Annotated in this window: 49 protein-coding genes and 5 pseudogenes (1 of these 54 cut by a window edge); 18 read left to right on the forward strand and 36 right to left on the reverse strand. The window is 35.5% G+C overall.

Annotated features, from left to right (window positions below; translation table 11 throughout):
• Positions 1 to 994: the 5' portion of an exopolyphosphatase gene (gene ppx, locus P256_RS05065; RefSeq protein ID WP_023272610.1), read on the reverse strand. It extends 527 nt beyond the left edge of the window; the window shows 994 of its 1,521 coding nt (coding positions 1-994); the start codon lies at positions 992 to 994; its stop codon lies off the left edge, out of view.
• A gap of 252 nt (positions 995 to 1,246) precedes the next feature.
• Between ppx and trxA the strand changes: the two genes are divergently transcribed.
• The 4 genes from trxA (at position 1,247) to P256_RS05085 (ending at position 4,509) form a co-directional block, all read left to right on the forward strand.
• Positions 1,247 to 1,570: a thioredoxin gene (gene trxA / locus P256_RS05070; RefSeq protein ID WP_023272611.1), complete on the forward strand. Its 324-nt coding sequence runs from the start codon at positions 1,247 to 1,249 to the stop codon at positions 1,568 to 1,570.
• A 314-nt stretch (positions 1,571 to 1,884) separates the two neighbouring features.
• A complete protein-coding gene (gene rho / locus P256_RS05075; RefSeq protein ID WP_040331655.1) occupies positions 1,885 to 3,147 on the forward strand; it encodes a transcription termination factor Rho in 1,263 nt (420 codons plus the stop codon).
• A gap of 510 nt (positions 3,148 to 3,657) precedes the next feature.
• Complete coding sequence (locus tag P256_RS05080) at positions 3,658 to 3,855, forward strand: hypothetical protein (protein WP_023272613.1); 198 nt, start codon at positions 3,658 to 3,660, stop codon at positions 3,853 to 3,855.
• A gap of 63 nt (positions 3,856 to 3,918) precedes the next feature.
• Positions 3,919 to 4,509: an HAD family hydrolase gene (locus tag P256_RS05085; RefSeq protein ID WP_023272614.1), complete on the forward strand. Its 591-nt coding sequence runs from the start codon at positions 3,919 to 3,921 to the stop codon at positions 4,507 to 4,509.
• A 31-nt stretch (positions 4,510 to 4,540) separates the two neighbouring features.
• Here the strand turns inward: P256_RS05085 and P256_RS05090 are convergent, their stop codons facing one another.
• The 3 genes from P256_RS05090 to pheS all read right to left on the reverse strand — a co-directional run bounded on the left by P256_RS05090 (position 4,541) and on the right by pheS (position 8,259).
• Positions 4,541 to 4,834: an integration host factor subunit alpha gene (locus P256_RS05090; protein WP_023272615.1), complete on the reverse strand. Its 294-nt coding sequence runs from the start codon at positions 4,832 to 4,834 to the stop codon at positions 4,541 to 4,543.
• Positions 4,831 to 7,212, reverse strand: a complete 2,382-nt coding sequence (gene pheT, locus P256_RS05095; protein ID WP_023272616.1) for a phenylalanine--tRNA ligase subunit beta — start codon at positions 7,210 to 7,212, stop codon at positions 4,831 to 4,833. The genes P256_RS05090 and pheT overlap by 4 nt, the downstream gene beginning before the upstream one ends.
• A 66-nt stretch (positions 7,213 to 7,278) precedes the next feature.
• Complete coding sequence (gene pheS / locus P256_RS05100) at positions 7,279 to 8,259, reverse strand: phenylalanine--tRNA ligase subunit alpha (RefSeq protein WP_023272617.1); 981 nt, start codon at positions 8,257 to 8,259, stop codon at positions 7,279 to 7,281.
• 208 nt (positions 8,260 to 8,467) lie between these two features.
• Between pheS and P256_RS05105 the strand changes: the two genes are divergently transcribed.
• Positions 8,468 to 9,415, forward strand: coding sequence for a hypothetical protein (locus P256_RS05105; protein ID WP_023272618.1), 948 nt, complete (start codon positions 8,468 to 8,470; stop codon positions 9,413 to 9,415).
• 45 nt (positions 9,416 to 9,460) lie between these two features.
• Here the strand turns inward: P256_RS05105 and rplT are convergent, their stop codons facing one another.
• The 3 genes from rplT to P256_RS05120 all read right to left on the reverse strand — a co-directional run bounded on the left by rplT (position 9,461) and on the right by P256_RS05120 (position 10,975).
• Positions 9,461 to 9,820: a 50S ribosomal protein L20 gene (rplT, locus tag P256_RS05110; RefSeq protein WP_023272619.1), complete on the reverse strand. Its 360-nt coding sequence runs from the start codon at positions 9,818 to 9,820 to the stop codon at positions 9,461 to 9,463.
• A gap of 11 nt (positions 9,821 to 9,831) precedes the next feature.
• Positions 9,832 to 10,026 (reverse strand): 50S ribosomal protein L35, encoded by a 195-nt coding sequence (gene rpmI, locus P256_RS05115; RefSeq protein ID WP_001096359.1) that lies wholly within the window; start codon positions 10,024 to 10,026, stop codon positions 9,832 to 9,834.
• 145 nt (positions 10,027 to 10,171) lie between these two features.
• Positions 10,172 to 10,975 (reverse strand): transporter substrate-binding domain-containing protein, encoded by an 804-nt coding sequence (locus tag P256_RS05120; protein ID WP_040331656.1) that lies wholly within the window; start codon positions 10,973 to 10,975, stop codon positions 10,172 to 10,174.
• Between the two features lie 380 nt (positions 10,976 to 11,355).
• Here P256_RS05120 and P256_RS05125 point away from each other — a divergent pair, with 380 nt between their 5' ends.
• Complete coding sequence (locus P256_RS05125) at positions 11,356 to 11,937, forward strand: TetR/AcrR family transcriptional regulator (RefSeq protein ID WP_023272621.1); 582 nt, start codon at positions 11,356 to 11,358, stop codon at positions 11,935 to 11,937.
• Complete coding sequence (locus P256_RS05130; RefSeq protein ID WP_023272622.1) at positions 11,927 to 12,835, forward strand: DMT family transporter; 909 nt, start codon at positions 11,927 to 11,929, stop codon at positions 12,833 to 12,835. The genes P256_RS05125 and P256_RS05130 overlap by 11 nt, the downstream gene beginning before the upstream one ends.
• Positions 12,836 to 12,843: 8 nt before the next feature.
• Here the strand turns inward: P256_RS05130 and P256_RS05135 are convergent, their stop codons facing one another.
• The 8 genes and pseudogenes from P256_RS05135 to P256_RS05165 all read right to left on the reverse strand — a co-directional run bounded on the left by P256_RS05135 (position 12,844) and on the right by P256_RS05165 (position 22,018).
• Positions 12,844 to 13,548 (reverse strand): response regulator transcription factor, encoded by a 705-nt coding sequence (locus P256_RS05135; protein WP_040331657.1) that lies wholly within the window; start codon positions 13,546 to 13,548, stop codon positions 12,844 to 12,846.
• Between the two features lie 6 nt (positions 13,549 to 13,554).
• Positions 13,555 to 16,188, reverse strand: a complete 2,634-nt coding sequence (locus P256_RS05140; RefSeq protein WP_023272624.1) for a sensor histidine kinase — start codon at positions 16,186 to 16,188, stop codon at positions 13,555 to 13,557.
• 21 nt (positions 16,189 to 16,209) lie between these two features.
• The gene (gene kdpC, locus P256_RS05145) at positions 16,210 to 16,818 is read right to left on the reverse strand and encodes a potassium-transporting ATPase subunit KdpC (RefSeq protein WP_023272625.1); all 609 of its coding nucleotides are present in this window, start codon (positions 16,816 to 16,818) and stop codon (positions 16,210 to 16,212) included.
• Positions 16,819 to 16,833: 15 nt separating this feature from the next.
• Positions 16,834 to 18,843, reverse strand: coding sequence for a potassium-transporting ATPase subunit KdpB (gene kdpB, locus P256_RS05150; protein ID WP_023272626.1), 2,010 nt, complete (start codon positions 18,841 to 18,843; stop codon positions 16,834 to 16,836).
• Between the two features lie 11 nt (positions 18,844 to 18,854).
• Positions 18,855 to 20,534 carry a potassium-transporting ATPase subunit KdpA gene (gene kdpA, locus P256_RS05155; protein ID WP_212749975.1) on the reverse strand — a complete coding sequence of 560 codons (1,680 nt, stop codon included), beginning with the start codon at positions 20,532 to 20,534 and terminating at the stop codon, positions 18,855 to 18,857.
• Between the two features lie 533 nt (positions 20,535 to 21,067).
• Positions 21,068 to 21,256: pseudogene (locus tag P256_RS13545) on the reverse strand (IS982 family transposase); the annotation flags it as partial.
• A gap of 172 nt (positions 21,257 to 21,428) precedes the next feature.
• On the reverse strand, positions 21,429 to 21,638 hold the full coding sequence (locus P256_RS05160) for a cold-shock protein (protein ID WP_023272628.1): 210 nt from the start codon (positions 21,636 to 21,638) through the stop codon (positions 21,429 to 21,431).
• Between the two features lie 149 nt (positions 21,639 to 21,787).
• Positions 21,788 to 22,018, reverse strand: a complete 231-nt coding sequence (locus tag P256_RS05165) for a hypothetical protein (protein WP_040331829.1) — start codon at positions 22,016 to 22,018, stop codon at positions 21,788 to 21,790.
• Positions 22,019 to 22,343: 325 nt separating this feature from the next.
• On the opposite strand from P256_RS05165, the gene P256_RS05170 reads away from it, so the two are divergent.
• The gene (locus P256_RS05170; RefSeq protein WP_023272630.1) at positions 22,344 to 23,348 is read left to right on the forward strand and encodes an MFS transporter; all 1,005 of its coding nucleotides are present in this window, start codon (positions 22,344 to 22,346) and stop codon (positions 23,346 to 23,348) included.
• A 243-nt stretch (positions 23,349 to 23,591) separates the two neighbouring features.
• On the opposite strand, the pseudogene P256_RS13230 reads toward P256_RS05170, so the two are convergent.
• Together P256_RS13230 and P256_RS05175 are read right to left on the reverse strand one after the other, a co-directional pair.
• Positions 23,592 to 23,765 (reverse strand): annotated as a pseudogene (locus P256_RS13230) (integrase arm-type DNA-binding domain-containing protein); the annotation flags it as partial.
• 570 nt (positions 23,766 to 24,335) lie between these two features.
• Positions 24,336 to 25,256 (reverse strand): LysR family transcriptional regulator, encoded by a 921-nt coding sequence (locus P256_RS05175; RefSeq protein WP_040331831.1) that lies wholly within the window; start codon positions 25,254 to 25,256, stop codon positions 24,336 to 24,338.
• Positions 25,257 to 25,366: 110 nt separating this feature from the next.
• Here P256_RS05175 and P256_RS05180 point away from each other — a divergent pair, with 110 nt between their 5' ends.
• Both P256_RS05180 and P256_RS05185 read left to right on the forward strand, forming a co-directional pair.
• Positions 25,367 to 26,089, forward strand: coding sequence for an SDR family NAD(P)-dependent oxidoreductase (locus P256_RS05180; RefSeq protein ID WP_023272633.1), 723 nt, complete (start codon positions 25,367 to 25,369; stop codon positions 26,087 to 26,089).
• Positions 26,083 to 27,090 carry an amidohydrolase family protein gene (locus tag P256_RS05185; RefSeq protein WP_023272634.1) on the forward strand — a complete coding sequence of 336 codons (1,008 nt, stop codon included), beginning with the start codon at positions 26,083 to 26,085 and terminating at the stop codon, positions 27,088 to 27,090. Before P256_RS05180 ends, P256_RS05185 begins: the two co-directional genes overlap by 7 nt.
• Here the strand turns inward: P256_RS05185 and P256_RS13495 are convergent.
• The 4 genes and pseudogenes from P256_RS13495 to P256_RS05200 all read right to left on the reverse strand — a co-directional run bounded on the left by P256_RS13495 (position 26,994) and on the right by P256_RS05200 (position 30,613).
• Positions 26,994 to 27,239: a GNAT family N-acetyltransferase gene (locus P256_RS13495; protein ID WP_407637982.1), complete on the reverse strand. Its 246-nt coding sequence runs from the start codon at positions 27,237 to 27,239 to the stop codon at positions 26,994 to 26,996. The two genes, P256_RS05185 and P256_RS13495, sit on opposite strands and share 97 nt — an antisense overlap.
• Before the next feature lie 1,349 nt (positions 27,240 to 28,588).
• Positions 28,589 to 29,044, reverse strand: a pseudogene (locus P256_RS05190) (tyrosine-type recombinase/integrase); the annotation flags it as partial.
• A gap of 529 nt (positions 29,045 to 29,573) precedes the next feature.
• On the reverse strand, positions 29,574 to 30,215 hold the full coding sequence (locus P256_RS05195) for an NAD(P)-dependent oxidoreductase (protein WP_023272636.1): 642 nt from the start codon (positions 30,213 to 30,215) through the stop codon (positions 29,574 to 29,576).
• Positions 30,212 to 30,613 (reverse strand): DoxX family protein, encoded by a 402-nt coding sequence (locus tag P256_RS05200; protein WP_023272637.1) that lies wholly within the window; start codon positions 30,611 to 30,613, stop codon positions 30,212 to 30,214. The genes P256_RS05195 and P256_RS05200 overlap by 4 nt, the downstream gene beginning before the upstream one ends.
• 84 nt (positions 30,614 to 30,697) lie before the next feature.
• On the opposite strand from P256_RS05200, the gene P256_RS05205 reads away from it, so the two are divergent.
• Both P256_RS05205 and P256_RS05210 read left to right on the forward strand, forming a co-directional pair.
• Positions 30,698 to 31,066: a winged helix-turn-helix transcriptional regulator gene (locus P256_RS05205; protein ID WP_023272638.1), complete on the forward strand. Its 369-nt coding sequence runs from the start codon at positions 30,698 to 30,700 to the stop codon at positions 31,064 to 31,066.
• A gap of 90 nt (positions 31,067 to 31,156) precedes the next feature.
• Positions 31,157 to 32,458 (forward strand): M20/M25/M40 family metallo-hydrolase, encoded by a 1,302-nt coding sequence (locus P256_RS05210; protein ID WP_023272639.1) that lies wholly within the window; start codon positions 31,157 to 31,159, stop codon positions 32,456 to 32,458.
• 285 nt (positions 32,459 to 32,743) lie between these two features.
• Here the strand turns inward: P256_RS05210 and P256_RS05215 are convergent, their stop codons facing one another.
• On the reverse strand, positions 32,744 to 33,631 hold the full coding sequence (locus P256_RS05215) for a LysR family transcriptional regulator (protein WP_023272640.1): 888 nt from the start codon (positions 33,629 to 33,631) through the stop codon (positions 32,744 to 32,746).
• A gap of 152 nt (positions 33,632 to 33,783) precedes the next feature.
• Between P256_RS05215 and P256_RS05220 the strand changes: the two genes are divergently transcribed.
• Both P256_RS05220 and P256_RS05225 read left to right on the forward strand, forming a co-directional pair.
• Entirely contained in the window at positions 33,784 to 34,425 is a 642-nt protein-coding gene (locus P256_RS05220) for an NAD(P)H-binding protein (protein ID WP_023272641.1), read from the forward strand.
• 188 nt (positions 34,426 to 34,613) lie between these two features.
• Positions 34,614 to 35,591 carry an alpha/beta hydrolase gene (locus P256_RS05225; RefSeq protein ID WP_023272642.1) on the forward strand — a complete coding sequence of 326 codons (978 nt, stop codon included), beginning with the start codon at positions 34,614 to 34,616 and terminating at the stop codon, positions 35,589 to 35,591.
• A 72-nt stretch (positions 35,592 to 35,663) separates the two neighbouring features.
• Here the strand turns inward: P256_RS05225 and P256_RS05230 are convergent, their stop codons facing one another.
• Positions 35,664 to 36,848 carry an MFS transporter gene (locus tag P256_RS05230; RefSeq protein WP_023272643.1) on the reverse strand — a complete coding sequence of 395 codons (1,185 nt, stop codon included), beginning with the start codon at positions 36,846 to 36,848 and terminating at the stop codon, positions 35,664 to 35,666.
• 274 nt (positions 36,849 to 37,122) lie between these two features.
• On the opposite strand from P256_RS05230, the gene P256_RS05235 reads away from it, so the two are divergent.
• Positions 37,123 to 38,187: an alpha/beta hydrolase gene (locus P256_RS05235; protein ID WP_023272644.1), complete on the forward strand. Its 1,065-nt coding sequence runs from the start codon at positions 37,123 to 37,125 to the stop codon at positions 38,185 to 38,187.
• An 85-nt stretch (positions 38,188 to 38,272) separates the two neighbouring features.
• Here the strand turns inward: P256_RS05235 and P256_RS13500 are convergent.
• Positions 38,273 to 38,399, reverse strand: a pseudogene (locus P256_RS13500) (Fic family protein); the annotation flags it as partial.
• A 254-nt stretch (positions 38,400 to 38,653) separates the two neighbouring features.
• Here P256_RS13500 and P256_RS05240 point away from each other — a divergent pair.
• Entirely contained in the window at positions 38,654 to 39,490 is an 837-nt protein-coding gene (locus tag P256_RS05240) for a TIGR02391 family protein (protein ID WP_023272645.1), read from the forward strand.
• 194 nt (positions 39,491 to 39,684) lie between these two features.
• Here the strand turns inward: P256_RS05240 and P256_RS05245 are convergent, their stop codons facing one another.
• The 11 genes and pseudogenes from P256_RS05245 to P256_RS05295 all read right to left on the reverse strand — a co-directional run bounded on the left by P256_RS05245 (position 39,685) and on the right by P256_RS05295 (position 55,156).
• Complete coding sequence (locus P256_RS05245) at positions 39,685 to 40,680, reverse strand: Fic family protein (protein ID WP_023272646.1); 996 nt, start codon at positions 40,678 to 40,680, stop codon at positions 39,685 to 39,687.
• Positions 40,681 to 40,905: 225 nt separating this feature from the next.
• Positions 40,906 to 42,219, reverse strand: coding sequence for an McrC family protein (locus tag P256_RS05250; RefSeq protein ID WP_023272647.1), 1,314 nt, complete (start codon positions 42,217 to 42,219; stop codon positions 40,906 to 40,908).
• A 9-nt stretch (positions 42,220 to 42,228) separates the two neighbouring features.
• On the reverse strand, positions 42,229 to 44,211 hold the full coding sequence (locus P256_RS05255; protein WP_023272648.1) for an McrB family protein: 1,983 nt from the start codon (positions 44,209 to 44,211) through the stop codon (positions 42,229 to 42,231).
• Positions 44,212 to 44,297: 86 nt separating this feature from the next.
• Positions 44,298 to 47,549 (reverse strand): type I restriction endonuclease subunit R, encoded by a 3,252-nt coding sequence (locus tag P256_RS05260; RefSeq protein ID WP_023272649.1) that lies wholly within the window; start codon positions 47,547 to 47,549, stop codon positions 44,298 to 44,300.
• Positions 47,546 to 48,925, reverse strand: coding sequence for a restriction endonuclease subunit S (locus tag P256_RS05265; protein WP_081401738.1), 1,380 nt, complete (start codon positions 48,923 to 48,925; stop codon positions 47,546 to 47,548). Before P256_RS05265 ends, P256_RS05260 begins: the two co-directional genes overlap by 4 nt.
• A gap of 11 nt (positions 48,926 to 48,936) precedes the next feature.
• Complete coding sequence (locus P256_RS05270) at positions 48,937 to 51,216, reverse strand: type I restriction-modification system subunit M (protein WP_023272651.1); 2,280 nt, start codon at positions 51,214 to 51,216, stop codon at positions 48,937 to 48,939.
• A gap of 142 nt (positions 51,217 to 51,358) precedes the next feature.
• Positions 51,359 to 51,586 (reverse strand): helix-turn-helix transcriptional regulator, encoded by a 228-nt coding sequence (locus P256_RS05275; protein ID WP_023272652.1) that lies wholly within the window; start codon positions 51,584 to 51,586, stop codon positions 51,359 to 51,361.
• 233 nt (positions 51,587 to 51,819) lie between these two features.
• A pseudogene (locus tag P256_RS05280) lies at positions 51,820 to 52,554 on the reverse strand (recombination directionality factor); the annotation flags it as partial.
• Positions 52,555 to 52,682: 128 nt separating this feature from the next.
• Positions 52,683 to 53,723: a YqaJ viral recombinase family nuclease gene (locus P256_RS05285; protein WP_023272654.1), complete on the reverse strand. Its 1,041-nt coding sequence runs from the start codon at positions 53,721 to 53,723 to the stop codon at positions 52,683 to 52,685.
• 95 nt (positions 53,724 to 53,818) lie between these two features.
• Entirely contained in the window at positions 53,819 to 54,853 is a 1,035-nt protein-coding gene (locus P256_RS05290; protein ID WP_023272655.1) for a DUF932 domain-containing protein, read from the reverse strand.
• Positions 54,854 to 54,865: 12 nt separating this feature from the next.
• A complete protein-coding gene (locus tag P256_RS05295) occupies positions 54,866 to 55,156 on the reverse strand; it encodes a hypothetical protein (protein ID WP_023272656.1) in 291 nt (96 codons plus the stop codon).
• 550 nt (positions 55,157 to 55,706) lie between these two features.
• On the opposite strand from P256_RS05295, the gene P256_RS05300 reads away from it, so the two are divergent.
• Positions 55,707 to 56,075 (forward strand): hypothetical protein, encoded by a 369-nt coding sequence (locus P256_RS05300; protein WP_023272657.1) that lies wholly within the window; start codon positions 55,707 to 55,709, stop codon positions 56,073 to 56,075.
• Positions 56,076 to 56,097: 22 nt separating this feature from the next.
• The gene (locus tag P256_RS05305; RefSeq protein ID WP_023272658.1) at positions 56,098 to 56,715 is read left to right on the forward strand and encodes a DUF805 domain-containing protein; all 618 of its coding nucleotides are present in this window, start codon (positions 56,098 to 56,100) and stop codon (positions 56,713 to 56,715) included.
• Between the two features lie 60 nt (positions 56,716 to 56,775).
• Here the strand turns inward: P256_RS05305 and P256_RS05310 are convergent, their stop codons facing one another.
• Positions 56,776 to 57,648, reverse strand: coding sequence for a YagK/YfjJ domain-containing protein (locus tag P256_RS05310; protein WP_023272659.1), 873 nt, complete (start codon positions 57,646 to 57,648; stop codon positions 56,776 to 56,778).
• Positions 57,649 to 57,671: the final 23 nt, after the last annotated feature.

Here is a 57,671-nt window from a genome sequence, read left to right on the forward strand (position 1 = left end):
GTTTTACATCCGCACCATAACGTCCTACTAAAGCCTGAACACTACGATCTCGAATATCTTCATGTTTAAATCGACCCAATAAGTCGTACATGACACCTTCTCTTAATGCACCATCAGAGAACATTAAGCGATCAATTTCCATGACTTCAAAAATTGCATAGAGAATTGCAAGCCCAGCTGGCAAAACTGCTCGTCTATCTTCTTTTAACCCATCAAAATCTAAGTCCGAAACGTGTTTATATTTTAGAAGCTTATCTTTTAATTTCTCTAAACCTTCACGCGTAATACTTTCTTGTTCATCACTCAGCCCCATATTAATCATAATTTGGCGACAAGCTTTAATTGTACCGCTCGAACCAACAGCCGTATCCCAGCCCTCAGCACGGTATACATTTGCAATTGCTGTTAATTCTTTACATGCAGCAACAAATGCTTTTTGGAAATTCTTATGTGAAATATCACCATTTGCAAAGAAACGGTTGGTAAAAACAACACATCCCATTTGCAATGACTCGGTATGTATTGGTTCAAACTCTTCACCAATAATAAACTCAGTTGAGCCACCGCCAATATCAACGACTAAACGACGACCACCGTTTGCCATAGTATGGGAAACACCCAAATAGATTAATCTTGCTTCTTCTCTACCAGCAATAATTTCAATAGGCTTTGGTAAAATTTCAGCAGCTTTTTGCATAAACTCATGGCCATTTTTTGCTTGGCGCAATGCATTCGTTGCAACAATACGCAATCTATTTGGCTGTACCGAACTTAGACGTCCAACAAAACGTGCCAAACATGCCAGTCCACGCTGTTGCGCTGCTTCTGTTAAATTTTCATCTTCATCCAATCCAGCAGCTAATTGTACTTTTTCTGACATGGACACTACTTTTTTTACTTCACCGTGATCAACACGTGCGATCGCTAAGTGAAAACTATTAGATCCCATATCAATTGCTGCTAGCAATTCCTCATCTATCAGAAAATCGGACATCGTGCAAAAAAACTCAAAATGAATTGTTACTTAGAGTAATCCACTCTCTTTAGATTGAAAAGTGCTTTTGCGATGCAAAATCATGTTTTTTACTCTTTATTCGATAGTTCAGAGTAATAAAATATATCGTTAATCCCTGTTAGACAGATAACTTTTAACCCATTAAAGTCATATTAAATAACTATACGCTTGAAAATTGCTGTGTAATACTTATATATAACCACAGCAATAAAACTAATCTGGAGTCATTCGATGTCAAACCTTGTAAACACAACAGATGCCGACTTTAAAGCAGATGTTCTTGAATCTGAAACACCTGTACTTGTAGACTTTTGGGCTGCTTGGTGTGGTCCATGTAAAGCTATCGCACCTGTACTTGAAGATTTATCTCGTGAATACGATGGTAAAGTAAAAATTGTAAAAGTGGATGTAACAAACTGCGAAGAAACAGCAGTAAACTACAATATCCGTAATATTCCTGCACTTTTACTCTTTAAAGATGGTGAAGTTGTTGCCCAACAAGTAGGCGCTGTGCCACGCTCAAAACTAGCTTCATTCATTGACGAAAATATTTAATCTGCGATAACCATAAATACGCCATCAATTTGGCGTATTTATTTTCTTAAAAAATTGACAATTAATGCTCAGTCACTTATATTTTAACTCTAAGAAAGATGCAGCAACAAAATTCGCTACACTTTTTCTGAAAAGATACAACACATAAGATCGCCGTTCGGCAAAGCAATTGTTTAATTTTCTCTTCAAAACAATTAACCAGATTTCTGCGTTTGTATTGTGCAAAAGAAACTGCTCAATGCTTTGTGCATTTGGTCGAATCTTACATCTATTCTATTTTTGACTCCGATGCTCTTATCTATATTGAACCACCTATGAATTTAACTGAACTCAAGAAAAAACCGATTGGCGAACTCATTAAAATTGCAGAGTTCATGGGCCTTGAGGGGATGGCACGTAACCGTAAACAAGATATTATTTTTGCTATTCTGAAGCGCCATGCAATGAATGGGGAAGAGATTTTTGGTGACGGTGTTTTAGAAATTCTTTCTGATGGTTTCGGATTTTTACGTTCAGCGGCAGGATCGTATCTTGCAGGACCTGATGATATCTATGTAAGCCCCTCTCAAATTCGTCGTTTCAATTTACGTACTGGCGACACAATTGCCGGAACAATTCGCCCACCAAAAGAAGGCGAACGTTATTTTGCACTATTAAAAGTAAATCAAATTAACTACGACACACCTGAAAATTCACGTAATAAAATTTTATTTGAAAACTTAACACCACTCTTCCCCACTGAACAATTAGTGATGGAACTTGGTAATGGTTCAAGTGAAGACTTAACAGCGCGTGTTGTCGACCTTATTGCACCTATTGGTAAAGGTCAACGTTCTATTATTGTTGCACCACCTAAAGCTGGTAAAACCATGTTATTACAAAACATGGCGCAATCAATTATACGTAACAACCCTGAAGTATTCCTTATCGTTTTACTTATTGACGAACGCCCTGAAGAAGTTACAGAAATGGAACGCAGTGTTCGTGGTGAAGTCGTGGCATCTACATTTGACGAATCGCCTGCGCGCCATGTTCAAGTTGCAGAAATGGTCATTGAAAAGGCAAAACGCCTTGTAGAACACAAGAAAGATGTTGTTATCTTACTTGACTCTATTACTCGTCTTGCTCGTGCATATAACACTGTTATCCCATCATCTGGCAAAGTACTCACAGGTGGTGTAGATGCTCATGCTCTTGAACGTCCAAAGCGTTTCTTTGGTGCTGCTCGTAATATCGAAGAAGGTGGCTCTTTAACCATCATTTCTACTGCACTGATTGAAACAGGCAGTAAAATGGATGAAGTGATTTACGAAGAATTCAAAGGTACAGGTAACCAAGAAATTATACTTGATCGCCGTATTGCTGAAAAACGTGTATTCCCTGCCATGAACATGAAAAAATCAGGTACACGTCGTGAAGAGCGACTCATGGGTGAAGACAACCTTCGTAAAGTTTGGATTCTACGTAAACTTCTACATCCTATGGATGAATTGAATGCAATTGAGTTCTTGCTTGATCGTATGAAAGAAACAAAAACAAATGACGATTTCTTTGAACAAATGAAACGTAAACAATAGTCTTACAATAAAGCCTCACTTCTTGTGGGGCTTTTATTTAATAAGCTCACTATAATTAAACAATAGAATTTCAAATAGGATAGTTTTTTATTATACCTAAGATACTGATATTCAGATTTAATTTTTATAGTTATAGAAATACTACCCCTTACTTTTATTACATAAAATAACAAACTATATTGATTTTAAAAAATACCATTATCCTAGTTATAGATAAGCTTTTCTTATTATCGAAAAACCCCCTATTTTTAAGTAACTTAATCGACAATTACTTCAATATAAGTTGAATATTTGATTGTTATTTTCTGTTAAAAAAACAACGTTTTTTGATCATTTTTTCGTTTTTTTTAAACATACCTAGTAGTAATTAAATAAGCTCAGTGATAGCATACACGCATGCCAGTTAACTTGCTCCGTGCGTTGTTACCTATCGAAAACGTATAGGGATAATAAAAGCTTAAACAAGTTAGCGTTGGTTTTTTTTCTCTATTATTTTATGAGAGTGATGCCATGTTATTCAAAAAATTCGCTATCGTAGCTGCTGTTGCTACAACTTTAGCTTTCGTTGGTTGTGCTAAGAAAGAAGCTCCTGCTGCTGATACTGCTGCTGCTTCTGATGCCGCTGCTTCTGCAACTGCTGCTGCTTCTGACGCTGCTTCTCAAGCGACTGCTGCTGCTTCTGACGCTGCACCTGCTGCTGCTCAATAATTCGAGTATCTTGAATTATAAAAGAGAGAGCTTTTGCTCTCTTTTTTTATAGGCAAAATAAATATGAATCTTGCACTATTTGATTTCGACGAAACAATTACATCTAGAGATACTTTTGGACCTTTCCTAAAATCCACAGCCAATAGAACTAAGCAATACCTTACTATACTAAAGCTTAGCCCCTACTTCATTGGCTTCAAATTAAAATATATCAGTGACAAAAGATTTCGTACAAAACTCTGTTATACAGCTTTCAAAGACTATCCTCAAAGCACCTTAACTCATATCGCTGACTCTTTTGCACATGAATATTTAAATACCGTTATTTTACCTCACGCACTCAACCGTATCCAATGGCATCTATCACAGGGAGATCGAGTTGTTGTTGTCTCATCATCACTAGATATTTACCTGAAACCATGGTGTAAACAATATAGTTTGGATCTCATCTGTAATGAGCTAGAATGCATAAATTCAAGATATACAGGTAAATTAGTTGGTGGTGATTGTGGCGGTATTGATAAGGCTATACGCATTCAAAATAAATATAATCTATCCGACTACCAAACCATATATGCTTATGGTGACTCTCCCAATGATTTAGCAATGCTAGAACTTGCAGATATAAAGTTTTATCAATGGCGTCGTCTATAAAAAAACCCCCAGAATATTTGGGGGTTTTATTTTATTCTTGCTCTGTACCTACGCGCTGTCTGAACTTTTGCCCAGCTCTAAAAGTAACTACTCGACGTGCTGAGATTGGAATTTCCTCTCCAGTCTTAGGATTACGCCCAGGACGTTGACGCTTGTCACGCAACTCAAAATTCCCAAAACCAGAAAGCTTTACATGCTCTCCTGCAATCAATGCTTGACTAATTTCTTCAAAAAATAATTCAACCATTTGCTTTGCTTCACGGCGATTTAATGCTGTAAGTTCGCTTAAATGGTCAGCCATTTCTGCTTTAGTTAATGCTGTCATGACGCCCTCAATGTTGCTTGATATGTGCTTTCTAGCACTTCAATTATTTGATCCATACCTGATTTAATTTCAGCATCCTCTAATGTTCTTGATGGATGCTGCCACAATAATGCAAACGCTAACGAACGTTTACCACTTTCAACACCCTGTCCTGTATATACATCAAACAACCATGTTGAGTCGAGAAGCTCTCCACCAGTTTTTTCGATTAACTGCTGAATTTCTTTTACACTTATCTTATCATCAATTAAAAGTGCAATATCACGTCTAACTGACGGAAAACGTGATAATTCTGTAAAATTAGATACATAAGATTGCAAAATGAAATTTTGGTCAAGCTCTGCTACCCAAGTTACACCCAAATCTAATGATGATTCAAGTGATGGATGCAAACGACCAAAGTAACCTATAGACTGACCATTTACTAAAACTTCCGCAGATTGCCCAGGATGTAACCAGTTGCGCTCTGAACGAATATACTCAACATTTAAACGACTTGCCGAAATAACTTCCTCAACTTCACCTTTAAAGTCAAAAAAGTCCATATCTTGAGTTTTAACATGCCATTGTTCTGGAACACGAGAACCCACTGCAATCATTGCTAATGTTGGTGTTTGTTTTAACTCGTCTAAGTTCTCTGCATTTTGATAATCAAAACGTAAACCCAGTTCAAAGAAACGTACACGGCTTTGCTGACGATTTAAGTTATATTGCACACATGGAATTAAACTTGAAAGCAATGTACTACGCATTGCAGCTAAATCACTTGATATTGGATTAGCTAACATTAACGGATTGACAGCAGGATTCAATTGCTTTTCTAACTTCGCATCTGCAAAGCTAAAGCTAATTGCTTCTTGATACCCTAATGTCGCAACAGTTTGACGCAGTTGAGAAATTTCAAATTGGTCTTTATAGCTAGATAGCTCCACATCCATTTGTGGTAACTTAATTTGAATATTATCATAGCCATGAATACGTACAATTTCTTCAATAAGATCTTGATAAATCACCATATCAAAACGATGTGAAGGTGGTACAACCGACCATGTATTCTGAGCTATTTCAGTAACGTGACAACCTAAACGGATTAAAGCATCTGCAATAAAGCTTGATTCAATTTCATAGCCAAGTAAACGTTCAACTTGACTCTTATGAAGTTCAATTGCATTTCTTTGTGGCAATACATCCGATTGTTCAGCAGAAATAATTGGACCAAAATCACCGCCTGCAATTTCTGCAATTAACGCAGAAACACGTTGAAGCGCTTTTAATGGCAACTCAAAATCTACCCCACGCTCAAAACGTTGTGAAGAGTCGGTATGCAAACCATAACGACGTGCACGACCTGCAACTGCTAAAGGTGCAAAAAAAGCACTCTCTAAGAAAATATCTGTTGTAGTATCTGTCACACTTGAAGAAAGACCACCCATAACCCCTGCAATTGCAAGTGCTTGTGCATCATCTGCAACAACCATAACATCTTCTGTTAATACCACTTCTTGTTCATTTAACAGAACAATTTTTTCACCTTTGGTTGCTTGACGAACTTGAATATCACCTTCAATTTTTGCCAAATCAAATGCATGCATAGGTTGACCAAGTTCAAGCAATACATAGTTTGTTACATCAACTAAGAAACTATGCAGACGAATACCTGAATGGGATAATGCTTTTTCCATCCATGCTGGTGTTTTCGCTTGAATATTTACATTGCGAACAATACGTCCTAAATAACGTGGTACACCTTCTGTTTTCAGGCTTACTTGCTTTACGTCTTCAAGTGTATTTTGAACATCGACAAACTCAGGTTCATTGACCTGTGCTTGGTTAATGACAGCAACTTCGCGAGCAATACCTCTCACGCTAAAGCAGTCACCTCTATTCGGTGTAATTGAAATATCAATCACTTGATCATCAAGCTGTAAATACTCACGAATATTTACACCAATGGGTGCATCACTTGGTAACTCTAACAAACCATCAATTTGATCTTCTAAGTCAATTTCAGAAGCGCCACATAACATTCCATATGAAGCTACCCCACGTAACTTACCTTTTTTAATTTTAAAGTCACCTGGTAGTACAGCACCAATCGTTGCAACAGGTACACGTAAACCAACACGTACATTTGGTGCGCCACACACAATTTGTAATGGCTCATCTTCACCAATATTAACCGTCGTTACACGTAGACGATCTGCATCAGGGTGTTGCTCAACTGTCAGCACCTCACCAATCACAACCCCAGTAAATGGCTTTGCCACAGGAGAAATATCATCGACCTCTAAGCCAAGCATGGTCAACTGGTTTGCTAGTGTTGCGCTATCAATTGCAGGGTTTACCCACGTACGCAACCAACTTTCACTAATTTTCATTTGATATATAACCTTAAAACTTTCTTGATCTATTCTTCAGTAAACTCAATGCAAATATCGATTGAACTAAGCAAATTGACGTAAGAAGCGTACATCGTTTTGATAGAACATGCGTAAATCATTAATGCCATAACGCAACATTGCAAAGCGTTCTACGCCTAGACCAAAAGCAAAACCTGTATACTTTTCAGGATCAATACCAGCCGCACTCAATACATTTGGATGCACCATGCCACAGCCTAATACCTCAAGCCATTTACCGCGCTCATCCATAATATCTACTTCTGCACTTGGCTCTGTAAATGGAAAGTATGATGGACGAAATCTAACTTGTAGCTCTTTTTCAAAGAAAGATTGAAGTAAATTTACCAATAGACCCTTCAGTTCAGCAAAGCTTGTCTTTTCTGCAACATATAAGCCTTCAATTTGATGAAACATTGGTGAGTGAGTTTGGTCTGAGTCACAGCGATAAACACGCCCCGGGCACACAATGCGAATTGGTGGCTGACGTTTTTCCATTGTACGAATTTGCACACCTGAAGTATGTGTGCGCAGCAAATGGTTTGCATCAAAATAAAACGTGTCATGCATAGCACGTGCAGGGTGATGACCCGGAATATTTAATGCTTCAAAGTTGTGATAGTCATCTTCAACCTCAGGCCCTGTTTCTACAGTAAAACCTGCTTTGGTAAAGAATTGGCAAATACGTTCTTGCACCTGAGTTACAGGATGAATACTACCCATCTGTTGACCACGACCCGGTAAGGTAATGTCAATCGTTTCACTTGCTAACTTTGCTTCAAGCGCTTGTTGTTGTAATACTTGCTGTCTTTCCGTCAATGCTTTATTTATTGCTTCACGCACTGCATGAATTTTTGCACCCTCAACTTTACGTTGTTCAGGATCCATTTTACCTAAAGATTTTGACTGCTCTGCAAGCTGACTTTTTTTCCCAGTAAATTGCACTCGGGCTTGGTCTAAGGTTGCAAGGTCTTGAGCGGCTGCAATTGCGCTCAGTGCTTCATTGGTCAAAGCTTCCAGTGACATAATTACTCTCAAAGCATCTATAAAAATTAGAAAAATTATTCCCCATTCTAACAGCTTTTCATAGACTTAATGAAGTTTTCACAACAAGTAAAATTTACCTACACGAGAGCCAATCAAAAATGTTAAAATTCTGAACATAAAATACCTTATTTCATCTAATAATCAGAATTATTTGCTCCACAACAATTGCACAATATAGAGAATAACTATGGCTTTAGATCCTATTTGGAAGCAACAACTTGTACTTGTAACTTACGGAAATGAATTTTTAAAAAATCAGCTCAGTTTTAGTACTTGGGTCAATCATGATATTTTTCAAAATTGCTTAATTCAATTTCGTAGCTTAAAGACTCAACACCTGCTTGCTCAACATTTTCAAATTTGGCTAGAAACTTTAAAGACACAAGGTTTTACACAACTGAGTTTGCATGAGTCTAGCCTATTAAAAGATGGTACAAACCCAAATCCAAATATTGAATTACTACCCTTCACACACTTTATTGTGGCGCATAGCCCTCAAAAAAAAGTTGCTTGGATTTTTGGTCAAGAGTTGGCTGAATGGTATACCGCAGATAATGAATATGAAATTCCTGCATCGCAACAACTCAAAAGTAGACTTGTAACCATGTGGGATTTTGAATTACCTACACCACTCATTAAACAAGTTACTTTAGACTTAAACCGCCCAAATTGGGACAGTATTAATGATTATCTTGAAAAAGAAATTTTCAATCAGCCTTATGTGACAAATTTTACTGTGCAGGAGCTGACTTCAGCCTATTATACGGGAACATCAAATAGCGATGACCAATCATTATTACCTCAAGATTATCATGCAGAAATCTCGCATGAATTCTTATTTAAGCTTGAACAGCTTGACCAACAAATTGAAAAATCTAAGCAACAATCAAATAGCTTAACAGCAGAAATGCAGGCTTTTTCACAGAAAATAGATGAGCTCTTTTCAAAACTTATTGTAAAGACAGCAAACCATTACAAAGAAGCAAAGCGCAAAGTTACTTTAGGAAACTCACCATTTGATAACACAGAGAAGTTAAATACAGACCACAAAACAACTGCTTCTACAAAAAGTGTGATTGCACTCATTTTTATTACTCTTGTGATTGGTGCACTTGTCTACTATTTCGGATTTTAAACAAAAAAAGACCGCTAAACAGCGGTCTTTTTAGAATCTCTGAACTTATGCAGCTAGAGCAGTTTTAGCTTTTTCAGCTAAAGCTGTGAATGCAACTGAATCATGCATAGCAATGTCAGCTAATACACGACGGTCCACAATCACTTGTGCTTTTTTCAAGCCAGCAATCATACGGCTGTATGATAAACCATTTTGACGTGCACCAGCGTTAATACGCGCAATCCATAAAGCACGGAATTGACGTTTTTTCTGACGACGGTCACGGTAAGCATATTGTCCTGCTTTGATTACTGCTTGGAACGCTACGCGATAAACGCGTGAACGAGCACCATAGTAACCTTTAGCACGAGCAAGAATTTTCTTGTGACGACGATGCGCCACTACACCACGTTTTACACGAGCCATTTATAATCTCCTTAAATGTATGGGCACATACGACGAACTGAAGCAACGTCACTAACGTGAACCATTACACAGCCGCGTAATTGACGGATACGCTTAGCAGATTTTTTGGTCAAAATGTGGCGTTTGAACGCTTGTTTACGCTTGAAACCGTTTGCAGTCGCTTTAAAACGTTTAGCTGCACCACGGCGAGTTTTTAGCTTAGCCATAGTAACCTCTTTTGGACACCTGTTTAGCTTGCTTACACCATGTAAGTAGCCTGCAGGTAAGGAAGCGCGTATTTTAGCTGATCTTTGCTTAAAACAAAAGCAATTTATTTCCTGAATTAGCCTGACTTTAATAATTTGAAATTACTTACTCATATGAGACCAAAGCCTGTGTAATTTTCTTATATTCACCAGTTTCTTTCATTAAATGCAGCCACTGATCTACATAAAGCTTCCATGTAATATCTCCCATTGGAAGCATATATGCCTTTTCACCATACTGCATAGGATTACGCGTATTTACGGCACATAGTGAAGGATAAAATTTTCTTTGATAAAGTGCCTCAGAAGCATCTGTAATCATAACATCTGCTTTTTTATCTACCAGTTGCTGAAAAATACTGACATTGTCAGGTGTCAACACAAGGTTACTTTGAGGTAAATATTTATGTGCAAAAGCTTCGTTCGTACCACCTAATGGCTCTATTACACGCACAGATGATTGATTTATCTGTGCAATAGATTGGTACTTATCTACATCATTACATCTAACAAATGGAACTTTACCATCTACATCTATACGCTCTGAAAAGAATGTTTGCTGTTGTCTAACTAAAGTCACTGAAACACCACCCATTGCGATATCACATTTTCCAGTAACAACATCTGTAGTTAAACCTTTCCATGTCGATGGAACATAGTTCACTTTAACCCCTAAACTTTTAGCTAAAGCATCCGCCATAGAAATATCTATGCCTTCATAAGTTTTATCAGCCTTCAGTAAGCTATAAGGTTTATAGTCACCTGTTGTACAAACATTTAAAATACCCCTATGAAGAATATTTTTTAATACTGTCTCAGATGGTTGTATAGATTGGATATCTGCATGGACACTTTGTAAAACTGCTATAAAAAGACCTATTACCCACATTTTCTTATAAAGAAATTTCATGGTATTACCCATTTTGATCAAAAATAAATTAGTGCTTTTTTATAGCAAATTCTAAGCCAATCAAAAGCTAGGGCGTATCCTGCTTCACTTATACACCAAAGCGCAAACAATCTTTTTTATTTACAAGCACATAAAATAATTTTTATAAAAAATCAAATACTTAAATCACTATTTCCTATACTAAAAAAAATCAGCTCAAGATAAATATCTGCTTTACCAATAGTAATAAATTGACTAATTTTATTCTTATGATGACCTTTTCTGAGTGAATTAAAATATTTCTTTTTAAATATTGATAGCTTAGTAAAATTTAGATATCAATTGATTTTTATATGTTACAACCACATAATAGGTAGATCGGTCTACATAAAAAGTAATCTATGAGTACTACAGCAAAAGAAAAAATTTTACATGCAGCTTCTATTCTTTTTTACAATAAAGGTATTGAAGCTACAGGTATTAACAGTATTACAAATAAAGCAAATGTGGCAAAAATGTCTTTATATAATAATTTTTCTACTAAAAATGACCTAATAGCATCTTACATCACGATTAGGCATCAAGAGTGGCTTGACCTATATGCTATTCAAGAAAATCGAGCAAAAACAAGTCTAGATAAAATCCTAGCTATCTTCGATGCATATCAAGACCATGCTGAATTTAATTATGAAAACGGTTTTAGAGGGTGTGGTTTATTAAATGCTGCAGCAGAGTTCTCTGCAAATAGTCCACATCGTGTAGCAGTAAAAAAACATAAAGAAGAGGTTGAATCAATTATCAAACGGCACTTATCTCATCTGACTCAAGACCAAAATAAGATTAACGAGTTAGCACTTATGGTCTCTTTTCTACTTGAAGGTTCTATCTCTCGTGCTGGTTTAGAAGGTTCAAGTCATAAAGTTACTGCAGCTAAAGTACTTACTAAAAAAATTTTAGAAAAAGAAATTATCAATGAAAAATAGTTTTTATAACAAGTATTTAGGTTTAACCTGTGTTTTATCTGCAGCTGTTTTATGGGGAACAACAGGTACTATCGCATCTTTTTCCCCTACACTCAGCCCACTTACAATAGGCGCTGCTGCTATGGGTGGTGGTGGTCTTTTACAAACAATCTTGGCAAGAAAAGCGATAAAAGATCATTTTCATGAAATTAAGTCTCATTTCTTTATTCTTATTATTGGTATCTTGGCTGTATTTGTATACCCGCTTGCTTTTTATTCATCAATGCATCTTGCTGGAATTACCATTGGTACTGTTATTTCTATGGGAACAGCACCTTTATTTACGGCACTCTTTGAAAAAATATTTGAAAACAAAAAGCTTTCTTTACGTTGGTTCATCAGCTTTATTTTAGGTGCAATAGGTATTTTATGCCTATCTTTAGGAGAGTCCCAACAAACACATATTTCTAATCACTTTTCTGAGGAAGAGAAGTTAGGCGGCTTACTGTTAGGCATCATTGCTGGTTTGGCTTATGCCCTATTCTCATGGATAGCAAAACGTCTCATTGATAGAAATATTAGCTCTAAGGCAATTATGGGTTCAATGTTTGGTGGAGCATCTATTTTACTACTTCCAATCTGTATATTTAGTAGCTCAACTATTTTTATTCACCCTATGAATATTTTTGTTATTGGTTATATGATCCTTATTCCTATGTTTTTAGGATATGTATTATTCGGATATGGCCTAAAAACCATTACAGCAAGCCAAGCACTGACACTTACACTATTTGAGCCTGTTGTTGCTGCCCTTTTAGCAATTACACTTGTTGGAGAAAAACTAGAGTTAATTGGCTGGATTGGAATGATATTAATTATGATATGCCTCATTTTACTGAGCAAAAAGTCCCATGAATAGACCGTCAGTCATTTACTTTCTTTGCATAATTCAAAACGTAAACCAACACCTGAAATTGTCGTAATATATTTCGCAGTTGATATATGGCTACCTAGTTTATCTCGCAGTTTTTTTGTAAGGATTCTCAAATAATGTGTATCTTCTGTATGTGTATTTCCCCATAGTTCACGAATAATATCTATTTGCTCTACAATCTCACCTTGATGCTTAAATAATAATGCGAGTAGCTGAAACTCTTTCTTGGTTAGGCTAACCATTACTTCATTTATTTTGACAATATGCTCTGTAATATTGATATATAAATAACCATCATTAAAAATTTTAGGTATATCTACAAAAGTATGTCTATTTCTAAGTAATACACGAATCCTTGCAAATAACTCCTGAATATTAAATGGTTTCGTTACATAATCATTTGCACCTGTATCTAACAGTAAAACTTTTTGCTTTTCATCAGGTCGTGCAGACAAAACAATAACAGGTATATTTGACCACTTTCGAATTTCCTGTAGAACTTCATGTCCATCCATATCTGGCAAACCTAAATCTAAAATAACTAAATCTGGTGTCTTCTCAAGAAGAATTTGAATACCTTTTAATCCAGTTTCAGCTAAAAACACATCATAATTTTGTGTATGTAGTGCAATTTCGATAAATCGCCTAATCTTAGGTTCATCATCTATCACCAAAATCTTCTGATTACCCACAATCATTCCTAACTATTCTTTTGTTAAATTTAAAGGAAGCTGTATACGTACAAGTGTTCCATATGTTTCAAATGCAGATAAAGCTTCAATTTTACCCATATGTGCACCTACAATTGCTTTCACAATTGTTAGCCCTAACCCAGTCCCTATTGGGTTACGATCTCCTCTTTGCATGGTATAAAACATATTAAATATCTCCTCTCTTTCATCTTCAGGTATTCCTACTCCTTTATCAATCACATCTATTTGCAACATTTGATCTTCGTAATTTGTCACATTTACTACAATAGGCACATGTGGAGGAGAAAACTTTGCAGCATTTTCTAAGACATTAAAAATAGCTTGTTCTATCAAAGCAGGATGAACACTAATTTCAAGCAAATTCGATGAAATATAAGTATCAATTTTTAGATTAGGTTGATATGTAGTTAAACGAGTAATTGCTGAGTCAATTACATCTTCTATAGATATAATTGTTCTTGCAAGTGTAAGACCTTCATGTCCAAGCCTCGTCATATCTAATAAATTTTGTATATAACGATCCAAACGCCCACCCTCGCTATGAATCATATCTAGCAATTCAATACGGTCATGTTCAGGTACTTCTTTTCCAAAATAGCGTAATGTATCTGCTGCACCAATCATAGCTGCTAACGGCGAGCGTAAATCATGTGACACAGAGGATAATAATGCAGAACGTAATTTTTCTGTTTCATTCGTCACCCTTGCATCCTCTAATTGTAAAGATAACTGTATTCTTGATGCTGTTTGAATAATATCTTCAATCATTAATGCAATAAGTCGCTGCTCTTCAAAACTTAGCTGTTTCTTCCGTTGCAAATATTTTATACCAACAACCCCATGTTCCTTTTGCAAAGGAAGAGGTATAAACCACCAATCAGATTGATTTAATGTTTTGGTAAAGTGACCACAGGGCTGAAGGTTTTTTTGTGTCCAATTTGCTGCAACCACTTCCTTTTCAGACAAAGCATCTATATTTTGGTGATGATTTCCAATCTGCAACCAAACATTTGCCTGTAAGGTCGTTTCCATATGCATTTTAGCAATATCCATCACATCCTTTAAAGTTAAACAATTCGAAAGCTTACGCTCCAAGTCTTGAAGTTGCATCGCAATTGAGTTTGCCACTTTCAAGTTTCTTATTTTCTCTTTTAACTGACTTGCAAGCCGACCAACAACAAGTGCACAGCCCAAAAATAAAAATACTGTAATCACCCCTTCATGGGCACTAATTTGTAAGGTATATCTTGGTTCAATGAAGAAATAGTTATATAAAATAAAGCATGCAAATACACTTAAAATAGTAATCAGCATTTGTGTTCTCACAGCTACAGCCATTACCGTAAGAATAAAAATAAGTGCTAAATCATTATATCCAACATACCGATCTAAAATACTTGCACATAGCAGCCCTAACGTAATAATAACTATACTTTCAGTCACTTCTTTTAATGTTATTTTTCGTGCAATGGTCATCTTAGGCATAGGTTGTTGATGATTCTTTATCAAATCATCATTTTGCATGAAAGTGACTTCAAAAGGATGTGGGTTAAATAAAATTTTTCGAAAGATATAGTAAAATTTTGGCGAAGCAATACACCATCTTACTGGACACTCAAGAAGAATTTGGGAAACACCGTAATAATATGCAGTTTCCAAAATTGCAGAAGCAATATTTTCATGATAAATGAAATGCGTTTCTGCACCAAGCTGTCTTGCAAGGCTTAAAGTCTGTGTAACCGCAAAAGTTTTTTGACTTTTAGGACTACCTCTTTCTATATAAACCACACTCCATCGTGTATTACGGCGCTCTACAATCCGATGCGCTCTGCGTATTAAACTCTCAGAAAATTTTTCATCATAAATGACAAGCATCAGGTGACTTTGAATAGGAATAATTTTTCCTACGCTGTGACCATTCTCTCTATAATGAATATCTACATTTTCGGCAACAAACTGTAAAGCAAGATCACGCAATGCTGTTAAATGATTCGGCTTAAAAAACCCGTTAAGTGCATACTGTGTTTGTTCCGAAACATAGACTTTCCCTTGCTTTAATCTCTCTAACAACTCAGAAATGGGTAAATCGATCAAACGAATATCTTTTAACCGCTGAAAGAATGCATCAGGTACTGTTTCATTTACATTCGCACCAGTTACTCTCTGTACAATATCATTCAAACTTTCTAAATGTTGAATATTCAAAGTACTATAGACATCAATTCCTGCATCTAAGAGTTCATTTACATCTTGCCAACGGTGCTCATGGCGGCTTGTTTTCATATTGGTATGTGCAAGCTCATCAACCAAAACAACTTTAGGCTTTATTTTTAAAATAGCATCTAAATCCATTTCCTCTAGAATATGATGCTTATATTTAATCTTTTTTCTAGGTATAACATTCAATCCCAAAACTAGCTTTTCCGTTTCAACACGTCCATGTGTTTCAACAACACCTACAACTACATGCACCTTTTGCATCATTAGCTCATGGGCTCGGCTTAACATCGCATAAGTCTTTCCAACACCAGGAGCTGCACCGAGAAATAGTGTTAAACGACCTTGTTCTTCACGTTTACTATAAGATAACCAAGCATCTGCTCTTACATCACGATCAAGACTCATAGCACCATTTCCCTACCCGCTTTATCGAGTATGTTGTAATGCATCAAGTGCAAGATTTAACTGTAAAACATTTACTCTAGGCATACCCAAAAAACCAAATTGCTTTTCTTGGGTGTAAGCATTCACAGTTTTTTGTATCTCATCGACAGATATGTGCCTTTCTTGGGCCACTCTACTCACCTGTTGTTCTGCACTTTCAGGAGATATATCAGGATCAATACCACTGCCTGAAGCAGTTAACATATCTAAAGGTACATGCTGTAAATCAACATCATTGAATTTTGCAAACTGCTTCCTACGTTCAGAAATATTTTTACGCAAATCAGGATTACTTACCGCTAAATTACTGCCTCCCATTGCCATTGGGTCATAATTAATTGCACTCGGTCGTGCTTGAAAATAACGAGGACTATGAAAGTCTTGAGCAACTAAAAGTGAGCCAACTGCTTTACCCTGCTGTTGTATAACACTTCCATTCGCCTGAGAGGGAAAAATTACCTGTGCAATACTTGTTTGTAAAATACAATAAATCAGCCCCGTTCCAATAAAACCTAATACCATTAAACCCAAACTTTGTCTTATTACAGGCTGTTTCTCTTCAGAGATTAAAGCCATATCATGTGTATTCATTTTTCTCTCCAAAATCTACAAGAAACAACTTACAAATAAGTCAATAATTTTTATGACAATGAAAGGTAGGATTACACCACCTATGCCATAGATAAACATATTACGGCGCAATAAACTTAGTGCGCTTGCAGGCTTAAATTTAACCCCACGCAATGCAAGTGGAATTAGCGCAGGAATAATTAAGGCATTAAAAATAAGTGCTGATAACACTGCGCTTGTTGGGCTAGAAAGCTTTAAAAAGTTAAGTACATTTAATTGAGGTACAGCCACAGCAAATAAGGCAGGTAAAATAACAAAATATTTTGAAACGTCATTTGCAAGTGAGAATGTGGTTAGAGCACCTCGTGTAATCAATTGCTGTTTACCAATTTCAACAATATCCAATAATTTAGTAGGGTCTGAGTCAAGGTCAACCATATTTCCTGCTTCTTTTGCAGCTTGTGTCCCTGAACTCATTGCTAAACCAATATCAGCTTGTGCTAATGCAGGCGCATCATTTGTTCCATCTCCAACCATTGCAACCAAGTGACCATTTTTTTGCTCTGCTCGAATACATGCCAATTTATCTTCAGGTTTGGCTTCTGCAATATAGTCATCTACACCAGCTGTTGCTGCAATTGCTGCTGCCGTAAGTGGATTATCACCCGTAACCATAATGGTTTTTATACCCATCTCTCTAAATAGGTCAAACCGTGCTTTTATGCCTTCTTTAATCACATCAGACAGTTCAATAACACCCAATATTCTTTGATTTAATGCCACGACTAATGGGGTTGCACCTTTGGATGCAACTTCATCTACTTTGATTTTTAATTCACTCAGTTGCGCAATATCCATTGCTGTAAATTTTAAAACTGCATCAAGTGAACCTTTTCGAATGTTTGTACCATCCTTCAGGTCGACGCCTGACATACGTGTAGCTGCACTAAATGGAATAAATACAGCATCTGATGCAGATTCAAGTGTTTCACCCAACGATTGGGCAAGCTTTACGATTGATTTCCCTTCAGGTGTTGGGTCGGCAAAAGAACTACTCATGGCTGCTTGTCTTAAAAGCGATGAGGCAACTCCTGTCAGTGGGTAAAACGCTGTCGCTTGACGGTCACCATAGGTAATTGTTCCCGTTTTATCTAACAGCAGTACATCTACATCGCCTGCTACTTCTACAGCCTTACCCGATTTGGCTAAAACATTTACTTTAAGGGCCCGATTCATCCCTGCAATACCAATTGCGGGAAGTAAGCCACCAATAGTGGTTGGAATAAGACATACAAGAAGCGCAACCAAAAGTACAATATTTATTTGAATATGAACGATTGATCCAATAAAAGAAAGTGTGACCACAACTGCAATAAACGTTATTGTCATAACATTGAGTAAGATACCCAAAGCAATTTCATTGGGTGTTTTTTGGCGGCTTGACCCCTCTACAAGTGCAATCATTCGGTCTAAAAAGCTATTGCCAGCCTCATTACTCACTTTAACAATAATTTGATCTGTTAAAACTTTTGTTCCACCAATTACACCCGTTTTATCTGTACCAGCTTCACGCAGCACAGGCGCAGACTCACCTGTCACTGCTGACTCATTAATGGTCGCAAAACCTTCTATAATTTCACCATCGGCAGGAATGAGTTCACCTGCTTTTACAATTACAACATCATCTTTTTTCAGAAGATGGGCTGCAATTTTTTCAGTTTTACTTTGATCATCTATAAGACGATAGGCAAATAAATTTTCACGTGCCTGTCTTAAAGAAGATGCTTGTCCACGACCTTTTGCCTCGGCAATCGCTTCTGCAAAATTTGCAAACCAAATCGTAATAAATAAAATAAAGCTTAAACTAATACCTAACCCAAGTTGGTTATAGCCAAATATTGTTGCCCCAATAGTAAGAATCGTACCTAGCCATACACACGCCATCACAGGATTTTTAAACGCGTACTGCGGTAAAAATTTAATAAATGTATGTTGAACAATCTCTTTATTCAAAAAACTTGCTTTAGAACTGATCGCATGTTTCATATCTTTGCTTCTTAAAGTTGAATAGATAGGAAATCTGCAATTGGGCCTAGTACTAAAACAGGCATGAATTGCAACAACGTAAGAATAAGAACAATACCTATAAGCATGAGCGCAAATGTCACTGACTCTATATTTAATGTGCCTTTGCCCTGAGCCACTTTTTGCTTAGATGCAAGGCTTACAGCAATGAGTAAAGGAACAATTAAGGTGCTATAACGGCCTGCAAGCAAAGCAATACTGGCAGATACATTCCACCATACGGTATTGTTTCCTAGTCCCGCAAAACCCGAGCCATTGTTTGCATAAGCAGAGGTATACTCATAAAAAACTTGTGAAATTGCATGGAAAGCAGGATTGGAGTTCCCCGTAAGTGTAGGGTTCGCCAACGCAATTGCTGTCAAAATAAGAATGACAATGGGCTGTAATAAAATAACCACAGATAACAACTTAATTTCTGTCGTTTCAATTTTATAGCCAAAGATTTCAGGTGTTCTGCCTGTCATTAAGCCTGCAATAAATACAGCCAAGAACAAGTAAATAAGAAACTGTAGTAAGCCACATCCAATGCCACCCCAAATAGCATTAATCAGCATATTACACATCTCGACCAATCCTGTTAAAGGTGATTGCGAATCATGCATCATATTTACAGAGCCATTATTTACCTGTGTAGTCAGTGCACTCCACAATGCAGAAGACTCAGCACCAAATCGAAGCTCTTTCCCTTCTAATAAAGCATCATTCGGCTGTAAAGAGTATTGTTCTGTCCATAAGCTTAGACTTGTAGAAATAATCGACATAAACAACATACTGCCAAAAATCATCCACATCAGTTTTTTACGCTGTACGAACCTTGCCACCATAAAAATAACAGCTAGTGGAATAAGTAAAATTGCGACCATTTCGAGCCAATTAGAAAATGGCGTTGGATTTTCTAAAGGTGCTGCACTGTTTGGACCATACCAACCACCACCATTACTCCCTAATTGTTTTATTGCCACCATCGCAGCGACAGGGCCAAGAGGAATATGTTGTGAATTATTTTCTATAGTTTGAACAGTAGGCCCTACAGACAATGTCGATGGCACACCTTGGCTATTAAGTAAAAGTGAAAAAGCAAAAGTAATAGGTAATAAAAACCTAAATAGCACTCTAACAATATCGCGCCAATAGTTTCCTAAGTTAATTGAAGCCCACGTTTTTTTATTTTCATTATGAGTGGATTGCAAAAATAAAGCGCGTAAAACAGCAACAACAAGTGTTAAACCAATGAGTGGTGAAATAAACTGTAAACCCGTAATCATCGTCATTTGTGAAAAATATGATAATTGCGCTTGGCCTGAATAATGCTGTTGATCTGTATTGGTTAAAAAAGAGATAGAAGTATGAAGTGCTAAGTCCCAATTCATATTGGGCACATGATCTGGGTTTAATGGCAACCATGCTTGAGTCATTAAAATAATAATACTAAAAACAAGCAGGCATAGATTACTTAAGAGAAAAGCAGATAAATACTGCTTCCAATTCATCCCATGATTTTTAACACCTATCAAGGCATAAATAGGTTTTTCAATCCACTTAAATATACCATCGCCTTTCATTGGTCGGTCTTGCAAAATTGTTGCAAGATACCCTCCTAACGGGTATGCCAACAATAATGAAACAACGAATACGGAAAGAGCTTCCCACATGTCAGATACCATTTACAAAATGTGATCTGAATTATCTAAAGTCTTCCCGTAAATTCTCTATAAAGAAAAAATGAATCGCGTAAAATCTGCGTAAATTTTTATCCTTTACTGAGTAAAAATACCTCAGCTGTCCTTAAGAACTCATATAAATTAACTCCATAATTGGTATGGTCTACTTATTTTTTCAATTAGCCATAATTATTTAAATGGAGCTTTCTTATTCGGCAATTACTCAAAATAATATTATATACTTTCAATAACTTATCCAACTGTTTATATTTACACAAGATATAATAAGTACAACTTTACTAAACTCATATTTATATTAAGGTCTACAGCATTTTTTAGAGATAAATATTATTAAGTAGCCCAAATCCTATTTAAGCCACGGAGGTCATCATTTAAGTGATTGGCTTGCTTTTATTATAGAAATGTATAATCCTAGCAACACTAAGTGCCTTCCTCTTCACCAGATGGTATACCCTCTAAGTAAATAGAGTTTCAATCTGGTTGCATTGCTTCAAGTGGTATTAATCTATTTTAGACAGTTCAATGAATGGTATGTTTTTATGCTGATAGATAATTAGATCAATATATTATGCTCTCATTCTACTTTTAAGGTTTCGACTGAAATAATCACGACCTACATAGAGTGTGGTATGTAGTCCTATCACAAGCTGTTCAACCATTTTGATATCAGCGACGTATCCATTAGATAAAATAGCAAATCATTTTTATAGCACTAGAAATGCAATAATGTTACTTCATTCTATTTATATTAAAATATTACAAGGATATATATCCGTTATAGCGCATAAAGTCTGCATCCATAATATTAGCTTATAAAAAAGCCTATCAAGATACTTGATAGGCTAGAGTACAACTCAGAAAATATTAAAGTGGTCTAATATTTTCAGCTTGTAATCCTTTTTGACCTTGAGTAACAATAAACTCTACTTGTTGGCCTTCAGTAAGGCTTTTAAAACCATCTGATTGGATATTTTTGAAGTGAGCAAATACATCTTGTCCACCTTGTGTTTGGATAAATCCAAAGCCTTTAGTATCGTTAAACCATTTAACAACGCCAGTTTGTACATTTGACATATTATGTCCTCTTTCCAGTAAAGGACTAGAAAATTGAGATTTCAAATTAGAAACGTAGAACTTTGATAGTAGATACTGCGTAATAATTATGGTGAAGAAACAAAATTCTAGTAGGTAAAATAATACAGTCGAAAAACTGTATTTGTGAATTACATTAATTTATACATTTGATTGAATGAAGTATAAAAACTTCTTCCATCTAAATTTAAGCTAACCTCTTGGCCAGATTCTAAAAGAACCTTCTTACCTACTTCTACAGTCATAAATCCTGTAGAGGTATTTTGTCGCTTTTCATTAGGAACAATCTTTACATTAATTTCATCGCCATTTATTGCGATAGCTATACGATTTACAATCTTTTCCAATTTATACCAATTCATGCACATTTCGACATCTGTGCTATTTTCGTAGTAATAGTGAATACTGTCTAAAATTTACCAATTTCAAAAACAAATATATAATATCTTCATCTTGAATCGCTATGGCGCATCCAATGATGCTCACTCTATAGATTTAACAAAGTAAAAGCAATAGATATTCCCAACTTTATTCTGAAAAATAGAATCCCCGCCCAAAAAAATCTATACAGTTCATATATAGTTAATAAAATATAACATACTTCACATAATTAATTGTTCTACCATATATCTACTAAAAATAAATAGTGCCTACAAACAATAGCAAATCAATGATATAGGATAACTTATGAATAATGTAGAAACATATTTAAAAACAAGAATTTCTTGGCCTAGTATATTTGCTGGTACAGTAATTGTCTTAGCTGTTTCATTTCTTCTTTCAATCTTAGGAATAGCCTTAGGATTCTCTATGTTAGACCCTTTATCTAATACAGATATTGGTAATGGATCAGGTACTACTCTAGGTATTTGGACAGGTATTTCCTTATTAGTAAGTTTAGCAGTTGGTGGCTTTATTACTGGTAAACTTTCAGGCATTCATGGTGGTGTACATGGTTTCTTAGTTTGGTGCTTATCTCTTATTATTGGACTTTTTATTAGTATATCTACCGTAACAAGTACGTTAAATATTACAGGAAGTTTAGTCGGATCTGTCACTTCTGTTTCTGGAAATATTGCATCATCTTTAGGACAAAGTACTGTCCAAGTATTTAAAGATAGTAACTTGAATGAAATTATTCCTAACTCATCAGATATTATGGAGTCTAGTAATAAAAATGTATTAGCTGCTTTGAAAAAAAGTGGAATACCAGAATTACAACCAAGCTATTTAAACTCTCAGCTAGATTGGGCAAAAAGTGAGATTCAAACATCACTGAAAGACATTGCGATTACCCCTCAAAAAAGTGATGAAATTATTAATAATTTACTTACTTCACTAAAAACTCGCATTCAGTCTATTAACAACTCTATTAGTAAAGATGAAATAAAAACAGCTCTAACTAAAAATAGTAATATGACAAGTAAAGAAGCTGACCAAGCTGTTGAAAACTTCTTAAAAGAACGAGATACCGCAGTTCAGAAAGTGAATGATGCCTTTAATCAAGCACAAGCTACAATTAACGATGCAAAAGTTAAATATCAGGCTATTAAACAAGATGCTAGAGAAAAAGCAGCTATTGCAACTAAACTCGCAGCAAAAGCAGCTCTATGGGCTTTTCTTGGTTTATTTCTTGGTGCACTAGTTAGTATTTTTAGTGGACACTTAGGTTCAAAAAAATCTTATAATTAATTATATAAAGCAGAGCTATCTAGCGAAGTGATAGTTCTGCTCCATCTCATCAATTTTTTAATATATTTTTAAATCAATATCTTATAAGAAATATTTTTATCCACCCAATCAAAATAATATTTAACTATGTAACAAACTATTTTTTATAAAAATATTTAGATTTTAGTACAAAATAGTGATAGAAAAATGATACAAGATGAAATATAGAAGAACGTGAAATAAATCACTAGCTTACACTAGCTATGACCACTTACCACATAATTTCTTATATCTAAGTTGCCACGACTTGTTACCGTTCTTTTGTACTAAAAAGTATAAACTGTTGCTATCTAGTTCCCGATAATCCTTATCCTCAGGCTCAAGACTTGCTAAGGCAGTATCCGACAATGGACGTCTTTTTATATCTGACCTTTTCATTTTCTTGTATCCCTACAGTTTCAATAAATATGAAAGGATACACACAGGGATACAAGCTAGGCAATACTGTATAAAGCTATATTTGTGCATATAACACTATGTTTAGGCATAAAAAAAACCTCAATCATTTAATAATCAAGGCTTTATAACTTACATTTTTCATATTAGAGCATATAAGTTTAAGTATATGGTGGGATGGCGACAATTGAACTCAATAATTAATATACTGTTTTATATAAATAAAATTAAATATAAAAACACCTATGATACAAAAATAGTGTTGCTGTAAATTTGCACAGTACCAATAACACTAATTATCTTTGAGTTTAACTTCCATATTTCCTCCCAAACTCAGCAAGCCTACCTGTAGCCCTTATATATGAGACTGGCTCATTTTGAATAGATGCACAGTAATTCCGCATTGCAAATGCCGATATGCAAAAGGGTTAGATTTAAAAACAGATCCTAATACCACCACTGGCAATAATCACTATTCCTGTAATGATTGAATAACCGTATGGCTACTATACAAGTTCAATGAGGTGGTTTTTTGGCTGTAAATTGCATATATCAATGAATGGGAAAAGAATTACATATTTTCATGATAGTTTCTCTGAACCAACGATGTTCTAAATTATCTTGTTGATGTGGATGCCATATTGCAGAAATATTTATAAAAGGTGTAATTACTGGTAACTCAAAATATGTAATTCCAGATATATTAGATTCAGTAGTAATAAAACCAAGAGTAGATAAAGGAATTAGTCCTATAAGCTCCGAATTACGAACTATATTAATAGCTGTAGAGAAGCTAGGAACAACCATATTTATCTGACGTTCTAAACCATAATTTGCAAGCTCAATATCTACAGGCCCACGCGATTTATTTTTTCGGGAAACAACTATATGTTTGTAAGCAGTATAGTTTTGTACTGTAATTTCATCGTTTTGCAGTAGAGGATGTTTATGACAGCAAATACCAACAAATCGATCACGAAATAAAGTTTTTGTTTTCATTTCTGGAGCATTTGTACCAATTACACCTACCTCTAGATCAAGTGTACCATCACGTAATGCTTGAGCATTTTTATCAAATTTTTCTATAAAGCTTAGACATGATTTTGGAGCCTTTTCTTGTAATTCTTTAGCAAGAGTACTAGCTATCAAGTTAATAAACCCTTCATTAGCACGAAGTGTAAAATTCCGCTCAAGCGTATCTAAATTTAATTTTTTTTGAGTTGGTTGAAGTAAAGAATAAGCTTCATGAGTAATTTCATGTACATGCTCCCTTACTTCCATTGCATAAGATGTAAGTACCATTTTACGACCTGCCTGTACTAGAAGCAAATCGCCAGTTACTGCACGGAGGCGTGTCAAGTTTCGACTCATAGCTGAAACACTTAAATCTAAACGATGTGCAGCACGTGTAACACTCTGCTCAGTAAGTAAAGCATCTAGTGCTTTTAATAAATTCATATCAACATTACGCATATAAATGATCATTTGCATTTGATGCAATCAATTGTTGCATAGAATGCGTATGGTGCAATAGTTCTATTATATATAAGCTTATAACTCATCCACTTTGAATCAGATATAATATGCCTAAAGCAAAATTTTCTTCTATAACACCACATGTTTTATTAGTTGGTACATCGCGTGGAATTGGTCTATCAATGACTGAAGAGTTTCTAAAAAGAAATTGGTTAGTAACAGCTACTGTCCGTAATACAGATAATATAAAATTAAAAAAATTATCTGAACAATATCCAGAATCTTTAACTATTGAGAAGTTAGATATAACTAATGTTTCTCAAGCAAATATTTTATATAAAAATCTTATAAATCAAAAATTTGATGTTTTATTTGTTAATACTGGAACAGCAAATAAAAATCAAAATGAGACAATTTCTGAGGTTAGTACCGAGGAATTTATTCACTTAATGGTTACTAATGCTTTAGCACCAATGCGAACAATCAACGTTATGCAAGACTTAGTAAAACCAAATGGATTAATTGGTGTGATGTCTTCAGGGCAAGGTAGTATTAGTAATAATAATATTGGCGGTAAAGAAGTCTATCGCGGTACTAAGGCAGCACTAAATCAATACATGCGAAGCTATGCTATACGAGAGGGCGAAAAATATCCTCAAAGATCATTTTTACTACTTGCACCAGGATGGATTCGTACTGAATTAGGAGGAAATAATGCTCCTTTTAGTTTAGAAGAGACTATTCCAAATATTGTTAATATTATAGAAGAAAGTAATAAAGGCTCAGGATTGCATTTTCTTGATCGCTTTGGAAAAACTATCCCATGGTAAATAATCGATCTCCTTTGCATCTAATTGCTATTGAAGAACATTTCATAACTAAAGAAGTACAAAAAATTTGGAATGATATAGGGCTATCTAGATCAGATCCTAGCTTAATACATAATCTAGGAATAATTGGTGAGCGTCTACTAAATTTATCCAAAGCTCGTATTTCATTAATGGATGATGCAGGTGTAGATATTCAAGTCTTATCACTTACAACACCGGCATTACATGATATAAAGGCAGAAATAGCAAAAGATATTTCCCGACGGTGTAACGATGCGGTTGCTGAAGCTATTGCCCGTTATCCAAATCGTTTTCAAGGGTTTGCCACCTTACCTGTATCAGATCCAGAGCAAGCAGCTTTAGAGCTAGAATACTGCATTAAAACTTTAGGCTTCAAAGGTGTTATGCTAAGTGGAAGGATAAATAATAAGAATCTAGATCATTCTGACTTTCTACCAATATTTGAAAGTGCCAATAACCTAAAAGTTCCTATATTCCTTCACCCTAGAACTCCCCCTCAAGATATATGTAAAACTTATTATAGTAATTTAAGTCCAGATTTAGATACTGCTATAGCAACTTATGGTTTAGGTTGGCACTATGATACAGGTTTACAATTTATACGGTTACTACTATCAGGTATTTTTGACCGTTTTCCTGAATTACAGATGATTCTAGGGCATTGGGGAGAGATGATACTGTTTTATGTTGAACGTTTATGTACTATGAAATCTATAGCTAAACTTAATAAACCAATTAATGAATACTTTAGGAAAAATCTATATGTAACAGCTAGTGGTATGTTTTTGCCTGATTATTTAGAAAGAGCGGCTCAAATTGTTGGTAAAAGAAGAATTTTATTCTCTACGGACTACCCATACCAACATAAATCAAAATATGAGATTCAAAGTTTCTTAAATGAGTGCAGTTTATCTGATGAAGACTTATCCAATTTCACCCATGCTAATTGGATACGCCTAACAGAATGTAAAAATGAATAGTCACCAATTCTGTAAGACTCTATAAAGCTAATGTTCCAAGTGAGTACAAATATTTCCAACCTTACTAAGTGAAGCTTTTGAAAAACAAATTCAATAGCTCTCTTGACTGCTTGAGTCACGATACCTTTCCCCCAAAACTCCTCTCCAATCTAATAAAAATGACTCCTATATAAGGGACTATTCAAATAAACATAAATTTTAAATGCTACTGATATTAGAGCTAGGGAAAACTAGAGGTTAGAACCTACCAAGACTTGTTATTCAAAAAGCCCATACATGATGAGGCTATCTTTTAAATCTCTTTTTATCTACTTTTCTTTGGAAATCTTGGATTAATGGCTTAATCAAGATATAAGCCTTATGTACCAACAGTTTTCATTAAGACACTAATAAAAATACCAATGCTCATAATAGGGGTATACATTTCATGTCACCCCTTTAGGTTTGGACACCTCACCCTATCCCACTCATAAAAAAAATGTGATTTTAAAAAAGTTAACTTTTATATGCTTAGAGGTTAATTCTAAGGTTAAGTATTGATACTCAATGTATTTTGGTAAATACCAAAAAAGATCCTAAGATTACTATAAGGTTTTGCTTAATTTTGGAGTAAATGTCCTCGCGCGCGTATTTGTATCGAAACTCTTATTTATAGGTCTTGGTCTGATTTAGAATCCAATCAAAAAGAACCCCAAGATTACCCCAAGGTTTAACGAGGTCATAGGACGGTAAGATTACGGTAAGGTTTCATGTTTTTGTTATACGTAGTTATACAAGGTGAAAGTATTAAAAACCCATGTAAGCCATATATGATATAGCTTTGAATCAAATAATTACTATGATGCTGTAAAGCAAAAAAAAGGGGGATAACTGAAATGGTTACCCCCTATATCATTGATAAGTAAGCAAAGCGCAAAAGTGCGTTTTGTACTTAGGACTCATACACCTAGTAGAGCCTTAAAAAACCTGATATTTACTTTTGACGATCTAACGAAACATGACAAAACCTGACTTTTAAAAGCTAGCTCGTTATTTATGACGAATGAGAGAAACTCAAATAATCCAACATTTTTATATAAAAGGGCTAAAAGATTTCACTTTACCCATAATCATACCTATTATAAATACTGTTAAAACAAAGCTAGACAATACAAATGCTGACTCTCTTTCTTTTTGTCTTGGCAATTATTGCAGATAGGTATATTCAAAATAATGTAAGCGACAGCATATTCAGATATGTTATTTATTCAGTGTTAGGTTTTTTAATTGTTATCACATATAAAACTAATCTCATTTATAATATTTTTAGTTGAGTAATACTAAAGAAGCTCGTTACTTATGACTAATGAGAACAACCCTGTATTAGAACCCCACAAAACCCAACATTAGAACCTCACAAAACCCCACCTTTGGACTTGATAAAACTTGAAATCAAAACTGAAGTTTTCTGAAGTACCAACTCAGCAAAACTCTACATTTTGAATGTATCAAAACACGATGATGCAAATAGCCGTTTACCAAAGGTCGGAAATATATGTTTTTCTAATGCTCCCCTATTACGGCTCATGGTGGTATCTACCCACTTACCTTGTTTTGTTGTAAGCCATTCTTCTTTCGCTAAGGCTTCAAATGTCGCCGTATTCTCTTCTAGTTCTTTTCTTTTACGCTGTTGCTTGGTAATGACTGGGTTCTCACCCTTGCCTATGTCTATCATAAAGTCTTGAGCTTTCTTTCTTGCAAGCTGTCCGCCTATGTCGGGATAGCCACCAATGCCTAGCCATGACCACCTGCCACACGGTTTTTTATATCTAAGTTGCCATGACTTGTTACCATTCTTTTGTACGAAAAAATATAAACCGTTGCCGTCTAGATCCCGATAATCCTTATCCTCAGACTCAAGGCTTGCCAATGTCGTATCTGCCATTGGTCGCTTCTTAATTTGGGTTCTTTTCATTTTTCTTGTATCACAGCGGTTTCAATAAATATTCAATGATACAAGCAAGCTAGGCAATACTATATAATTCTATATAAACCCATATAACACTATGTTTAGGCATAAAAAAAGCCTTAATCCGTTAAGAATCAAGGCTTTATAACTTACATTTTTCATATTAGAGCATATAAGTTTAAGTATATGGTGGAGATGGCGTCAGTTTAACTAAAGTAATAAGACATTGATATTAAATATATTTATTAAAAATCAAAGAATATTTTACCCAATTATTACCCCAAAGTATTTATAAGGAATTTAACACCGATAATACACTATTCAAATCCATATATAGGATTTGAACTATACATAAAATAGGAATAGTTTAACGTTCAATAATCAATTAAGAAATTATAACTTAAAGATGCTCTACCTATAAACTTAGGTACAAAAACTAACTGCATATATCATCCAAATACCAAATTTTATTACTTATACTAAACTTTCAAATTCATAGTTAACTTTTTGTTATACCTTTAATTCATTGAATTAGTTAAAGTGACTGCTGGCTAATTCCTGGTGCTTGCTTCAAATATGTATCGTTTAGAAGTTGATCATACATAAATATAGCAACATCACTACGTGAAATAGTCATAGAGTGATGTGTATGTCCATAATATCCGATATTCAATTTCTGTGAAGGTGTAGTGCTCTTTAAAATAGCTACTCTCGCCATAGTCCATTGAATATCAGAATGACGAATAACTTTTGCTAACTCTATAATGTCCTTATATGCATTAGGCATAACAAATTGGATAATTTTTGCTGGGAACCAAACTTTTACATCAAAAGTATCATTTGGATCAGCTGCTGTACCTGTTGAAATTGCAATTAATCGATGCACAGATTCCTGCTTCATTACAGATATTATCGTATGCATAGCTGTTCCAATAGGCTTATTACCTGAATGATTTAACTTTGTAGGGCCAAGTGCTGATAAAACAGCATCTGCACCATGAATAGCTTTAGCTAGTGCAATACGATCATTTATATCTCCTCTAATAATTTTAATATTAGGATGATCAAATATTGTATTAGACCGACAAAATACTGTTAATTCAAAACCACGTTTAAGGCCTTCTTTTATAAGATAGGCTCCTGTTTTCCCTGTTGCACCAAATAACGTTATTTTCATTTGATATCCCCTACATGATTTAAGCTAAACAAACCGTATGGAGATGCTGGAGATCGTGCAGTATTTTGCAGAGAAAATGATGTAACTAGTAAAACTACTCCTATAACTGCTGGTATTGCTCCACGAGGCTTACGTACTCCTATATGGGCTAAACCAGACAAAATTAAGTGAAATAGCATACCTGCATAAGCTAAATCACTTAGCATTACGCTCACTCGGGAGATAATTGCGATAACAGCAAGTATTTTAACTAATGTTAATAGTGGCACTAGGTATGGAGGATATCCAAAACTGATAATGGTTTTTTTAACCCAATCATTTTTAATAATATAAGTTACTGCTGAAACTAAGTACAAGAGACTTAGTAAAAATGTAGTGATCCAATAAATATTTATCATTTGACAACTCTTTTATCTCGACTAGACACTAGAATGTCGTTTAATATAAAAAAATACAAGTAGGATTAAATACTGGATATTAGTATGGAAAATAAGACTAATGACGTAAATATGCATGAAGAAATGCGTAGAGCCTTTAATATACTTTCAGGAAAGTGGAAGTTAGAAATTATGTGGCTACTTAATCAAAAGATTTATAGATTTGGAGAGTTAAAAAAAGGAATTCCTGGAATTACTCAACATATGCTAACTACTAAATTACGTGAGCTAGAAGCTGATGGACTTATATCTCGAAAGGTCTATGCTGAAGTGCCACCCCGTGTAGAATATTCAATTACAGCTAAAGCTAAAGGACTTGAACCCACAATGAGAGAACTTACTAAATGGTGGATAAAGCATAAGGATACTACTGTTATCAATAAAATCTCAGTTGGACGACCAACTAAGCAATAATATTTAAAATGATAAATTCATCACAATTATTATGTTTTATGATATATACATGAATTACCTTCAATTTTATTAATCATCTAAATCTTTCTTATGAATAAGTATTTTCTTTTAGCGTCTTTACTAAGTATTTCTCAATATGTATTTGCTGATATAAAGGATAATCAAGATATTATCTCCTATACAAAAGATAAAAAAAATGAACAAATATCGTTACTCAAAGAGCTTGTCGATATAAATAGTGGTACAGAGAATAAACAAGGTGTCATAGCTGTTGGGGAAAAAGTTAAGCCACTCCTAGAGAATCTAGGATTTAAAGTTGAATGGAAAGAATTACCAGAAGGTATGAAGCATGCTGGAAGCTTAATTGCAACCAAAACAAATAATAGTTCTTCTAAAGAAAAATTTTTAGTTATTGCTCATCTAGATACAGTATTTCCATCTGATAGTAGCTTCCAAAAGTTTGAATATATTGATGACAAGAAAAAATTTGCAAAAGGGCCAGGTGTAATAGATGATAAAGGCGGTATCGTAACCATCATCTATGCTTTAAAAGCGCTTGATCATATCAATGAGTTAAAAAATAAAAATATTACTATTGTACTGGTAGGTGATGAAGAGCTAGCTGCAAAACCAACCGATATTTCTAGAAAGTCTTTAATAGATGTTGCCAAAGACAATTCTATCGCTTTAGGTTTTGAGTTTGCACTCAATGATAATCAATTAATTACAAATCGTAGAGGATTATCAGAATGGTACATAAATAGTTCAGGAAAGCAATCTCATTCATCGCGTATCTTTGAAAAAGATGTTGGTTATGGTGCCATTTTTGCTATAGCTAATACCCTTAATGAAATTCAAAAAGAATTATCTCACACAAATGGATTAACTATAAATCCAGGCATTCTGCTAGGAGGATCACACCCTATCGAAGATATAGAACAAGGTAGTGGTAAAGTTGATGGTAAAAAAACAATCGTCTCAAACAATGCTATAGCACATGGAGATATTAGGTACCTTAATGAGAATCAAAGAGACTATGCAAAAAAAATAATGACTAGAATTACATTAAATAATTTACCTCTTACCGAAACCACAATATCTTTTAAAGATATTATACCTACTATGGCAGAAACTTCTGCAAATAAAGATTTATTAGAGTCATTCAATCAAATAAATAAAAATCTGACACATAAAAGCTTAAGTGCTGTTCCATCAAATGATAGAGGTGGGGCTGACATATCATATATCAGTAAATATATGGAAGGAGCTATTGATGGATTAGGTCCTTGGGGCACAGGAGCACATACGGAAAAAGAAACTATAGATTTAGACTCTCTAGAAACGGTAACCAACCGAACAGCTATTTTTTTAAAAAATTATCCAAATTTTTAAGTTTTTAATATTTTCTCATTAGAATTTTCTTCTGAAGGAACAACTATAAACTACATAACGGGAGCGATAAAAGATTGTTGCTCCTGTCTTTTATCTAATTATAATTTTCCATACTTTACACTAACTAAATATACATTCTATCTTAAACCTTTAATTACATTTTTGTAATCTAAAAGTTAATTCTCACTTTTAGAGTTATGTGAACTGCCACCACTCTCCTAGACAAATTTCGTCTATTCTAGCAACTAGTTATATAACTACAGTAGTTAGGCTCGAGTAATTTTTTTAAGTATATCGTAAAGCATCAACTACAAGTTTTAAAGCAGGAGATTGCTGTCTACGATGAGGATAATAGAGATGATAGCCTTTAAATTGAATACTATATTTTTCAAGTACCTTAATTAACTTACCATCTAATAGGTCTTGTTGAACCATATCTTCAGGAATATACGCAATTCCTAAACCCAATCGTACAGCATCAGCACTATGATAAGACTCATTAAAAATCCATTGACCTGTAATTTTAATTTTAATCTCTAAACCTTCATGCTCAAACTCCCAAGCATATACTCCACCACCACTTGTCAACCTAAACCCAATACAAGAATGATTATATAAATCTTGTGGTGTTTCAGGAGTCCCTTTCTTCCTGAAATACTCAGGTGTTGCCACAGCAACCATTTTCACATCAGGGCCTATACGTACTGCAATCATTCCATCTGCAACTTTACTACCAAATCGCACACCAGCATCAAAACGTTCTGCAACAATATCGACCATTCCACTATTTGCAGTTAACTCAATATTAATATCAGGATAAAGTTCAGATATTTTTTGGAGTTTAGGTAGTAAAATTTGTTTGATCGCATGGTTACTTGCATTAATTCTTACTGTACCTGCTGGGCTATCTCTAAGTTTCGTTAATAAAGTAAGTTCATTATCAATATGATCAAAACTAGTACTAATTGTTTCTCTTAATCGCTCTCCTGCCTCTGTTGGCGATACACTTCTTGTTGTTCTTGTAAGCAACAGCATTCCTAAACGCTCTTCCAAACCACGAATTGTGTGACTTAAAGCAGATTGAGATACTCCCAATTTACCTGCTGCCTTTGTAAAACTACCTTCCCTTGTTACCATTAAAAATGCGTATAAATCATTATAGTTATCTCTCATATACCACTACCTCTCACTATAAAACATCTAAAGTAAAACTATTTATTAATGAATTTTTCTCATAACTAAATTCTACTTTCGTTACTTAATCTTCTAAAGCGATTTATCTATCTTATATGTATTGAGCATTAACTACTTATTGGAAATTTAAAGTGAAGAAAGTTCTTATATTGGGGGCAAATGGCCATACATCCCAAGAAATTATTCCTAGACTATTAAATCAAGATAACATAGGGATTACCCTATTTATTAGAAATATGAACGATAATCTTACTTTCACCCATCCAAAGATTAATTATGTTCAAGGTGATGCTCTCAATATAAATGATCTTAAAAAAGCTATGCAAGGCCAAAATATTATAGTTAGTACATTAGGTGGACTGGATTTAGACATCAAGACTAGTAACATCATACAAGCAATGCAATACAATAGCATTGAAAGATTAATTGCGATTAATGCAGGTGGAATTTATGATGAATTACCCGAACCATTCAACTCTTGGGACAAAAAAATGGTCGGATATACTCGACCAATTAATTTAAAAGCAGCAAATCTTATTGAGTCATCACAATTACAATATACAATCTTACGTCCTATCTGGCTTACAAATAAACCCATAGAAACATTTGAGCTGACCTATAAAGGAGAACCCTTTAAAGGGACGGAGACTTCCAGAGCGAGTATCGCTAAAATTATTGTAGATATTATAAAAGATCCATCTATTCAAACTAGAAAAAATATTGGTGTCAGTCAACCAAATACTGATGGTACAAAACCTTTAGCATACCAATAAATACTTCTTGTTAGAAAATTCATGAAAATCGCTCATAATACTATCCCATGTTTAGTAGTTTATCTTTATCAATAAATTTTCATAATAAATATGTGAGCAACCTTATTTCTACTTTGAAGTTTTTTATAAAAACAAAAGTAAGAATCAAGTATCCAATAATCATCCAATTAAATATTAAGGCAAAGTAAATGACCTCAATAACTCCAAACGTAGAACTAGAGCAAAAATGGGATAAGACCTTCTCAAAGAACTCAAAATTAGATCATTGCAAAGTAACATTTAAAAATCGTTATGGCATTACATTAGTGGCTGACCTATATCAACCTAAAGAAATACAGGAAAAAATACCTGCTATTATTATCAGCGGTCCTTTTGGTGCAGTAAAAGAACAATCTTCTGGACTTTATGCACAAACACTTGCTGAACGAGGCTTTATTACACTTGCATTTGACCCATCTTATACAGGTGAAAGTACAGGTGAACCGAGAAATATTGCTTCTCCCGATATCAACACGGAAGACTTTAGTGCAGCAGTAGACTTTATTGGTATTCAAACTAACGTTGACCAAGACCAAATTGGTATAGTCGGAATATGTGGTTGGGGTGGAATGGCCCTTAATGCAACAGCCATAGATAAACGTATTAAAGCCGTTGTAACGAGCACTATGTATGATATGACACGTTTAATGTCTAAAGGTTATAATGACAGTGTAACCCTTGAACAGCGTACCCAAACACTCGAAAAATTGAACCAACAACGCTGGGAGGATGCAAAAAACGGTACGACCGCTTATGGACCAACATCTTTAGAACTAAAAGGAGGCGAACCTCAGTTTGTAGTAGAGTATGCCGACTATTATAAAACTCCGCGCGGTTTTCACCCACGTGCAATTAATTCAAATGCCTCATGGTCGCTAACAACACCATTATCATTCATGAATATGCCAATTTTAACTTATATTAAAGAAATATTTCCAAGACCGATTTTATTTATTCATGGGGAAAATGCCCATTCTCGTTATTTCAGTGAAACTGCTTATAACGAAGCGGTTGAACCTAAAGAATTACTAATCATTCCTAATGCAAACCATACTGATCTTTACGACCGTGTTGATATCATTCCATTTGATAGAATTACTGACTTTTTTAATAAAAACCTCAAATAATAGACAACCTCTACAAAGTTCTTCATGAACTTTGTAGAGGTTAATATATCTTAGAAAAATATCATTGCTATTTTATTTTTTTGCTAAATATACTGTCAAGATAGATGATATCGTTAAAATTATAGCACTCACTGCAAAAGCCAACTGATATCCACTATAGTCAAAAAGAATACCTCCTATGGTAGAACCTAAAGCAATAGCCAATTGTACAACAGCAACCATTAGCCCTCCTCCAAGTTCAGCATCATCAGGTAATGTACGAGCTAGCCAACTCCACCACCCAACAGGTGATGCTGTTGCTAAAAGTCCCCATAAGCCAAGTAATATCGCCACCGCGACTTGCTGCATACCAAAAAAGATAAGTGCTAAAGCAATCGTTGCCATGATCATAGGTATCATAATCAATGTTGTGTAGAATTTCCTTTTCAAGAATAGATTTACAACACTTGTACCTATCAAACCCATTACTCCAATACCTAATAAAATTAGAGATAACTTAGATACATCAACTTTAGTTACTGTTTCTAGAAAAGGTCTTACATAAGTATAGAGTGCAAACTGCCCCATAAAAAAAAGACTAACTGAAAGCATTCCAACTGTGACTATAGAGTTTCTAAATAAACTTATAATAGATGGTTGTTTGACAGCTTTCTGCGAGATTTTTTGTGGCATTGAAGGTAAGCTAAAGAACTGCCAAACCCAAGTCAAAACAGCTATAGGAACCAAACAAAAGAAAGCACCTCGCCAGCCAATAATAGCTCCCAAGTAACTTCCTAAAGGTGCAGCAACAACCATTGCTAAAGCATTTCCTCCATTAAATATTGCTAAAGCTCTAGGGACATCAGATTCTGAGACTAATCGCATGGCTATAGCAACAGACAAAGACCAAAAACCACCTATTACCACTCCAATGAATGCACGACCAATCATATACATCGTATAATTCTGAGCCAAAGAAACAATAAGCCCTGAAATAGCCATTATTGCTGTTAGGACTAACAATAAATGTTTTCTATCTATTTCTTTAGCTAGATAGGATATTGTTAAACTTGTTATTACAGCAAAAAAACCCGAAACAGTAATTCCCTGCCCAGCTAATCCTTCTGTAATATGTAAATCTTGAGCAATTGTAGTCAATAGACTAACTGGCATAAATTCAGAAGCAATTAATGCAAAAACACATAAAGCCATTGCAAATACACCACTCCAATAAGCAGGCCTTTCCAGCCTCTTATCCTTATTTAAAGTACTAGGCATCTTTATTCTCAATATAAAGAAAATATAATTATAAGAATAATCTTAAATAAGAATAAGTTGCTTAAATCGAATAGAGTCATGTATTTAATTCATGAATTAGCTTTATAAAAATAAAATAAACATTATTTTTTGCTTATCACTTCATCAAAAAATGCTTTATTAATGAGTAAAAATCATAAGTCTATTATGTTTTTATGGACTAATTTGTGTCCCCTAAGATTAGTAAAATGACCTCAATATCATATTTTTGTCAGTAATTTTAAGGATATTAAGAATGCAAATAAATCTTCAAAAACTCCGTCACATTGCTTTAACAGCAGCAATTACAGCTACGGTCAGCCTATTTTCATCAGCATCTGTAATGGCAGCAGATATGTCAAATGGTGCAAATAACTTTTATCAAAGCAACCAAATCATTATCAAGAAAGTTTCTTTTAAGAACCAATATGGAATGAAGATAGTTGGTAATTTAGTTTTACCTAAAAATCTAAGTAAAAATACAAAATCTTCTGCAATTATTATAGGAAGTCCAATGGGTGCAGTAAAAGAGCAAAGCTCTATGCTTTATGCACAAAAACTTGCAGAACAAGGATTTGTCACATTAGCGATCGACCAATCATTTTGGGGAGAAAGTGAAGGTAGCCCAAGAAATGCAGTGGCACCAGATATATATGCAGAAGCATTTAGTGCTGCTGTTGATTACTTAGGAACTCGCAATTTTATTAATCCTGAGAAAATTGGTGTTTTAGGAATTTGTGGTAGTGGGAGTTTTGTAATTAGTGCGGCTAAAATTGATCCACGTATGAAAGCGATTGCAACTGTAAGCATGTATGATATGGGTGCTGCTAACCGCAATGCTTTAAATCATTCTTTAAGTATCGAGCAAAGAAAACAAATTATTGCAGAAGCTGCAGCTCAACGTTATAAAGAGTTTGAGCGTCAAAAGCCAGCTTATACCAGTGGTACAGTTCATAAACTAACAGCAGACACTCCTGCTATTCAACGTGAGTTCTATGACTTTTACCGTACTCCAAGAGGAGAGTTTACTCCTAAAGGTGCTGATCCTCTTGGGACAACTCATCCTACTTTAACAAGTAATGTGAAGTTTATGAATTTCTATCCATTTAATGATATTGAAACGATTTCACCTCGCCCAATGTTATTCATAACAGGTGATCAAGCACATTCAAAAGAGTTTAGTGAAGATGCATATAAACATGCTGGTGAGCCTAAAGAATTATATTATGTTAAAGGTGCAGGACATGTTGACCTATATGATCGTGTTAATCTCATTCCATTTGATAAATTAACTTCTTTCTTTAAAAATAATCTAAAGTAAATTAATCATCTAAGAGCTGTATACTCAAAAGTATATAGCTCTTTTCATTCATCTTGAAAATTAAATACAGAATTAATCATAGCTCTCATTTATATCTAGGTTTTGGAATTTTCAGTTCCTCTGGGACTGTTCGTTTTATTAAGTTACTTTCAATAGCAAGGTTCAAATATTTTTTGAAATGTTGCCCGATGTGAAAGATTAACCAATCTCAATGCTGTTCTCGATGATTTAAACCCTATCAAGTTTTTTAGTGCTGTAACTCAAATCTTGAATATATTTCTCTTTGCTCGCACTTATGAGTAGTAGTAAGTGCATTTTTAATACTAATAATAATACAATGATAATTTTAGGTGAACGAGTCAAATTAACGCTCCCAAACATCCCATCAAATTTGCTCTTTAAACTCTAGATTTCTAATCTCATTTACCCCATCATATTTCAAACAACTATTTATTAATTTTTAAAAATGTTTAAAACTGAAAACTATTACCACATCGATTACTTCGCTCAAGCTGGAGTAACAGAAACATGTCTCTATAGTCTTTGCAATTTAATCCAGACAAATGTAGATTTCACTGATGTACGTTTGCTCACAAGTGAGCAGTCTCATGCATTTATATTTAAAGATCAATTTGGCAAGTACTACATTATTCGATCAGGTTTTGCATCGGGTTATTCAGGTGAGGCCCCAAAAGGACTCGCAAAAGCACTAGCAGTCTTAAGAAGACATCAAATCGATATAGAAGAAGTACTCATCCCATCAAAGATTCTTAATAAGCTAAATAAATCATTATTGACTGATCAAGATATCGATTTCATTTTCCAACAAAAAATCATCCGTCCTATCCGTTTACATGACTATATTTATTCTTTCGAGGGTGAAGTTAATCAAGCATTAAAGCAAAAACGTTACTACCCATTAGAGTTACCGTATTCAATTATTGATGACAGAATTTTTGATCTTGCTCTACTATTTAAACAAGATCCAGATTCAGCATTAAGCAAGGCATATAAACGCTTAGAAGATATCATTAGAGAACGTACAAATATCAATGAATCTAGTAAAAAACTGTTTGAACAAGCTTTTCAAGGTAAAAATGCCTTATTAACTTGGGACGTACCTGATCATTCTGAGATAAATGGTAGAGCAGAGTTATTTAAAGGCACGTATATGGCATTCCGTAATGCCAGAGCTCACCGTGAAAAAGAGGAAACCTTAGTTCATCAGTATCGTGAGTTTTTATTGATTAACGAACTATATTTACTCGAAGAAGAAGCAATCTCAATTATTTCTGACAAATAAATCTAAAGCTCGAGTTAAACTTGAACAACTTTATACTTATACTTCTTTTAAATATAAATTTTCAAAAGGCCAACCATATCTACAAAAGATAAAACTCTAATTCTTATTGGTAAGAAATTTGGGGCAGTGCTGGCCTAATAAAAGATATCGAATATAAGTACGATGGTATGATCCTATTAATATTCAACTAAATCTTATGCAATTAACCTATATTTTTGCTTTGGACTTTTCGGTTTATCAGGCACTGTTCTTTCTATTAAATGACTTTCAATAGCAGGATTTAAATAGTTTTTTTGAAATGTCGCTCTATGTGAAAGGCGAACTAAGTCCATAAGCTCAACCAGACTATATTCTTTTCCTTTTTGCATTTTATTAATCAGTTGACTTACATACTCATTAGCTTGAGCGGTATCTTGATCGCCAACTTGAGCGGTCATATTTGAATTTGAAATCGCATCTAAAATCATTTGCAAGATAAATTCAATAAAGGGAGCTGAATCAGTCTGATTTGTACTTGCTTGTAAAGCATCGTAATAGGCTCTCTGATTTTGATAAATTAAGCTTTCAACAGGAATATTTATAAAAATTGGATGCCATTGACTCAGTATTAAGGTTTGCCAAAGTCTTCCCATTCGCCCATTACCATCTGCAAAAGGATGTATAAACTCAAACTCGTAATGAAATATCGAACTTTGAATAAGTGGATGTTCTTGACTTTCTCCAAGCCACTGTAATAAATCACTCATTAAACGAGGGACTTGAGTTGCTGGTGGTGCCATATGTATTACTTGACCACCAGACATTACCCCGACTCCACCTTGACGGTATTGTCCAACCTCATCAATTAACCCTGCCATTAACACTTGATGTGCTTCAAGCAAATCAGATGCAAGACTAGGTTGCCATTTTTGAAATGCGTCATAAGCTTTAATCGCATTGCGAACCTCCTGAATTTCTTTAGGTGGCGCAATGATAGGCTTTCCATTTAAAATTGCTGTGATTTGTTCAGTACTTAATGTATTTCCTTCAATCGCTAATGAGCCTTGAATAGTTCGAATACGATTTGCTTTTCTGAGTTTTAAACTATCTTGGATTTCATCTAAAACAGTCAAACGCCCTATGTTCTCACTAATCTGAGCAATCAGATGAATGATTTTAGATGTGATGGTATAAGGCGGTTGGTAGTTCACAATAACTACTCCTGTAAATTAATTTTAGAGCGAAGCCTACAAATGCCTAGACAAATTAAGTAATCTTCAAACTTAGGAAAAACTAAAAACTCGATGCACTGATTAAAACTCAATTATAAGTTTTAGGCTCTTATCATATTTTACTTAGTGCTACTCATTATGAGTAGCACTAAAGGTCAAAGGTATCAAAATAAAGCTTCATCCATGTGGACATTCTTTTAACCGCTACAAACAAACTGTGCCAGAACTAATACAGCTATTTATTAAATTTTCAGGTTTTTCCACATTAAACGGTACGACTCTTAGGATTGCCTCACCACTGTCAACATTAAATTTCAATGAAATTTCATTATCAAATTTATTTAATTGATAAGGGTAAACTAAAATAACTTCACTGCTATGCTCTAAATAATAGTGACTATAAGCAAACATTTGCTGGATATCGCTATCTTTTAATCCAAATCTTCCAGCCCGATTAGTCTGATCCAAGAGCTTCCATTTGGTATCTAACACAATCTTTCGCTTAGTTTGCTTATGCTGAATATAAATATCAGGGCGAAGTCTAAAAATAGGGTTATCACCATATAAGCAAATATGCTGATTCGATACTTGCGTGCTTACCTGCCAATCTTTTAATTCACGGCGTAAATGGTAAGCAACATAATGTTCAAAAAGTTTTTCCATAGGAAATAGTAGGCTCATGCCACGCCAGCTTCCTTGGGTAGATACAGGCATATATTCACTTAGAATCAATTCTGTCCAAGGTTTGATATCAGTATAAAGCGCAAGTAATCGCCCAGATTGCCATTGCTTAAAATCTTGAGCAATGTTTTGGCTCTTTGGAATTTCTCCAGTCATCAAACGAAGTTCTTGAGCAAGTTTCCAATTTTTAGGACTGCTCGTCTTTTTACAAATAAGATCTAATGCCGTTTTAATTAATCTATTTTCAGGACGATTAACTTCATAAACATCATGTTCAATTGGAAATATATGTTTTTTTGCAGGTGGTTGCCGCATATATTTTACATGCTGCAACTGCCCTTTTAAGTATTTTTGTTCCTCTTGAACACGCTGATAATCAAAGCGCAATCCATGCTGAATTAGTATTTCAAAATGATAAAGAAACTGTTCAATGACCCACTCATGAATCGGTTGTTTAAATCGACTCAGACTAGCTTCACCCACATCACGATAAGGTAGATGTAAAGATACTCGGAGCATTTTCTTCAATAGTTCTCGTTCTTTTTCAACCAGACTATCTATCGACTCATCTACCGTTTGACTAATATGTTTTGGTAATATTTCAATGCGAGTACCACACTTGGTTTCAATTACTCCGACATATTGGTCAAGCCTTAATTTTCTACGCCCAGCCAATTCAAATATTTTGGCACCATTCTTTGAAAATGAGGCAGATAAATCACACAAATACTCAAATGCTGACTCTGAAATATAAGCATGATCTATCGTCGATTCAGGACACCCAACATAAGCAACACTAATATAGGCATATTCTCTGACTGTAATCAGATCAGGCATAAATACCCCCTATGCGTGTCGAATAATTTTTGCAAAACTTTCAATAGATTCAAATGAAGTTGGTGCCAATTCCCAAGTTTTCTTATCTTCAAAGTAACCTAGCTCTTCCACATCTGCATTTGGAAATATTACCGATTTTTCTATAGTTTTTGACTGAAGCATATCATTGCCATTTAAAACTAAATTGATTTTTGCCCAATCATCGAAGAAATACTCTTGTAGTTGTGGAATAATCTTCTGCTTAAAAATATCTGCTAGATTATTTAAAGTAGGCTGTTCTTTTAATAACATAAAGTTAGCATGACCCAAACAATGATCCCGATCAAGTAAGAATTCAATCCTTTGATTCATAACTGTCAGTAACTGTTGAATATCTACACCATCAACACTCACGCCATTTAATAACTCTGGTTTAGGTGGCATTTCAATAAAAGTAAAACGGCGGCGTAGTGCAATATCTAAACCTGTTAAAGAATGGTCAGAACTATTCATTGTTCCAATAATATAAACGTTATTTGGTACGCTAAATTCTTCTTTTGAATAGGGTAAAGTCGCCGATAATGCTTCTTGAGCACCTTGACGCTTTGAATCTTCAATTAAAGTAATGAGCTCGCCAAAAATACGAGAAATGTTTCCACGGTTAATTTCATCAATGATTAAGACATAAGGTCTAGAGTTTAAATCGGGGCTGATTTCCTCATATTCAATGACTGAACGCAATGAATTTGCTATAGCCCATTCATAAGCCCTATTATTAATAATATTATCTTGTCCAGTCTTTAAATAATCCCTAATATGCTTTATTGATAATGGAATAGTTGTATCTTTAGAGGTCAGAGCAAATAAAGTACCTGATTGATTACTTGTTACTTTAATTTCTGCATTACGCTTTGTATAAAAACTTTGTTCAGTATGCTTTGCCTTCTCAATTAAATTGTCAATTGCACTATTTATACTGAATTCTGTTGGTACATTCGCTCCAATATTTTTTGAAGTAACTTCTATTTGAGCATCACTACAAATCTCTTTAAAAACTCCTGCTTGAACATCATAAGTTAAGTTTCCTTCATCATCTGTTTCAGCCCGAATACCTTCCACAAAGTCTTCATAACTAAAACTTTGATGAAATGTAACAAACTTAATTTGGCCTTGATCTTTATAATGGTCAAAACGTTTCTTTAACTCTTCACGGTCTTCACCACCTAATGCCTCAAGTGTTTTATTCTCTATAATTGACAAAGCATGGTTAATGGTATGAAACGTTTTTCCTGTACCCGCAGCACCAAATAAAATACGGTTTAATGCTTGATTCATTATATTCTCATTTTTTTTTATAACTGGCACAAATTCACTCTGATTTAACACTTCGTCTCCGTCACTCGGTGTTAAGGAACTCTGCTTAGGATTAGCCTTTAAATACTCATTTACCAATTGACAACCATAACTTAATATAGATTGCTCACCTTTATTTTTTAAAAGGTACTGATATGATTCAACCCGATTTAAATTTTTATCTTCTGTTAAAAAATCCAACATTTCTTTTGAAAAAATTGAGATAATTTGAGGGGTTCGCTGATTCTGATATAAAAAAGCAATTTTCCATTTAAACATTTCACTTACTGGAATGTTGAGTATTTCTTCAAGATCATTGTTGGTAACAGCATTAATAACATTCAAAATATTATGTTTTATTGTTTTAAATGCCTCTTCCTTAGTATTACCAAACTTTTGAAACCAACAATATTCATTATCATATATACGGCCACGTCCATTTTCTTTATCTTGTTGATCACGTCTATGAAATATGCCAAATTTAGAGGCATCTCCGCCTCGTATATCTGCAATTGGACGAGTCATATGTTCTAACCAGTATGTAAACGTATCTTTACTACCAACTTGAATGTATTGTTCTAACGTCATTTTTTGAACATTTTCTATAGACCAAACATTTAAAAACTGATCCCACAAATTTTGAATTTCTTGTTCGCTCACTACTCAACACCCTGTACAAATTCCACTTATTAAAGTAGCTATTTTTAGCTTAAACCTTTCAAATCTTATTTAAACTTGTAAGCAAGTTAACCTTTACTCAGCAATACATCATAAATAATATTTGCAAACTGCTTCATCTTGGCAGGATCGCTAATCAATTGTGTCATTTGCTCTGTATGTGCTGTATTACTATCAAATACTGCATTTCCTAAAGCATCATCAAACTCACCCAACATAGCCAATTGTCGTGGGTTCTCTTTGATTTGTTTCATCATTCTGGCATTTTCAGACATTTTACCTGCTACAGTGTGGACATAATTAATCATGTCCTGATCTGTCAGCTTGTCAGTAATAAACACATCATTTACACGCTGTAAAATCACCGATAAAAAGTCTTCTGTCTTATCTTTCGCCTTTGCAGACCCAACATCATTAGCTGGCTCTATCTTATGCTCAGTACTATTGGTTTTGAGTTGAATATCTTGTTGACGAATTTTTGAAAGACGATAATGACTCATTGATACGTTACTCAAATCAATCTCTTCTTCATCTGTTCCTTGCTCACGTAACAAAGGGCGTAAGCTACGAGCAAACAAACTCATTTTCTCTAACTCTTTATCGTTATATTCCACAATCTGTGACATAAACTCATAAAAACGAGTAAAGCTACCTAAGTCTTTTCTAAAAATCTCGAGCGTTTCTCGTGCTTTCTTTGCTTCAGAAAACTCTTTTTCAGCATTCGCAATCAGTACAGGTTCCTCTGTTCTTTTGGCAATTTCCAAACGTTCTTTAGTCACCTTATAGTCATCAAGTGCTTGTTTATAACGCTGTTGCCAACGTTGCTTAGCTGGTTTACAAATATTAGAAAGTGCCGCACTCGATTTATTTTTACGATAAAAAGCTTCAACAAATTGTTCGACCTCAGCCATTAAGAAAATATGTGCAGCTTTTAGCTTTTCAGCCAAGTCATATACAATATCTGGATTAGATACATCTGCGAGTTCTGCTGTTTGGTAGTAAGGTTGGAACGCATTCAAAATTTCTTCAGGTTCATTAAAAAAATCTAATACAAATGTACCCGATTCTGCTTTACCAGGATAAGTACGGTTTAAACGCGATAATGTTTGCACGCACTCCACACCACCCAATTTTTTATCGACATACATTGCACAAAGCTTAGGTTGGTCAAAACCAGTTTGAAATTTATTAGCAACAATCATGACTTGAAAATCATCGCTGTTAAATGATTTTCGCATGTCACGCCCTTTCAAGTTTGGGTTCGTATTACTTTCAGTAAACTTGTGTCCCATCAAATGCGTGCTATCGGCATCATGCTCTGTAAATTTCACTTCACCTGAAAAAGCGACCATTGCTTGAATGTTGGCATAATTTTGCTCTGTTACATATTTATCAAAGGCTTGTTTATAGCGTACAGCCTCTTTACGTGAGCTAGTCACAACCATTGCTTTCGCCTGACCGCCCAGTAAGCCCATTACATTCTTTTTAAAATGCTCAATAATGATACGGACTTTTTGTGAGATATTATGGTCATGTAAGCGTACCCATTGATTCAGCTTTATCTTGGCCTTTTTAGCATCAACCTGATCATCTTTTTCTTCAACTTTCTGTTTGAGCTTATAAATCACTTTATAGTTGGTATAGTTTTTAAGCACATCTAAAATAAAACCTTCTTCAATCGCTTGGCGCATGGAATACACATGATACGCTTCGGGCTTATTGGTCTTAGATGCTGGCAATGTAGGATTTGGTAAACGTCCAAATAGCTGTAACGTTTTATCTTTTGGCGTTGCTGTAAAGGCATAAAAGCTTAAATTCTGACTACCTTTACGTGAAGCCATGACAGAATCAATCACATCTTCTGCACTCAGTTCATCATCTTCATTTCGCTCATCTAACATCAACGTTTCTTTAAGCTGTCGTGCTGTTGAGCCACTTTGTGAAGAATGTGCTTCATCCGCAATAACTGCATAATGACGTTCTTTTAAACGACTGCTGTTTTCAATCGCACGTAGAACATAAGGAAAGGTTTGAATAGTCACAATAATAATTGGCTGTGCCATTTCTAAGGCTTTGGCTAACTTTTCAGACTTAGAACCATCACCTTCTTTATTGTTGATTCTCCCAACCACACCACTCGCATGTTCAAACTGATAAATGGTGTCTTGTAACTGATCATCTAAAACCGTTCTATCAGTCACAACGATCACTGAATCAAACATCTTTTTGTGGCTTGCATCATACAAACTAGAGAGCTGATGTGCTGTCCATGCAATCGAGTTTGATTTACCCGAACCTGCACTGTGCTGAATTAAGTATTTTTGTCCTGTACCTTCTGTTAAAGAGTCTTCAACCAATTTGGTCACTACTTTCCATTGATGATAGCGTGGAAAAATTAGACTTTCTTTTTTGTATTTTCGTCCCTCCCAGTCTTCCTTTTCTTCTATCTGTAAATGAATAAAGTTGCCAATAATATTTAATAAGCTGTCGGGTGTTAGCACCTCATTCCACAAATAGCCTGTTGCGTACTCATTTATATCTTCGGGTACATCATTACCTGCACCTTGTTCTTTAGTACCTTTATTAAAAGGTAAAAAGTAAGTGTCGTCACCATTTAAATGGGTTGCCATATATACGTCATACTGGCTTACGGCAAAGTGTACCAATGCCCCACGCTTAAAAGTTAAAAGTGGTTCTGGTTTGTTGGTTTCGGGGTCTTTCGGTAAACGTGTTTTTTTATACTGTGCCATGGCATTTTGCACAGCTTGTTTAAATTCGGACTTAAGCTCTAAAGTTGCTACAGGAAAACCATTAATAAATAAGACTAAATCTATACGCCATTTTTTGGCTTGTTTGCCTGTGGCTTCAAGTTCTGCTTTCGTTGCGTGTGGGCTATAGACCACTTCGGGCACTACACGGCAAATATTTTGTTTATAATTTTCATACAGTTCAGGGTTTAAGCCATGCTCAGGTTTAAACTGGCAAAATGAAAACCGTGTACCTCGTGTTTTCAGCCCATGCCGTAATACGCCTAATGTACCATAACTACGAGATTCTATATCGGTGGCATTGCTATTGGCTTTTTTGAGTTGGGCTACAACGGTGTCTAGAAAATGACGTTCAGTATCAGTTGGAAAAATTGTTTTAAACTTCTGCCATTCTGCCTCTTGTGTCTTTTGCACAAAGTCTAAAACGTCTTGTGGGTATAACGCTTTTTCACGGTTATAGTTTTGTGCTGAACCGACATGCCAACCGTGAGTCTGCATTTGCGTAATAATGTCTTGTTGAAAAATGCTTTCTAAAGTTGCATCTGCTCTCATGTGCTGCACTCCATATTTTCTTGATTATTATTTTTATTTGGATTTTTCCAATGGCGAACGTCTATTTTTCCTGTGACGGCTGCTGAGATGAGGGCAGTACGGCGTTCTTGCATGAGTTGGATTGCAGTATTCGCTTTAGCTTCTAGTTCTCTATATTCAAATACCTTACATTGAATATACTTAAAGAGTAACTCTTGTTCTTCAATTGATGGTAAAGCAAAGTAAAAATTTGATATTTGCTCAAAGTTTAGCCCTTCTCTATTACCACCCGTTTGAATTGATTGAATTTGCGCTTGAATAAGATCTGATTGGATTACCAAAGCCAAAAAATCTTGTAAGTAATTACGTACTCTAATAATACATACATGCTGATTCACATTTGCTTCGGGAAATTCATCAGGAACTAAGCTACTACGCCCAATCGATCCACCTGTGATATTCAGTAGAATGTCTCCTGAATAGACCTTAGAGTTTGACATATCGTCATGAATAGCTTCTGAAATATAAGTATTTTCTGAAATGTCAATTCTTAACCCATCATTGTAAATATTTTGACTTCTTATAAATAAGATTCCTTGATCTTGATATATTTCAGCTCCACCTTTAGGAGTTTTACCACTACCAATTTTTAATGTATGAAATCCAATTTTTGTTACACTCCAGTGCTCAGGCACATCCCCTAACCATTCAATGCCTGAAGCTTTCATTTTCACATTAGGGTTTAAGCCTTTAGTCACCGCATGACTAATCACTGCTTGGCGTTTTTCTTTGAGCAGTTCAATCAGCTTTTCTTGTTTAGCTATGAGCGTGTCAATTTTTGCAGTTTCGTGGTCGAGGAAGTTGGCGATTTGGGTTTGTTCTAAATATGGAACACTTGGAATAATAATATTTACTAACTCAGATGAGTTAATAGCAGGATAGCTTACTCCCACAGAGCGAGCTACAACTTCTTTGATAAAACCCTTCGCCTTCAAACAGTAGGCTGCAAAACACTTATTCAGATACTGACTCGGTCGAATAACGCTAAAACCTGTTGAAACAATAAGATTTTTAGGTGGATTTTCAATTGGTGCAATTGCTTCTAAGTAGGTGCGAACAGTTGATACAATAACATCACCATCTTTTACAATACGCCTAGCTCTAGATGGTGCATCATTAAATGTCATGGTTTCGATATGTGAAATACCGTATACTGCCGACACACTGCCAATATCAACATATTGTATTTCCGTGTCCTTAGATATAGTCTCAGATAGAACATCATCATTGTAAGTGCATAAATACTTCAAAGATTTTGAATTCCAATGACTCGGTATTTTCCCCAACCACTCCACACCCGAATCTTTATACTCTGCATATTTCTGATACTTCGCCATTTTATTAACCATTAAGAATGCACCTCTTGAAGAAGTGCCATAATTTCACGGCTAATCTTATCTAAATCGGCATCAATTTCGCTTAAATCTCGTGGTGGTTCATACACATAAAAATGGCGGTTAAACGGAATTTCATAACCCACTATACCTATCTCGCCATCTTGGGCATCACGCTTATCTGCATTAATCCACGCATCAGGCACATGCGGTTGTACTTCACGTTTAAAATAAGATTCGATTAAATCTATCGTCGTTTGGCTTGGGTCTAGGGCAATATTCTCTGCATCGCGCAAATCACCATCTTGCACAAATTCAACCACGTTACCTTTGTAACTAAACTGACCATATAGCGGGTTTGTGGCACTTTTTATCACTTTTTTAACCACAGGTTCTGCATCTTGATTTTTCCAAGTCACAGCATCTAAAAACTGTTTTTTCTCTTTGGTTTCGAGTTTTTCATTGCAGTCTTTTAAAGCCTGTTTAAGTTGCTCATCAAAGGTATTAAAATCATCACTTTGTGCTATACCCATGTTGGTTTGTAAGGCTTCTGCTTTGCGTAAAAGCGTCCGTTGGTCTAACCAAAGTTTTGGCTCAAGTACCATTTTAATATCTTTTTCTTTTAGTTCGCTAAATTCTGCTTTAATGAGTGCGCGAATTTCAATTTTTTGGTCTTCACTGAACTGACCATAGCTTGTTTCTATCCAAGATTTACCATAAGTTTCATATACATTTTGCATGACTGCATTAAAAGGCTTTGGTGCAAAACGTAAGCTTGCAATACGTTCATTGCTAAGCTGTGCCGATAAACGTAATGGACGTTCAATAGTTACACGACGATAGCCAAATTCATAACTATTAAAAATTTTACTTGAGAATGGTTTTTGCTGTTCACTTTCGCCATCTAAAGTGAGTGTATCCACAATTTCAAAATCACCATAATTTTGAGTGATGGTTCGTATTTCTGCATCTGTTAAATAATTACGTTTAGAACCAAGCGATTTACGCATTTTTGAACTAAGATTTGTGGCATTAATTAGATGCACTTTACCTTTACGTTTAAGCTCTTTTTTGTTGCTGAGTACCCAAATATAGGTTGCTATGCCAGTGTTATAAAACATATCTGTAGGCAGGGCAATAATCGCTTCGAGCAAATCGGCTTCTAAAATATAACGACGAATTTCACTTTCACCACTACCCGCACTGCCTGTAAATAAAGGTGAACCATTTAAAATAATTCCAATACGGCTACCTTGGTCATTCCCTGCCTCAGGTTGACGCATTTTGCTGATCAAATGCATTAAAAATAATAATGAACCATCTGACACGCGCGGTAATCCTGCACCAAAACGTCCTTCAAAGCCTTTTTGTTCATGCTCGTCTTTGATGTCTTGTTCAATCTTTTTCCAGTCCACACCAAATGGCGGATTAGACAACATATAATCAAACTTTTCATACGCCAGTTGGTCATTAGATAAGGTGTTTCCCAATTTAATACGGCGTACATCCTGACCTTTAATGAGCATATCGGCTTTACAAATAGCATAGGATTCTGGATTTAACTCCTGCCCAAACACACGCATCACCGCTTCAGGATTGTGTTCATGCACATATTCCGTCCCCGAAGATAAAAAGCCTCCAGTTCCTGCGGTTGGGTCATAAATGGTTCGTATCACGCCATCTTTATTTAAAACCTCATCATCTTGGCTAAAAATAAGTCCTGTAGTAAGTCTTACAATATCTCGTGGTGTAAAGTGTTCCCCTGCTGTTTCATTAGAACTTTCAGCAAAGCGACGAATCAATTCTTCAAATATTAAGCCCATATCATGGTTAGAAATACTTTGTGGGCTTAAGTCGGTATTCGCAAATTTTTGTATAACTTTATAAAGTAGGTTTGCGTCGTCTAATAAGTCTATAAATGTATCAAATTTAAAATATTCAAAAATTTCACGGGCATCTTTTGAAAAATGCTGAATATAGTTACTTAGATTCGCTCGAATATCTTTTTTTCCTAACTTATTTAAATCAAGTGCTGAGCTATTAAAAAAAGATAAACCATCTGTGGACTGCAACAACATTTTTTCTTTTGCTTCGGATGGCAAAGGCATATCTTTCACTTTTTCATACGCTTCAAGCACTTTGTCCTTACTTGGCTTAAGTACGCATTCTAAACGACGTAACAAAGTGAATGGTAAGATTACACGTCCGTATTGCGATTGTCTAAAGTCACCACGTAGTAAATCTGCGACAGACCAAATGAAAGCTGCCACTTGAGAGAAATTGTTATTTGTCATTAAAATATACCACTTGCTTTACAGCTTAATACTGAAAAAAATATAACGTTAATTGTGCCGACTTAGCTTAGATTTTACTAGCCTCGTCATTGCCTTTCTCAATATTATCGAGCAAAAATAAGGGAGCTTTCGCTCCCTACTATTATCGGTTTGCCAACTTCTTTTCAATCCACTGATGAATCTCCCAAGCTGACCAACCAATACGTTTAGATGTAATCGTTACTTTTTTAGGAAATGTTGAATCATAATATTGAGAGTCCTCATCCATCATCTCATAAATCGTTGAACGACTTACACCAACAATTTCAACAACCTGTTTAATGTTGATTAATTGATTGATCTGAAAAGTTTGCCCTACAAATGTCGTCATGCTTCTTCTCCATTTTACGGAGCGTCGGATTACGCTCAAATGATAGGGCAACGCCTTATTTTTCTACCCATTCGAGCCATAACCCTCCTACTTCAACTCACCGACTGAACCGATGATTTCAAACCATGTTGTAAATCCATGACATCCATCTTCTGTTCTTTTAATGGATGAGCATCTTCACTTGCATCTATGACCTCTTCTTCTGCTTCTTCCAAATCAAAAAATACTGCTTGATAACCCAACTTCGCTACAGTATCGAGTTTGCCTTGGTCAAAGCCACTCTCTTTCGCTTTCTGATCTAACTCTTTCGCCTGTTGAATCGCATCTTGTAAAGACACCCCTTCAGGCAAAGTTAAATCGACATAATAAATTGGGGTACGATAGCTCTGCGTTGTGCTTTTGCCTCTCAGCACCAATTGCAATGGTAAACATGACAAACAGTCTTTTGAGGCTGCTTGGTAATAAGCAAGCCGTGCTGCAAGTGTACGAATGCTATTAAATCCTGTGGTTCTAAATACAAATGTACCCAGTTCATCACTTTCATCTAAGTTCACATACAAACGACCATACGGTTTACATGCACCATTTTGCCCCATTGGACATAAATGTGGTGTTGGACAGACTTGCTTTTCTATGCCTTGCTGTGTCATGCGATGACATACCTCACCATTACCTACACAAATCGGACGACCTGTTTGTCGGTCAAACAAGCTATATTCCGCACGTAAGTTCAGTTCAGGATCATTAAAGATCATCCGCACTGGAATCTGACGTAATTTGGCATCGCCATTATCCGCTCTTAACTTGTCATCTAAGGGATGCTTTACCCACCCCTCCTTATTTTGAATTTGACTGGTAATGGTGAACTGATCATCTTTTTCAGGTTGACGTTTACCATTCTTTTCAACAACACGACCAATGCTAATTCTGCCTAACACTGGCGGTGTGATTAATAAACCTTTCATCATCTAAATCACCTTTATCTTTTCTTTAGTTATAAAAAAATCCCACTGCGTTGGCAGTGGGATGGATTTGTTTATGCTATGGATTGCGTTTTACTCTACTTAGGCTTTTAGCATCTAGCATCTGTATTGATCTAGTCAGTATATATTTGAAAACGACGACTGCCTTCTTTCACCTCTCCATATTGTTCTAACAGTTCAGGCTGTGCTTTAAGGAGCTTCTTACTGTCTAAGCTCACTCGATCTTTCGATGCTTTCCACGTCACCATGCCTCGTTGAAAGATAGCTTTTTCTGCATGCTTCATGCGCATTTGAATGTGCTGTTTTAACAACTCAAATTGCTTCTGATGTGTTTCAACCTTTTCTTTCTCAAGCAAGAGATCATCGAATAAGCTATTCGCTGAACCATCTTCTTTAAAGTCTTCACTCTCTAAAGGTTCATGTTTCGGATACAGTTGTTGAATGGCACTGGCTGCTGACTTTGATGCATCGGGTTCAGGCGGTCGATCATCTGTTACACATTGCCAGAAGTAACGCTCTGACTGAATTAGGACTTGAATGACTTGTTCATTACGTGTGACCTTAAAGATTTGTGTTTCATGACCACATAGTAGTACACAGACATGGGCAGCTTGTTTACCTGTCACTGCCAATTGATGTTGTACTTGGCAAAGTACATACAGTGGCACACCATCCTTCCATAACCGACTACCATACTGCCCTGCGGTTTTACATTCTAAGATTTGAATGTCTTCTGCACCTGTCACGGCATAATCTAGATTGGCTAACATAAACGACTTATCTTCATCAGGATGTTGTAAGACTGCATTGACTCGTCTGACTTTATGCCCTGTATATTGTTGATAGAAATCTGCAATCAGTGGTTCAAGCTGATGCCCCCAATATAAAGGATTGTTGCCATTGCTTGCTTCATGTTGTGGACTAGAAGGTGTTCTGCCTGTTTTCAACATCCAGAGTTCAAGCATACTCATATATGGGTTGAGTCCACATGCAGCGGCAGCATCACTACTGCCAATGCCTTGGCGTCTAACTTCTAGCCATTTGCTATAATCCATGCCTTTGGTATTCGCAACACGTTTCGGAGTGACTGGTTTTGAAGATAGTGGTTTAGGCAGATATGGGCTTGGTTGTGGTGTAATCATAGGTTGGTTCATATTGACCTCAGTAGAATAAAATATGGCATAAAAAAAGCCATGTCCCGAAAGGGACATGGCTTTTTTGCTTTAGTGCGATAGATAAATTTTGCTAACTAAGCAACAAATGCTCTTGCTTGTTCAAGCGCACGTTGCTTTAGATTCGCTCCTGCTCCAAACCATGCAGAATCTAAACGATGGTCATTACTCATGGCACGTCGTTCATGATCAACAAACTCGGTCATGGAACAGAGCAAACCATAAGCAGTATCTTTGGCTGAAGAGAGTGTTGCTCCTCGCCCCTGCCCATTAAACATCTCCATGGCTTTACTCATCGCACGACCATTGGGTTCTGCTTTGGCATCTTGGTTTGCTTGGTTTTGTTCAGCAACATGACGATAGAACTGAATCAGATTGTCTTCAGGAGAGACCATCGAGGTATTGTTAAACACCGCATTCAAGTAATTGGATGCTTCTTGCTGTGTAACTTTACGCTGAGACAATTGTTTCATCTCATACATGTGTTCATCCCATGCACGAACTGAAACCCCCAATTGCTGTTTCACTTTCTCCGCATCAAAATGCGTACTGTGAGGGACTTTCACCATCCCTGCATTGGCGGTTGCACCCTTAAGGGCGATGGCTAAAGTGTTATTACATACCACACGAATAGATGTAAATTGAGCTGTCGTCGCTAATGTCCCATCACATGCGGTTGCCAATAAAATATAGCCATTGCTGACATCTTTACCTTTTAAAGCGGTTGTTTGTCCTGTACGTGCCAATGCCCAGAACTTCTTACCACCTTTAAGTACACCTGCGGTTTCTAGCTCAAAACCTGATTGCTCAGTGAGATCACGATAAAACTCAAGAATCTCTAATGGTTGAACTTCTTTATAGCGTTGGCTTACTACTGACAAAGGTGCATGCGTGTCTGAACGATACAGTACACGTTGCTCCTCATAAGGAAGAATGATTTGCTGTGCTTTATCATTCTCAGCAAAGTAACTGACATTGGATGACTCAATACGCCAATCCATCCCTGCTTGCTTTGCCCAAACTTCAATCGGTTGCTTAGGCATTAATTGCTCACCTAAACCATGCCAAGGTGTATCACCAACATATGCCATGCTTTCAACTTGATGTGCCATTTTCATTGCTCCTTAATAAAAATAGTGACCGCAATCATCACATTGAAAACATTGCACAGGTCTTGCTTGTCTTTTAGGCTGAGGGTCACTAAACACACCACCAAGTACACTTCCTACAACTGCACCTGCAATACCGCCAAATAAAGGAGAAATCCCTAATGGTACTGTCTTCGATAAAGATGCACCAATGGTGGCAAAAGAAGCTGTTGAAGAAAGAGATGATGTATTGTGTTGCTCTGATGCTGTCGGTTGTACTGCACGACTCACATGGGTGGAATCACAATAAGGACAATAAATACTCATAATAAAAAACCTCTAGATCATATATAGAATGGTCATCTCTCCAACAAAGAAAAGATGTTTCTCATCTAGATGATATATATCTGAAATATTTTTTAATTCGTCCAAAAGCAATACATAACCTGAAATAGCGCACATCTGAATTGACGATTAAAACTGCTCAGATTATCATTAGCTCGCTGGCCTACATTGCCAGACGGTTTTAGCAGACCGATCATACAGCGCATCAGGTGAAAGTACTCCTGAGTATCACACTTGTGCGAAAACCTTCTCGTCCCTCTTTGCGGTAGAACGGGAGGGGGACGCCTTCGTGCGTGCTGGTTTCTGTATGTCCAGTCTGCTAACCCTCTTTCGTTCTGCCACCATATCATTTAGCAGTGATCGGCAGAATTTGAATCAACATACAGGATCAAATCTCATGCAAACATCTATCACGCTTATTCCCATACCCAACAACTTAGAATCATTATCTCTGCCTTGAAGCCGTACTGATTTCTCATCTCTGAAACATACAACAATCAAATACAACTGCCGTTTAAGGTAGGGATAACCCATGACTAAAATAGTTTTAAGTCTATGTGTACTCTTTGCACTGAGTGCATGTAGCAACGATGACAATGATTCATCTGCTTCAGATAAAGCCCCCGTCGAACTCAGCTTTAGTACCGAAGAAGCACCCAATGAATACTACCCTTTTCCATACGTTAGCTATCTCAACATTCAATCCGTCGTAGATCATGTTTCTATCTTTCATGTATCCATTAATCGCGGTAATTGTGCAATTTATTATTGGTATGGAAACAACAGGAGCTCTAATCTCAAGTTTGGTCAATCAAGAAGAGCTAGCTTAAATTGCCAAGACACGCAAGTAAAAGAAGTCGTTGTAGATACAGATCAAGGTAGCTACACCTTTAATTTTTAACAATAAGAATGGATAAATGATAATGAAAGGTACAGTTTTAGATTTCTCGGTACAAAGCAACAAAGGGATCATTACCCTAGATGAAAAACGATATCACTTCACAGGTGATCAATGGAAGGAACAACTCCACCCTAAACGTGGGCAACATGTTGATTTTGAGGTTGATGAACAGACAGGTAACGCAATCAACATTTACTTTGTTGTGACGCCAAGTACAAGTACACCAATCAAAAATCCACAGACAGAATCAAATGGTCAAACAAAAGATACTGCACAGGCTGAGACAAATAAATTTCAAGCGATTCTGGATGAATATCAAAAGTCAGTCATGACTTGCTTTAAAAAGTATGTTGATATTAAAGGCCGTGCTGCACGTTCTGAATACTGGTACTTTCAACTATGTGCCACATTAATCATGTTGATCATGAGTACTGCTAATGACACACTTTCTACGATTGCCTTTGTTATTTTCATTCCCCCCCTGATCACTGTTACTGTTCGACGCTTACATGACATTAATCGCTCAGGATGGTGGGTACTCATTGCTGCAATTCCATTGGTTGGAAGTATAGTCATACTCTATTGGGCCGTTTCAAAAGGCTCACCTGAAGAAAACCTCTATGGGCCACCTTCACAATAAGCCCAAGTAATCAAGCATGGAATGATAAGGATATCTTTCCATGTCTTCATCCAAGAACCACTAATTAAAAGTACGCATTCTCTTAGTGCATTTAACCCTTAAGTACTGCTCCTCTTTCTCAGGACAAGTGAGATAACTTACTGCTTTCTCACAACGCTCACATGCCTCAATATCATCCCTATAAATTCGTCCAATACCTAATATTCCTAGGTCGGTATAACGTGCAACTTGCTTGGGGTCATGACAGTTATAATAATTTCCCTGCTTAGAGGTAATATCTTCAATCCATACTTGACCAAGCTTGCTTGCAACTCCCCAACCACTTTGTACTTTATGCCCATTAAAGATCATCAGTACATGACAATGATAGCCTTTATCCGATCCCTGCTCTAATGCCCATGCATAGTCTACTAAGTGTTTTAGAAACCCTTTACGCTGTCCAAGATAATCACATAGTGTTCTGATATCTCTATAGAATACATCGACATTCACATCTCGATGCTCTTTTAAATAAGCCAAATCCACACGAACAACTAAAGATTTAGAATATTGATTTAGTGCATGCTTTAACCTCTTAGCAAGAGATTTCTTATTTCTAAATTCATTTTCACGATGTCTTCTTAAGTCATGTCGATGTACAGAACTATAGTTTGAGAAATATTCTTCCCATCCATTTATAGAATCCTCACAATAAAGATAATCAGCCAAATCTTCATAACTTAGATCGTCAATTAGATGCTCATCTATCAAATCACTCCATGCATTGATATAACCAAAGTAGCTATAAGCTGGTTCATATATCTCATTAAAACTGAATAGCAATGAAGCAAATAGATCATAAAAACTTTCATCTCGTTCTATTCCATGTATAACCCAACTCTCAGTAGTACTCTCAATTTCAATGAGTAAATCTGACTCTCTTTGATTATTCATGTTTAGTATCTCCTATGCTGAAT

This window comes from Acinetobacter nectaris CIP 110549 (assembly GCF_000488215.1).
GTDB classification, from domain to species: Bacteria; Pseudomonadota; Gammaproteobacteria; order Pseudomonadales; family Moraxellaceae; genus Acinetobacter; species Acinetobacter nectaris.

Excerpts from the sequence above, each read along its gene's own strand:
- P256_RS05105 (WP_023272618.1), top strand. The coding sequence starts at position 8,468 with ATGGCTTTAGATCCTATTTGGAAGCAACAACTTGTACTTGTAACTTAC.
- P256_RS05195 (WP_023272636.1), bottom strand. The coding sequence starts at position 30,215 with ATGAAAATAACGTTATTTGGTGCAACAGGGAAAACAGGAGCCTATCTT.
- pheS (WP_023272617.1), bottom strand. The coding sequence starts at position 8,259 with ATGTCACTGGAAGCTTTGACCAATGAAGCACTGAGCGCAATTGCAGCC.
- P256_RS05310 (WP_023272659.1), bottom strand. The coding sequence starts at position 57,648 with ATGAATAATCAAAGAGAGTCAGATTTACTCATTGAAATTGAGAGTACT.
- P256_RS05170 (WP_023272630.1), top strand. The coding sequence starts at position 22,344 with ATGAATAATGTAGAAACATATTTAAAAACAAGAATTTCTTGGCCTAGT.
- kdpC (WP_023272625.1), bottom strand. The coding sequence starts at position 16,818 with ATGAATACACATGATATGGCTTTAATCTCTGAAGAGAAACAGCCTGTA.
- P256_RS05285 (WP_023272654.1), bottom strand. The coding sequence starts at position 53,723 with ATGAACCAACCTATGATTACACCACAACCAAGCCCATATCTGCCTAAA.
- P256_RS05135 (WP_040331657.1), bottom strand. The coding sequence starts at position 13,548 with ATGATTGTGGGTAATCAGAAGATTTTGGTGATAGATGATGAACCTAAG.
- P256_RS05230 (WP_023272643.1), bottom strand. The coding sequence starts at position 36,848 with ATGCCTAGTACTTTAAATAAGGATAAGAGGCTGGAAAGGCCTGCTTAT.
- P256_RS05130 (WP_023272622.1), top strand. The coding sequence starts at position 11,927 with ATGAAAAATAGTTTTTATAACAAGTATTTAGGTTTAACCTGTGTTTTA.
- pheT (WP_023272616.1), bottom strand. The coding sequence starts at position 7,212 with ATGAAAATTAGTGAAAGTTGGTTGCGTACGTGGGTAAACCCTGCAATT.
- rpmI (WP_001096359.1), bottom strand. The coding sequence starts at position 10,026 with ATGGCTAAGCTAAAAACTCGCCGTGGTGCAGCTAAACGTTTTAAAGCG.
- P256_RS05295 (WP_023272656.1), bottom strand. The coding sequence starts at position 55,156 with ATGAGTATTTATTGTCCTTATTGTGATTCCACCCATGTGAGTCGTGCA.
- P256_RS05215 (WP_023272640.1), bottom strand. The coding sequence starts at position 33,631 with ATGAGAGATAACTATAATGATTTATACGCATTTTTAATGGTAACAAGG.
- P256_RS05165 (WP_040331829.1), bottom strand. The coding sequence starts at position 22,018 with ATGAATTGGTATAAATTGGAAAAGATTGTAAATCGTATAGCTATCGCA.
- rho (WP_040331655.1), top strand. The coding sequence starts at position 1,885 with ATGAATTTAACTGAACTCAAGAAAAAACCGATTGGCGAACTCATTAAA.
- P256_RS05090 (WP_023272615.1), bottom strand. The coding sequence starts at position 4,834 with ATGACAGCATTAACTAAAGCAGAAATGGCTGACCATTTAAGCGAACTT.
- P256_RS05225 (WP_023272642.1), top strand. The coding sequence starts at position 34,614 with ATGACCTCAATAACTCCAAACGTAGAACTAGAGCAAAAATGGGATAAG.
- P256_RS05185 (WP_023272634.1), top strand. The coding sequence starts at position 26,083 with ATGGTAAATAATCGATCTCCTTTGCATCTAATTGCTATTGAAGAACAT.
- P256_RS05240 (WP_023272645.1), top strand. The coding sequence starts at position 38,654 with ATGTTTAAAACTGAAAACTATTACCACATCGATTACTTCGCTCAAGCT.
- P256_RS05085 (WP_023272614.1), top strand. The coding sequence starts at position 3,919 with ATGAATCTTGCACTATTTGATTTCGACGAAACAATTACATCTAGAGAT.
- P256_RS05305 (WP_023272658.1), top strand. The coding sequence starts at position 56,098 with ATGAAAGGTACAGTTTTAGATTTCTCGGTACAAAGCAACAAAGGGATC.
- trxA (WP_023272611.1), top strand. The coding sequence starts at position 1,247 with ATGTCAAACCTTGTAAACACAACAGATGCCGACTTTAAAGCAGATGTT.
- P256_RS05160 (WP_023272628.1), bottom strand. The coding sequence starts at position 21,638 with ATGTCAAATGTACAAACTGGCGTTGTTAAATGGTTTAACGATACTAAA.
- P256_RS05180 (WP_023272633.1), top strand. The coding sequence starts at position 25,367 with ATGCCTAAAGCAAAATTTTCTTCTATAACACCACATGTTTTATTAGTT.
- P256_RS05270 (WP_023272651.1), bottom strand. The coding sequence starts at position 51,216 with ATGACAAATAACAATTTCTCTCAAGTGGCAGCTTTCATTTGGTCTGTC.
- kdpB (WP_023272626.1), bottom strand. The coding sequence starts at position 18,843 with ATGAAACATGCGATCAGTTCTAAAGCAAGTTTTTTGAATAAAGAGATT.
- P256_RS05265 (WP_081401738.1), bottom strand. The coding sequence starts at position 48,925 with ATGGCGAAGTATCAGAAATATGCAGAGTATAAAGATTCGGGTGTGGAG.
- P256_RS05080 (WP_023272613.1), top strand. The coding sequence starts at position 3,658 with ATGTTATTCAAAAAATTCGCTATCGTAGCTGCTGTTGCTACAACTTTA.
- P256_RS05275 (WP_023272652.1), bottom strand. The coding sequence starts at position 51,586 with ATGACGACATTTGTAGGGCAAACTTTTCAGATCAATCAATTAATCAAC.
- P256_RS05125 (WP_023272621.1), top strand. The coding sequence starts at position 11,356 with ATGAGTACTACAGCAAAAGAAAAAATTTTACATGCAGCTTCTATTCTT.
- P256_RS05250 (WP_023272647.1), bottom strand. The coding sequence starts at position 42,219 with ATGCCTGATCTGATTACAGTCAGAGAATATGCCTATATTAGTGTTGCT.
- rplT (WP_023272619.1), bottom strand. The coding sequence starts at position 9,820 with ATGGCTCGTGTAAAACGTGGTGTAGTGGCGCATCGTCGTCACAAGAAA.
- P256_RS05210 (WP_023272639.1), top strand. The coding sequence starts at position 31,157 with ATGAATAAGTATTTTCTTTTAGCGTCTTTACTAAGTATTTCTCAATAT.
- P256_RS05205 (WP_023272638.1), top strand. The coding sequence starts at position 30,698 with ATGGAAAATAAGACTAATGACGTAAATATGCATGAAGAAATGCGTAGA.
- P256_RS05235 (WP_023272644.1), top strand. The coding sequence starts at position 37,123 with ATGCAAATAAATCTTCAAAAACTCCGTCACATTGCTTTAACAGCAGCA.
- P256_RS05120 (WP_040331656.1), bottom strand. The coding sequence starts at position 10,975 with ATGAAATTTCTTTATAAGAAAATGTGGGTAATAGGTCTTTTTATAGCA.
- P256_RS05200 (WP_023272637.1), bottom strand. The coding sequence starts at position 30,613 with ATGATAAATATTTATTGGATCACTACATTTTTACTAAGTCTCTTGTAC.
- P256_RS05140 (WP_023272624.1), bottom strand. The coding sequence starts at position 16,188 with ATGAGTCTTGATCGTGATGTAAGAGCAGATGCTTGGTTATCTTATAGT.
- P256_RS05300 (WP_023272657.1), top strand. The coding sequence starts at position 55,707 with ATGACTAAAATAGTTTTAAGTCTATGTGTACTCTTTGCACTGAGTGCA.
- kdpA (WP_212749975.1), bottom strand. The coding sequence starts at position 20,534 with ATGTGGGAAGCTCTTTCCGTATTCGTTGTTTCATTATTGTTGGCATAC.
- P256_RS05290 (WP_023272655.1), bottom strand. The coding sequence starts at position 54,853 with ATGGCACATCAAGTTGAAAGCATGGCATATGTTGGTGATACACCTTGG.
- P256_RS05175 (WP_040331831.1), bottom strand. The coding sequence starts at position 25,256 with ATGCGTAATGTTGATATGAATTTATTAAAAGCACTAGATGCTTTACTT.
- P256_RS05260 (WP_023272649.1), bottom strand. The coding sequence starts at position 47,549 with ATGAGAGCAGATGCAACTTTAGAAAGCATTTTTCAACAAGACATTATT.